The sequence below is a fragment of the Tritonibacter scottomollicae genome, from assembly GCF_003003215.1.
Taxonomy (GTDB): Bacteria; Pseudomonadota; Alphaproteobacteria; order Rhodobacterales; family Rhodobacteraceae; genus Epibacterium; species Epibacterium scottomollicae.
Window position 1 is genome coordinate 337,683 of record NZ_PVUF01000004.1, and the last position, 47,030, is coordinate 384,712.

Annotated in this window: 43 protein-coding genes and 1 pseudogene (1 of these 44 only partly in view); 19 read left to right on the forward strand and 25 right to left on the reverse strand. The window is 63.0% G+C overall.

What is annotated here, in order from left to right; translation table 11 throughout:
• The 9 genes from alr to CLV89_RS09605 all read right to left on the reverse strand — a co-directional run.
• Positions 1-110: the 5' portion of an alanine racemase gene (gene alr / locus CLV89_RS09565; protein WP_106163423.1), read on the reverse strand. The gene continues 928 nt to the left of window position 1, outside the view; only the first 110 of its 1,038 coding nucleotides appear in the window; the start codon lies at positions 108-110; its stop codon lies off the left edge, out of view.
• A gap of 183 nt (positions 111-293) precedes the next feature.
• The gene (locus CLV89_RS09570) at positions 294-1,811 is read right to left on the reverse strand and encodes a replicative DNA helicase (RefSeq protein ID WP_106163424.1); all 1,518 of its coding nucleotides are present in this window, start codon (positions 1,809-1,811) and stop codon (positions 294-296) included.
• A gap of 252 nt (positions 1,812-2,063) precedes the next feature.
• Complete coding sequence (locus CLV89_RS09575) at positions 2,064-2,744, reverse strand: orotate phosphoribosyltransferase (RefSeq protein WP_106163425.1); 681 nt, start codon at positions 2,742-2,744, stop codon at positions 2,064-2,066.
• 76 nt (positions 2,745-2,820) lie between these two features.
• A complete protein-coding gene (pyrC, locus tag CLV89_RS09580; protein WP_106163426.1) occupies positions 2,821-3,861 on the reverse strand; it encodes a dihydroorotase in 1,041 nt (346 codons plus the stop codon).
• A 42-nt stretch (positions 3,862-3,903) separates the two neighbouring features.
• Complete coding sequence (locus tag CLV89_RS09585; RefSeq protein ID WP_106163427.1) at positions 3,904-4,899, reverse strand: phosphoadenosine phosphosulfate reductase; 996 nt, start codon at positions 4,897-4,899, stop codon at positions 3,904-3,906.
• Between the two features lie 126 nt (positions 4,900-5,025).
• Complete coding sequence (locus CLV89_RS09590; RefSeq protein ID WP_106163485.1) at positions 5,026-6,123, reverse strand: glycosyltransferase family 2 protein; 1,098 nt, start codon at positions 6,121-6,123, stop codon at positions 5,026-5,028.
• 2 nt (positions 6,124-6,125) lie between these two features.
• Entirely contained in the window at positions 6,126-8,489 is a 2,364-nt protein-coding gene (locus CLV89_RS09595) for a glycosyltransferase family 2 protein (protein WP_106163428.1), read from the reverse strand.
• Positions 8,489-9,157: a sulfotransferase gene (locus tag CLV89_RS09600; protein ID WP_106163429.1), complete on the reverse strand. Its 669-nt coding sequence runs from the start codon at positions 9,155-9,157 to the stop codon at positions 8,489-8,491. Before CLV89_RS09600 ends, CLV89_RS09595 begins: the two co-directional genes overlap by 1 nt.
• Positions 9,157-10,185 (reverse strand): glycosyltransferase family 2 protein, encoded by a 1,029-nt coding sequence (locus CLV89_RS09605; RefSeq protein ID WP_106163430.1) that lies wholly within the window; start codon positions 10,183-10,185, stop codon positions 9,157-9,159. Before CLV89_RS09605 ends, CLV89_RS09600 begins: the two co-directional genes overlap by 1 nt.
• Positions 10,186-10,372: 187 nt before the next feature.
• On the opposite strand from CLV89_RS09605, the gene CLV89_RS09610 reads away from it, so the two are divergent.
• From CLV89_RS09610 to CLV89_RS09640, 7 genes are all read left to right on the forward strand, one after another.
• Positions 10,373-11,290, forward strand: a complete 918-nt coding sequence (locus CLV89_RS09610) for an AAA family ATPase (protein WP_106163431.1) — start codon at positions 10,373-10,375, stop codon at positions 11,288-11,290.
• Positions 11,291-11,353: 63 nt separating this feature from the next.
• Positions 11,354-12,622 carry a vWA domain-containing protein gene (locus tag CLV89_RS09615; protein ID WP_106163432.1) on the forward strand — a complete coding sequence of 423 codons (1,269 nt, stop codon included), beginning with the start codon at positions 11,354-11,356 and terminating at the stop codon, positions 12,620-12,622.
• A gap of 140 nt (positions 12,623-12,762) precedes the next feature.
• Entirely contained in the window at positions 12,763-13,764 is a 1,002-nt protein-coding gene (locus CLV89_RS09620) for an XdhC family protein (protein ID WP_106163433.1), read from the forward strand.
• Entirely contained in the window at positions 13,761-14,759 is a 999-nt protein-coding gene (locus CLV89_RS09625) for a molybdopterin-binding protein (protein WP_106163434.1), read from the forward strand. Before CLV89_RS09620 ends, CLV89_RS09625 begins: the two co-directional genes overlap by 4 nt.
• Before the next feature lie 205 nt (positions 14,760-14,964).
• Positions 14,965-15,450, forward strand: coding sequence for a (2Fe-2S)-binding protein (locus tag CLV89_RS09630; protein ID WP_106163435.1), 486 nt, complete (start codon positions 14,965-14,967; stop codon positions 15,448-15,450).
• A gap of 151 nt (positions 15,451-15,601) precedes the next feature.
• Complete coding sequence (locus CLV89_RS09635) at positions 15,602-17,980, forward strand: xanthine dehydrogenase family protein molybdopterin-binding subunit (RefSeq protein WP_106163436.1); 2,379 nt, start codon at positions 15,602-15,604, stop codon at positions 17,978-17,980.
• Positions 17,981-18,074: 94 nt separating this feature from the next.
• A complete protein-coding gene (locus CLV89_RS09640) occupies positions 18,075-18,860 on the forward strand; it encodes an FAD binding domain-containing protein (protein WP_106163437.1) in 786 nt (261 codons plus the stop codon).
• Positions 18,861-18,948: 88 nt separating this feature from the next.
• Here CLV89_RS09640 and CLV89_RS09645 read toward each other — a convergent pair whose 3' ends face one another.
• Both CLV89_RS09645 and infC read right to left on the reverse strand, forming a co-directional pair.
• Positions 18,949-19,587 carry a methyl-accepting chemotaxis protein gene (locus CLV89_RS09645; RefSeq protein ID WP_106163438.1) on the reverse strand — a complete coding sequence of 213 codons (639 nt, stop codon included), beginning with the start codon at positions 19,585-19,587 and terminating at the stop codon, positions 18,949-18,951.
• 218 nt (positions 19,588-19,805) lie between these two features.
• Positions 19,806-20,363 (reverse strand): translation initiation factor IF-3, encoded by a 558-nt coding sequence (infC, locus tag CLV89_RS09650; RefSeq protein WP_317386933.1) that lies wholly within the window; start codon positions 20,361-20,363, stop codon positions 19,806-19,808.
• Between the two features lie 239 nt (positions 20,364-20,602).
• Between infC and CLV89_RS09655 the strand changes: the two genes are divergently transcribed.
• The gene (locus tag CLV89_RS09655) at positions 20,603-21,433 is read left to right on the forward strand and encodes a hypothetical protein (RefSeq protein ID WP_106163440.1); all 831 of its coding nucleotides are present in this window, start codon (positions 20,603-20,605) and stop codon (positions 21,431-21,433) included.
• A gap of 102 nt (positions 21,434-21,535) precedes the next feature.
• Here CLV89_RS09655 and CLV89_RS09660 read toward each other — a convergent pair whose 3' ends face one another.
• From CLV89_RS09660 to cobA, 6 genes are all read right to left on the reverse strand, one after another.
• Positions 21,536-22,417 carry a ferredoxin--NADP reductase gene (locus tag CLV89_RS09660; RefSeq protein ID WP_106163486.1) on the reverse strand — a complete coding sequence of 294 codons (882 nt, stop codon included), beginning with the start codon at positions 22,415-22,417 and terminating at the stop codon, positions 21,536-21,538.
• Positions 22,418-22,574: 157 nt separating this feature from the next.
• Positions 22,575-22,979: a DUF934 domain-containing protein gene (locus tag CLV89_RS09665; protein ID WP_106163441.1), complete on the reverse strand. Its 405-nt coding sequence runs from the start codon at positions 22,977-22,979 to the stop codon at positions 22,575-22,577.
• A gap of 5 nt (positions 22,980-22,984) precedes the next feature.
• Entirely contained in the window at positions 22,985-23,746 is a 762-nt protein-coding gene (locus CLV89_RS09670; protein ID WP_106163442.1) for a phosphoadenylyl-sulfate reductase, read from the reverse strand.
• 3 nt (positions 23,747-23,749) lie between these two features.
• Complete coding sequence (locus CLV89_RS09675) at positions 23,750-25,417, reverse strand: nitrite/sulfite reductase (protein ID WP_106163443.1); 1,668 nt, start codon at positions 25,415-25,417, stop codon at positions 23,750-23,752.
• Entirely contained in the window at positions 25,410-25,730 is a 321-nt protein-coding gene (locus tag CLV89_RS09680; RefSeq protein WP_106163444.1) for a DUF2849 domain-containing protein, read from the reverse strand. The genes CLV89_RS09675 and CLV89_RS09680 overlap by 8 nt, the downstream gene beginning before the upstream one ends.
• On the reverse strand, positions 25,730-26,551 hold the full coding sequence (cobA, locus tag CLV89_RS09685; RefSeq protein ID WP_106163445.1) for a uroporphyrinogen-III C-methyltransferase: 822 nt from the start codon (positions 26,549-26,551) through the stop codon (positions 25,730-25,732). The genes CLV89_RS09680 and cobA overlap by 1 nt, the downstream gene beginning before the upstream one ends.
• A 145-nt stretch (positions 26,552-26,696) precedes the next feature.
• Here cobA and CLV89_RS09690 point away from each other — a divergent pair, with 145 nt between their 5' ends.
• Positions 26,697-27,176 carry an Lrp/AsnC family transcriptional regulator gene (locus CLV89_RS09690; RefSeq protein WP_106163446.1) on the forward strand — a complete coding sequence of 160 codons (480 nt, stop codon included), beginning with the start codon at positions 26,697-26,699 and terminating at the stop codon, positions 27,174-27,176.
• 105 nt (positions 27,177-27,281) lie between these two features.
• Here the strand turns inward: CLV89_RS09690 and CLV89_RS09695 are convergent, their stop codons facing one another.
• Positions 27,282-27,563 carry a hypothetical protein gene (locus CLV89_RS09695; RefSeq protein WP_106163447.1) on the reverse strand — a complete coding sequence of 94 codons (282 nt, stop codon included), beginning with the start codon at positions 27,561-27,563 and terminating at the stop codon, positions 27,282-27,284.
• A 105-nt stretch (positions 27,564-27,668) separates the two neighbouring features.
• Here CLV89_RS09695 and CLV89_RS09700 point away from each other — a divergent pair, with 105 nt between their 5' ends.
• Positions 27,669-28,577, forward strand: coding sequence for a LysR substrate-binding domain-containing protein (locus CLV89_RS09700; RefSeq protein ID WP_106163448.1), 909 nt, complete (start codon positions 27,669-27,671; stop codon positions 28,575-28,577).
• 176 nt (positions 28,578-28,753) lie between these two features.
• Here CLV89_RS09700 and CLV89_RS09705 read toward each other — a convergent pair whose 3' ends face one another.
• On the reverse strand, positions 28,754-29,941 hold the full coding sequence (locus tag CLV89_RS09705; RefSeq protein ID WP_106163449.1) for a cytochrome P450: 1,188 nt from the start codon (positions 29,939-29,941) through the stop codon (positions 28,754-28,756).
• Positions 29,942-30,002: 61 nt separating this feature from the next.
• On the opposite strand from CLV89_RS09705, the gene CLV89_RS09710 reads away from it, so the two are divergent.
• The 5 genes from CLV89_RS09710 to CLV89_RS09730 all read left to right on the forward strand — a co-directional run bounded on the left by CLV89_RS09710 (position 30,003) and on the right by CLV89_RS09730 (position 36,429).
• Complete coding sequence (locus CLV89_RS09710) at positions 30,003-31,754, forward strand: ATP-binding protein (RefSeq protein WP_106163450.1); 1,752 nt, start codon at positions 30,003-30,005, stop codon at positions 31,752-31,754.
• Positions 31,755-31,774: 20 nt separating this feature from the next.
• A complete protein-coding gene (locus CLV89_RS09715; RefSeq protein WP_106163487.1) occupies positions 31,775-33,004 on the forward strand; it encodes a sigma-54-dependent transcriptional regulator in 1,230 nt (409 codons plus the stop codon).
• Positions 33,005-33,253: 249 nt separating this feature from the next.
• Positions 33,254-34,258, forward strand: a complete 1,005-nt coding sequence (locus tag CLV89_RS09720; RefSeq protein ID WP_106163451.1) for a DctP family TRAP transporter solute-binding subunit — start codon at positions 33,254-33,256, stop codon at positions 34,256-34,258.
• A 117-nt stretch (positions 34,259-34,375) separates the two neighbouring features.
• A complete protein-coding gene (locus tag CLV89_RS09725; protein ID WP_106163488.1) occupies positions 34,376-35,053 on the forward strand; it encodes a TRAP transporter small permease in 678 nt (225 codons plus the stop codon).
• Positions 35,053-36,429 (forward strand): TRAP transporter large permease, encoded by a 1,377-nt coding sequence (locus CLV89_RS09730; RefSeq protein ID WP_106163452.1) that lies wholly within the window; start codon positions 35,053-35,055, stop codon positions 36,427-36,429. The genes CLV89_RS09725 and CLV89_RS09730 overlap by 1 nt, the downstream gene beginning before the upstream one ends.
• Positions 36,430-36,641: 212 nt before the next feature.
• Here CLV89_RS09730 and tpiA read toward each other — a convergent pair whose 3' ends face one another.
• From tpiA to rimK, 6 genes are all read right to left on the reverse strand, one after another.
• Positions 36,642-37,382, reverse strand: a complete 741-nt coding sequence (gene tpiA, locus CLV89_RS09735; RefSeq protein ID WP_106163453.1) for a triose-phosphate isomerase — start codon at positions 37,380-37,382, stop codon at positions 36,642-36,644.
• 171 nt (positions 37,383-37,553) lie between these two features.
• The gene (locus tag CLV89_RS09740; RefSeq protein WP_106163454.1) at positions 37,554-37,910 is read right to left on the reverse strand and encodes a HesB/IscA family protein; all 357 of its coding nucleotides are present in this window, start codon (positions 37,908-37,910) and stop codon (positions 37,554-37,556) included.
• Between the two features lie 122 nt (positions 37,911-38,032).
• Positions 38,033-38,395 carry an SUF system Fe-S cluster assembly protein gene (locus CLV89_RS09745; protein WP_106163455.1) on the reverse strand — a complete coding sequence of 121 codons (363 nt, stop codon included), beginning with the start codon at positions 38,393-38,395 and terminating at the stop codon, positions 38,033-38,035.
• Positions 38,396-38,511: 116 nt separating this feature from the next.
• Positions 38,512-38,784, reverse strand: a complete 273-nt coding sequence (locus tag CLV89_RS09750) for an NfeD family protein (protein WP_106163456.1) — start codon at positions 38,782-38,784, stop codon at positions 38,512-38,514.
• Positions 38,784-39,671, reverse strand: a complete 888-nt coding sequence (locus CLV89_RS09755) for an SPFH domain-containing protein (protein ID WP_106163457.1) — start codon at positions 39,669-39,671, stop codon at positions 38,784-38,786. The genes CLV89_RS09750 and CLV89_RS09755 overlap by 1 nt, the downstream gene beginning before the upstream one ends.
• Before the next feature lie 93 nt (positions 39,672-39,764).
• On the reverse strand, positions 39,765-41,180 hold the full coding sequence (rimK, locus tag CLV89_RS09760; RefSeq protein ID WP_106163458.1) for a 30S ribosomal protein S6--L-glutamate ligase: 1,416 nt from the start codon (positions 41,178-41,180) through the stop codon (positions 39,765-39,767).
• A 70-nt stretch (positions 41,181-41,250) separates the two neighbouring features.
• On the opposite strand from rimK, the gene tgt reads away from it, so the two are divergent.
• The 4 genes and pseudogenes from tgt to CLV89_RS22915 form a co-directional block, all read left to right on the forward strand.
• Positions 41,251-42,381 carry a tRNA guanosine(34) transglycosylase Tgt gene (tgt, locus tag CLV89_RS09765; protein WP_106163459.1) on the forward strand — a complete coding sequence of 377 codons (1,131 nt, stop codon included), beginning with the start codon at positions 41,251-41,253 and terminating at the stop codon, positions 42,379-42,381.
• A gap of 273 nt (positions 42,382-42,654) precedes the next feature.
• Positions 42,655-43,740: an alkene reductase gene (locus CLV89_RS09770; RefSeq protein WP_207796907.1), complete on the forward strand. Its 1,086-nt coding sequence runs from the start codon at positions 42,655-42,657 to the stop codon at positions 43,738-43,740.
• Positions 43,741-44,074: 334 nt separating this feature from the next.
• The gene (lon, locus tag CLV89_RS09775) at positions 44,075-46,483 is read left to right on the forward strand and encodes an endopeptidase La (RefSeq protein ID WP_106163461.1); all 2,409 of its coding nucleotides are present in this window, start codon (positions 44,075-44,077) and stop codon (positions 46,481-46,483) included.
• Positions 46,484-46,898: 415 nt separating this feature from the next.
• Positions 46,899-47,030, forward strand: a pseudogene (locus CLV89_RS22915) (IS3 family transposase); the annotation flags it as partial.

The window sequence follows — 47,030 nt, forward strand, 5'->3', positions numbered from 1 at the left end:
TAGCCATTCGCCTTGACCACCGCTGCGGTCTCGCAGCCGGTCTTGGCATCCAGATTGCGCCAGTTGATCGCAAGCGCATCCAGGTTGATTTTCAAACGTGCCGTACTCATGCGTCGTTCATGACATGGAGGCCACCGGGGTCAAGGGGGAAACCGCAGCGGTGTGGCTTTGGGCGGGCTGTTGCGCTGTGTTTGCGGGCGCGGAGGGGGCGCTGCCCCCGGCCCGATGGGCCTCCCCCGAGATATTTTTGAAAAGATGAAGGGGAGGGCAGAGGCCCCGGAGCGGCCTTGCGCTCAGTAGCCGTCGGGCTGCTGTTGCCAGGATTTGGCAAGGTTGCCGAAGCGGGTGAACTGCGCCTCGAACGACAACTCCACCGTGCCGATGGGGCCGTGACGCTGTTTGCCGACGATGACTTCGGCCTTGGCGTGCAGGCGCTCCATCGCTTGTTTCCACTCTTCCATCTTGTCGAGTTCGTGATCGCCGGGCTTTTCGCGTTCCTTGTAGTATTCCTCGCGGAACACGAACATCACCACGTCCGCATCCTGTTCGATCGAGCCCGATTCCCGCAGGTCCGAAAGCTGCGGGCGTTTATCGTCGCGGCTTTCCACCTGACGCGACAGCTGCGAGAGGGCGACCACGGGGATGTTCAGCTCCTTGGCGATGGCTTTCATGCCCATGGAGATCTCGGCAATCTCGTTTACCCGGTTTTCGGCCATGCCGCGGCAGAGCTGCAGATAGTCGATCACCAGAAGGTCAAGCCCATGGGTCCGCTTCAGGCGCCGGGCGCGGGCGGCCAACTGCGAGATCGGGATCGCTGGCGTGTCGTCGATGAAGAGCGGGCAGCTTTCGAGGTCCTTGGCGGCCTGCACGAAGCGGCGGAACTCCTCTTCGGTCATGTCACCCTGACGGATCTTGTGGCTGGAGATTTCCGAGGCTTCGGCGAGGATCCGGCCTGCCAGCTGTTCGGCTGACATCTCCAGGCTGAAGAAGCCGACGACGCCGCCATCGAGTGCGCCTTCGCTGCCATCCGGTTTCAGCCCGCGTTTATAAGCCTTGGCGACATTGAAGGCGATGTTGGTGGCGAGCGAGGTTTTCCCCATCGAGGGACGTCCGGCAAGGATCAGCAGGTCCGAGGGGTGCAGGCCACCAAGCTGCTTGTCGAGATCATCCAGCCCGGTGGAGATCCCGGCCATGCCGCCGCCGCGCTGATAGGCCTCGTTGGTGACATTCACCGCCTCGGTCACCGCGCGCAAGAAGGATTTGAAGCCCTGTTCGGTCTGGCCCTGTTCGGCCAGCGAATAGAGCTGCTGTTCCGCCTCAACGATCTGTTCCTTGGGTTCCGAGGCGACATCGACCCGGCGTGCCTTGTCGGCGATGGTCTGGCCGAGGGCAATCAGCTCGCGCCGGATCGCCAGATCATAGATCATCTGCGCATAGTCGCGCACCGCAAAGGCCGAGATCGAGGCCGAGGCCAGTTTGGCCAGATAGGCCGGCCCACCCAGTTCGCGCAGCCCTTGGTCGTCCTCCATGAAGGCCTTGAGCGTCACCGGCGAGGCCAGCGCGTTCTTGGAAATCCGCGCCGCCGCCACCTCGTAGATCCGGGCGTGCACGGGATCGTAGAAATGCGAGGAATTGATGATCGAGGCGACCTTGTCGTAGACGTCATTGTTGGTGAGAATTGCCCCCAGCAACTGCTGTTCCGCCTCGACGGAGTGGGGCAATTCCGATGCCTGTGCTTCACCTGCCGTGCCGCTGGAGTCTGGTGACGCGGGCGGCTGTGGATCGCCGTTAAAGGAGGTGATCTCGTTCATGTCTGCTCTCTTGTGATAGGCTCGTGTTCTACGCTGGAACCGGACCTGATTTCCATCTGGAAATCCCTGTGGATGAATTGAGGATAACCGCAGAGACGGATGTGGGCAATTTTTCGAAACGTCGGATTATGCCTCAACAGCTTCTTCATATGGTGTGCGGTTGGGGTGGCAGCCACATGATATGGAAAAGGCCGCTCCGATTCGGGGCGGCCTTTTCCACAGAAATCCGTAGCCTTGGGGGTGAAGTTTTCCTCAGGCTTTCTTGTTTGCGTCCTGCCAGCCGCGCGGATCGCGCAGGAATTTCTCTACTTCATCAAGGGTTTGTGTGCTGAAGCTCGCTTGCGCGCGGGCCTCTGCCAACACATCCCACCAGGTGCACAGGTGGTGCAGTTCGACGCCGTGATCGCCCAGCGTCTTGGTGGTTTCGGGGAAGATGTCATAGTAGAAGATCACCGCCGTGTGGCCGCAGGTGGCGCCGGTCTCGCGGATTGCATCCACGAAGGACAGTTTGGAGCCGCCGTCCGTGGTCAGGTCCTCTACCAGCAGCACCCGTTCGCCCTCGCTCATTGCGCCTTCGATGCGGGCATTCTTGCCGTAGCCCTTTGGCTTCTTGCGCACATAGGTCATCGGCAGGGCGAGACGTTCTGCTACCAAGGCGGCAAAGGGAATGCCTGCGGTTTCGCCGCCAGCGATATTGTCAAACGCCTCGAAACCGGCGTTGCGCATCACTGTGACGGCCATGAAATCCATCAATGTGGAGCGGATGCGCGGGAAGGAGATCAGCTTGCGACAGTCGATGTAGCTCGGCGAGGGCAGGCCGGAGGCCAGCGTGTAGGGCTCATCGGTGTTGAAGTTCACCGCGCCGATTTCCAGCAGCATCCGGGCGGAGAGGCGGGCGATTTCTTCGGGTGACGGGTAGGAGGAGGGGATCATGGCGTATCCTTCGAGAGCAGAGTGCCAGAGGCGCGGGCGGGAGCCTCCGGCGGGGATATTTATCAAGAAGATGAAATCAGGCGACGGTCCAATGCACCGCAAAGCCGGGATCAAAGACGGTGACCGGGCCGTCCGGCGTGTCGACCTGTTCCGGGAAAGCGACGGGGGCGCCCTGTTTCGTCAGGGTGATCTGGCTGTCGTTTTCCGGCAGGCGATAGAAGGCGGGGCCGTTCTTTGAGGCAAACCCTTCGAGCTGCTCCAGCGCGCCGTCTTCTTCGAACACATGGGCCAGCAGCGCCATGGTGTTGGTGGCGGTGAAACAGCCCGCGCAGCCGCAGGTCTGCAGCTTATTGGCATCCGTGTGCGGCGCCGAGTCGGTGCCCAGGAAGAACCGTGCATCGCCGGAGGTGGCGGCCTGGCGCAGGGCGACGCGGTGCTCTTCGCGCTTGGCGACGGGCAGGCAGTAGTAATGCGGCTTGATCCCGCCCACCAGGATATGATTGCGGTTGATGATCAGGTGATGCGTGGTGATCGTCGCGCCGAGGTCCGTCTCCTGCGAGTGGACGTAATCAACGGCATTCTTGGTGGTGATATGCTCCATCACCACGCGCAGGCCCGGGGTGGCGCGGCGGACCGGGTCCAGAACCCGGTCGATGAACACCGCTTCACGGTCAAAGATGTCGATGTCGTGGTCGGTGACCTCACCATGGGTGCAAAGCGGCAGACCGATCTCTGCCATCTTCTCCAGCACCGGGCGCACCTTATCGAAATTGGTGACTCCGGAGGCGGAGTTGGTGGTGGCCCCGGCCGGGTAGAGCTTCACGGCCTTGACCAGACCGGAAGCATGGGCGGCGGCCACATCCTGCGGGTCGGTATCCTCGGTAAGGTAGAGCGTCATCAGGGGTTCAAACATCATGCCTTCGGGCAATGCCGCGAGGATACGGTCGCGGTAGGCGGCGGCCTGCGCGCCGGTGACAACCGGCGGCACGAGGTTGGGCATGATGATGGCGCGGCCAAAATGGCGGGCTGTTTCCGGCAGCACCGCGCGCAGCATGTCGCCATCGCGCAGGTGCAGGTGCCAGTCGTCGGGGCGGGTGATCGTCAGGCTCTGGGTCATGGCGCAGGCGTTAGCACAGCGCCATGAGCTTGGGAAGGCGGGTTAATGCCCGCTGTCGGTCTGGGACTTTTCCTGAGGCAGTACCGTGCCGGGGGGCAGGCGGAACTCGCCCTCCGCGCCGCGGCGTTCCAGATCGCGCAGGCGGCGGCGAAAGCGCGGCATTCGGCGGCGATCATTGACGTTCCGACACAGAAGCACGTTCAGATAGGGACGTTCGAGGTAGTCGAGCCGGTTCAGCACATTGCGCAGATAGACATTATTGTCGCGCCGCGCGCGTGCCAGCCGGTGGAAGGACTGGGCCGTCAGACGTCCGCTGCCCGCCAGGGACATGATCCGATAGAGGATCTCCATCTCAATCAGCCGGGTCTGGATCGCATCGCCCATGCAGGGCATGCGCAGGCGGGTCACGTTGGGACGCGCAAACAATGCGGCATGCATCGCGTCCAGTGACTGATAGGGGTCAAAGATCACAAAGGCCTGATCGGCGGCATCCAGCATATCCGGGGCATAGCCGTAGCGGTCCGTGAAGGAGGTGCGGCGCATCTCGACAAAGCGGTCGTCCCATTCGGTCATACGCGGGTCCAGCGTGGCCTGCGGCTGAATGGCCACCACCGTGGCACCGGGGGCGGCAACGGAAAACGCCGCCGCCGCGTAGCCACAGGGGCCCGCGCCGTAGAAGACCACATTGTCGAATTCTTCAAAGAAGCCATCGTCGATCAATTGATCGAAGAAGCCATAGATGCGGGCTTCGCGGAACCAGGTGTCACCATCGGATATTAGGCACAGATGGGACCAGCCCAGATTCTTGACCAGATCAAAACCAAGCGGCTGCGCAGTCTCGGAGAAACTCTCGATGCCCTGACGGCTCTCGAACGTCACCAGCAGGGTGTTGCCCTGATCAATGAACGTGGCAAAATGCCGATCCCCGAGCGGCTGATACATGCCGTTTTCCTCGGCCATCTCCGCCAGACGCGCCTGCCATTCGGCGGGCTTCAACCCGGAGAGGTCTTGCTCGAGGATATCTGTGTCGTCTTGCATACGCGCCACCTGCCACCCGTTTGTCGGCTTTGTTCACCGACAGAAGTAGGCGCAGATTGAGGCTAAATTTAGAAAAAGCTTGGCCCAATTGTCGACGATTGTTGCCAAGCCGGGGGTAAATGATGCTCAGCTGTCGTCCTTGGGGGGAGATTTTCCGCTGTCATTGCTGCCGCCCGCCTGTGCTGCGCGTCGTCCCAACATGGCAAACCCTGCCAGCGTGCGTCCCGTGACCTGGTTGATGGGGCGCGACTGCGGCGTCATCATCAAGCGGCCAAACAGGGCGCGATAGGGTTCCGCGCGCATCAGCTCCATAAAGCGGTCCTTGCGCCATTGCACCGCGCGGTCATGCAGCTTTGTCAGAGTCGCGTCCTCCAGGAACATCTCCAGGATGGCGTCGCGGGCCGGGCGGTATCGGCTGATCGAGGTGTCTTCTTCGGTGTTGAAGTTGCGTTCCACCCAGTAGTCGATATCCAGCAGATCATCCGAGTGGACCGCGCGACCGCGATCCGCCTTGAGCACATAGCTCTCCATCGCGCCAAGCGGATAGTGGTTGAGCTGCGCCAGCCGGTAATTGTCCTGCCCGTAGTTGGAAAACACCCGTTTGGTTTTGAAATCCCCCATCAGCTCCCGTCCGACGCAGTCGAACCAGCGATAGTGGTCCAGCGCGTCGTCGTCCTTTACGCTGCGGGGGCGATGGATGCCGATCTTGCGGTAGACGCCGGAGTTGCGAAACAGGGTCTTGAACATCGACGCGCGCCACGGCCAGTGCATCACCGCAGGGGCGGCGCGGGTAAAGCGGTCGGTGACGCGCTCACCCTGATAGCGGACCTGATCCGCATTGCCGAACAGCCGCCAGGTGAGCGTGATCGCGTCGGCCTGCGGCAGCGCCTCCAGCAGATCGCTGATCTGGCCCTTGCCCGCGTGGATGTTGACGAACTCGTCGATATCCAGCGCCATGATCCAGTCGGCACGTTTGGTCAGCCGGTGCTTGTCGGCACGTTTCATGGCGGTGAATTGGATACCGCCCTTGTCAAAGGGGCCGGTGTTTTCCACATGCGCGAGGTGGCCCAGCTCGTCCAGCCGATCCAGCATCGCCACGGTCTGATCGTCGCAATCGTTGGATAAGACGAGGAAATCCGTAAACCCCACCGCCTTGTGATGCGCCAGCCATTCCAGCAGATAGGCGGCCTCGTTGCGGACGGTCAAAACAGCCAACGTGCGCATCATCAGCTCTCCAGGTCCAGCGAGAGCGCCCAGGCCACGCGTTCGGTTGCGGTGATGTCGATCTCCAGCGCCTGACGATAAAGCTCTTCGAACTCCGGCACCTGATGCAGGTCTGCGGCTTTTGCGCGGTGCCAAGCCAATCCGGCCTCATGCAGATCACGCAGGGTCTTGTCCTCCAGCAGCCGCGCCAGTTCCGCCTGCATCCTCGGCAGGTTGCGCTGAATGGTGACATCACGATGGTCGTTCCAGTCCATGCGGATCCAGTAGTTGAGCCCGATCGAGCGATCCACATGCAGCGCCCGGCCGCGCTGGCGTTTGACCAGGAAACTCTCGGCCGAGCGCAGCGCATAGTGGTTCAGTTGCAGCAGGTCATAGCCGATGGATTTTTTCGAGCTGCGCCAGCCGTTGTCCGCCACCTCCTGCGTCATGTCCTGACCGGAGCCATTGACCCATTTCACCTGCGCGCGCTTGTCCTCTTCCAGCTTGTTGGGCCGGTGACAGGAGATTTTCTTATAGGCGCCAATGGGTTTGAACATGGTCTTGAAGCCCCAGACCGTATGCGGCTTGGGGCAGAACTTCGGCGCGCAATGATCGAACTGCGCGATCACCGGACGGTCATTGAGGGTGGTGACGCCATTGTGGCCGAACAACCGCCATGTCATCGCGACATTGGTGGCGTCCGGCACATGGTCAAAGAAATCCGCCAATGTGCCATTGCCGCAGCGCACGTTCATGAACTCATCCACATCGATATGGATCACCCAGTCCGCCTGTTTGATGACCGGCTCTTTCAGCGACTGATTGAGCGCATATTGCTGGGGGGAGTTGCCCTTCCAGTTGTCGTTGTTGCGGTGCTGCAGGATGCCGAGCGCCTGCAGGCGGTCCAGCAGCTCCGAGGTGCCGTCGCTGCAGCCGTTGGTGTAGATCAGGAAATGATCCACCCCAATCATGCGGTGATAGGCCACCCATTCGAGGATATAGGGCGCCTCATCCTTCATGCAGCCAACGATGACATTGCCGCTCTGCCCTTTTGGGAGTTTGCGCGGGGCCACCTCCGTATAGGGGGGCATTTGCGCCGTCTCGTCCACCTGACCAAGGCGATCATGCGGTTTGAACGAAGAGCCCTGCAACATCGCGAAGTTCTTCAGTGCCAGTGGGGGCAACAACCGGCGCCCCTTGGCCGAGGGGGCGGCACCCGCTGCGCTGTCCTGCGCCGCGCGAGCGCTCTGGTGCGCCAGAAGATCACCCTCGCGTGCGGCGCGTTCCTCCGCTGTTGCCTTCTCGATCCGGTGCAGGAAGGCCAGCAGGTATTGCGAGGCGCGAAACCCCATTTGCGGGTCGGCCTCCACCCAATCCTCGGTCGAGGCGGCGACCTCGAACACGTCTGGCGACAGGTCCGGATGGACGGCGCAGAGCCGCGCATTGTCCGCCGCAAAAAACCGCGTCACTGCGCCCAGTCGCGCAGGATCGATGGGCGGGCCGTCCACATGCAGGTCCTGGATCATCTGCCGCCACAGCTTGCGCGGCAGGATGTGATTGCCCTGCGCCAGCAGTTTCAGCAGCAGCGCGTTGAACTGTCGTCCGCGCGTCAGCCAGGCGGCAGAGGCCGGCGGCGATGGTTTCGCCGGGGCGGCGCGGCCAATCTGCCCTTCGATGTCAAAGGCGGCGCAGATCTCGTCCGTCACCTCGGCACTGTCGAACAGCGCCGCGTCATAGCTGCGAAAGGCCACGGAGCCGGGGCCAAAGACCTCTTCCCAGACCGTCTGCAACGCCTGATAATCGAGCCAGTAGGGGGCGCCCTGGGTTTCCTCGAACTGGCCGGCCTGCGGGTCCACTGGCGGCAGCGTGTCCAGTGCCGCCGCCCACCAGCTGTCTTCCCGCGTCAGTTCCACTTCGCGCGCCAGACCGTTTGCGCGGCCCTCCTGAACCTGCTCGGCAAAGACCTCGGGCAACAGGCGCGCCTGTGCCTCCAGATGCGCAACAATGCGAATGTCGTCCGACAGCGGCACGAGCAACGCCTTCAACCGCGCCAGTTCGCTCGGGCGCGACAGCTGCGTGCCAAGCTGATAGGCGCTCAGGATCAGCGTATGCGGGGCGTGCTTTGCCACATCCGTGCGCAGGGCCTCCATCAGCCCCTCGCGCAGCTCGGCCTGTTTGGCCGCCCCGATAAAGCCCCGGTTGTAGCGCAGGGGATCCACGTGATCCGGATCGGTGACGGCCATGAAAAGGCGGGTGTGGTTCTTTGGGCCTGCAGCACGTGGCACCATCACGCCCCGGCTCATCAAGAGGTCGCGCTTGTCGGCCAGAACGGCCTGCAACCGTTCACTGGCCGCTCTGTGAACACCAATATGCAAGTAGATCCGCATCAGTCCGTGTCTTTCTGTTCTGCCGGTTCCGCACCCGTTTCCGGCGTGTCACGGTCTTCGGGATTGATGTTGGACTGCCCCCACCACGGCAGGTCGCAGCCCAGAAATCGCTCCAGCTTAGATCGCGCATCAGGCGCCGCCACATCAAGCTCCAGATACAGCGGGTCCGTGCGGAACCAATGGGTCAGCGCCTCGTAATGGCCATCGATCCAGATCATTTGCTCATCGACCTCATGGCCATAGCCCACGGGCAGGCCCGGAACCGTCGACAACGGAATGCGCAGTTTGCCAAGGTTGTTCCAGCGCATGATGGACCGCGCCAACTCCTCGGTGGCGCGTCGGGTGGCGATGAAACACAGCTTGGGGTGCAGTTTGCGCAGCGCCAGCAACATGGCATGGTCACATTGCGGCCAGACCGAGGTGCCACCGTAGATAAAACTCACTTCGGTCAGCGCATCATAGTCTTTCAGCAGGGCCAGCGGGTCGCCGTATTTATACAGCCCCTCATACATCAGCGCCCCGACAAAGACCCGGTCCGCGGGGTCATCCGGGGTCTCGCGCGCCTTGATGCGGTGATCGGCCACGGTATATCCGGCCCGGTCCAGCGCGTGTTTCAACGTGGTGGTGCCGGATTTGGGCAGGCCGAGGTTGATGATGCTCACGGCCACTACAGCAGCCCCAACCGTGTCAGCATGTCCTCTTCCTGCGGCGGCAGGACAGAGGCGCGTTGCAGCTGCTTCCGCATGGCCTGATAGGAGGGCTGGGTCAGCAACTCATCGCGTCGCGCCACGTGCCGTGCGACGCAGTCCGCATGCAGCCGTGCGATCTCCGGGTCGGCTTTCATCTCATCCAGCGCGGTGTGTAGCGCGGGCAGCATGCGCAGGATCGAGCGGTCCTCCCAGACGGGATCATTGCGCTCACGCCAATAGGTGTCGTCAAAGGCGCGGTTCTCGCGGTTCACATCGCCTCTGTCGTTCTTGACCAGGTAGCTGTCGAGCGAGCGCAGCGCGTAATGGTTGAGTGTTGCCAGTGCGCGCGCGCCCTTGGCCGGGAACTTGCGGATGCGCCGCGGGTTGGCGGCGACCAGAAATCGGTGCTGCACCTGCCGCCCACCGCCATCACACCAGCGCGGGCGGGCATCCGCAGCGGTGTTCTTCTTCAGAAATGGGCGATGCGCGCCGTAGTACCCGAGCGGAAAGTCCTTGCGGGTCAGGGTTTTGACCTCGATCGCCGTCTCGCCACACCAGATGTCTGGATTGTGGCAGCGGGTGAACTGTTCGATCACCGGACGGTCCTCAAAGGCCTCGATGCCGCCGCTGGCAAAGAACTGGAAGCTGAGCGATATGGCCTGCGGATCGTCACAGGCGTCGATCAGCGCCGGGATGCTGTGATCGCCCACGTGAATGTTCAGGAACTCGTCCACATCCGCGATCCAAAGCCAGTCGGCGTTCTGAACGACGGGGCGATGGGCGCAGTCCTTCAGCGCCTCCATCTGATAGGCGCGCCCCTGTGCCGGGTTGGGCAGATGGCTGACACCGCCGCGCGCGGCCAGCGCGTCCAGCAGCGCATCAGTGCCGTCGGTGCAATCGTTGGAGTAGAACAGGAAATCTGTCACGCCGATCAGGCGGTTGTAGGCGATCCATTCCAACAGGAACGGGCCTTCATTCTTGACGCAGGTCACCGCAGTGATGCGCATGTCGCTGTTCCTTCCCCTCGTCCACGCCGCCCGCGTGCCCGGATCTTCCGACGCGTCTGACTTGTTGCACCCGCCGGCGCGTGTCGTCAATCTCCGGCGACGGGGAACTGACGATCTGTTGCAGCCCCTCCGCTTGACGCGCCGCTGCGGGCGTGGCCTCTTGGTCGCAAGCAACGGGAGGGGCGACATGACGGAGCAGGGCGGATTTCACTCCATCGACGCGGTGCAGGCACAGCTCGCCGAGGCGGGCTATGTCTGTGGTCGGGCGCTGGCGACGGTGGTGTTCCTGTCTGCGCGGTTGGGCCGGCCACTGTTTCTGGAAGGCGAAGCCGGGGTTGGCAAGACCGAGATCGCCAAGGCTCTGGCCACCGTTACCGGCCGCCCCCTGATCCGGCTGCAATGCTACGAAGGGCTGGATGCCGCCAGCGCCGTCTATGAATGGAACTTCGCGGCACAAATGGTGGCGATCCGCACTGCGGAGGCCACCGGCAGCGCCGATCGTCAGGCGCTGCAGGCGGAGCTGTTCTCCGAGGAGTATCTGATCGCCCGCCCGCTGCTGCAGGCGATGCAGCTCGATACGCGCGGCGCGCCGATTTTGCTGATCGACGAGTTGGACCGCACGGATGAACCCTTCGAGGCCTTCCTGCTGGAGGCGCTCTCGGATTTTCAGGTCACCATCCCGGAGCTGGGCACCATCAAGGCACCAGAGCCGCCAACGGTGATCCTGACCTCCAACCGCACCCGCGAGGTGCATGACGCGCTGAAACGGCGCTGCCTCTATCATTGGGTGGACTATCCGGACTTCGACCGCGAATTGGAAATCCTGCACGCCCGCGTCCCGCAGGCCGCCGAGACCCTCAGCCGCGAAGTGGTGGCCTTTGTGCAGGCCCTGCGCACCGAGGATCTGTTCAAGAAACCGGGGGTGGCAGAGACCATCGACTGGGCCAACTGCCTGCTGGCGCTCGACGTGGTGACGCTCAGCCCCGAGGTCATCTCCGACACGCTGGGCGCGATCCTGAAGTATCAGGACGACATTGCAAAACTTCAGGGCTCCGAGGCCAAGCGCCTGCTCGACCAGGCCCGTGCCGCGCTGCCGGAGGGCTGACATGAGCCTTCATCTTTTTGAAAATACCTTGGGGGTGCGGGGGCAAGGCCCCCGTCGGGGCTGATGGCAGACTATGCCCCGCTTGTCCTGCCGGAGCACCCGAAGCTGGTGGCCAATCTCACACATTTCGCCCGCGCCCTGCGCAAGGCGGGGCTGAAGGTCGGCACCGGTCGGGTGATGGGCGCGGTAGAAGCGGTGGCGGCGGCGGGCTTTACCTCGCGACGGGATTTCTACTGGTGCCTGCATGCCTGTTTCGTGTCGCGCCCCGAAGAGCGCGTGGTATTTGCGCAGGTCTTCCGGCTCTATTGGCGCGACCCGCGCTATCTGGAACATATGATGGCGGCGATGCTGCCAGCGATCCGCGGTGTGCAGCAGGAGCGCGCTGCGAAACCGGCCGAAAAACGCGCCGCCCAGGCGCTGCTGCAGGGGCAGCTGCCCGAGGATCTGCCGGAGGAGTCGCAGGAGCAGGGCACCGAGATCGAAATCGACGCCTCCCTGACGCTGTCGGCTGAGGAACGGCTGAAGACGCTGGATTTCGAGCAGATGAGCACCGCTGAACTGGAACAGGCCAAGCGCATGCTGGCCCGCCTTACCCTGCCGGTCAAGCCGATGAAAACGCGCCGCCATCTGCCGGCACCGCTGGGCGCGCGGGCGGATTGGCGGCGCACGATGCGTGCCGCCTGCCGCACCGGCGGCGAGCTGCACCGGATCGCTCTGACGCGCCCCGCGACACGATATCCGAACCTGGTCGTGCTCTGCGACATATCCGGGTCGATGAGCCAATACAGCCGTATGGTGCTGCAGTTCCTGCATGCTGTCGCCAATGCGCGCGGCGGCCGCAAGACACAGGGCTGGGCCAATGTGCATGGCTTTACCTTCGGCACCCGCCTCACCAATATCACCCGCCATCTGCGGCAACGCGACGTGGATGCGGCCCTCGCCGCCGCCGGGGCGGAAGCGCAGGACTGGGAGGGCGGCACCCGCATCGGTGATTGCCTGCATGGATTCAACCGCGACTGGTCGCGCCGGGTGATGGGGCAGGGCGCGGTGGTTCTGCTGGTCACCGACGGGCTCGACCGTGCCGCGCCGGAGGATCTGAGCCGCGAGATGCAGCGCCTGCAGCGCTCTGCCCGCCACCTGATCTGGCTCAACCCGCTGATGCGCTGGGAGGGGTTTGCGCCCCGTGCGCAGGGCATCCGTGCTATGCTGCCGCATGTGGACAGCTTTCGCGCCGGTCACAACATCGCCTCGCTGGAGGCGCTGGCCGAGGCGCTCTCCCGCCCCGAAGACAGCGGCGAGAAGGCGCGGCTGATGGCGATGCTGCAGGGCTGAGGTCTTGCGCGAGGCCGCTTTGCCGGGGGCAGCCCGCCCGATGCGGGGTGACAAAACACCAGCAATTTGGCACGAATTGTTCTTGAACTTCACCCCGTCAGGCCCAAGCTTGAGGGGCAACAGGCACCGGGATTTTCACCATGACAACTGGCACCGCACAGGCCGACCTCACCATCTTTGACAATGCGCCGGAGCTGGCGCTGCAGTGGCATCGCGAGGGCGTCGGTGCGGTCCTGTGCACGGTGGTGCAGACCTGGGGCTCGGCGCCGCGGCGGACCGGCTCTCAGCTGGTGGTTGCCGGCGATGGCCGGATGGAGGGCTCAGTCTCCGGCGGCTGTGTCGAGGGCGCGGTGATCCTGGAGGCGCAGGCGGCGCTAGAGTCTGGCACTCACAAGCTGCTGGAATTTGGCGTCAGCGACGATGATGCCTTCGCCGTCGGGCTGGCCTGCGGTGGGACCATCAAGGTGCTGCTGGAACCGGTCGGCCATATGCTGAAGACAGAGGTGCTGGAGGCGCTGGTGCTCGCCCGCGCCGAACGCCGCCCGCTGGCTTATGAGGTGGATTTGACGAGCGGTCAGGGCCATCTGGTCAATCTCGCCTCCTACCCCGACCGCATGCGCTTGGACCGCTCCGGTGTCGAGGAGGACGGCACTACCTTTGTGGCGGTGCACAACCCGCCGCTGCGGCTGATTGTGGTGGGCGCCGTCCATATCGCCAAGGCGCTGCTGCCGATGGCCCAGATCGCGGGCTATGACCCGGTGCTGATCGAGCCGCGCGCTGCCTTTGGCTCTGCCGAACGCTTCCCGGGTGAGCGCATTCTCGACGATTGGCCGGACGAGGCGGTGGAGAAACTCGGGCTGGATGCTCGCACTGCGCTGGTGCTCTTGACCCATGACCCGAAACTGGATGACCCGGCGCTGATGGCGGCGCTGCGGGGGGAGTGCTTCTATATCGGTGCGCTGGGCTCCAAACGCACTCATGGCCAGCGCCATCAGCGGATGATCGCCGCAGGGTTCATGCAGGACGACATCGCCCGCATTCACGGCCCCGTCGGTCTCGACATCGGTGCGGCTAGCCCGGCGGAAATTGCGGTGTCGATCCTCGCTGAGATGACGGCTGTGCTGCGGGGCAAGGCGGAATGAAGTTCGGCCCGGTGCCGGTTGGGCAGGCCGAGGGCTGCCTGCTTGCCCATTCGCTGCAGGGGGCAGGGCGGCGCATCGCCAAGGGCACCACCCTGACGCCGGAGGACCTGCAGGAACTGCAGCAGGCCGGGCTGACCGAGGTCATCGTGGCCCGGCTCGACCCCGGCGACCTGCATGAGGATGACGCCGCGTTGCGATTGGCCCAGGCAATGGCGCCGGATGCCGCGGCGCTGGGCCTGCGCATTTCGGGCGCCGGGGCGGGACGGGTCAACCTCTATGCGCTTGCGCCCGGCGTTACCCGGGTGGCGGCGGCGCAGGTGGGGGCGATCAACAGTGTCGATCCGATGATCTCTGTCGCAACAGTGCCGGATTATCACCGGGTTGATGCGGGGGGCATGATCGCGACGATCAAGATTATTTCCTACGCCGTGCCGAAGGCAAAGCTGTTGGTGGCGCTGGCGCAGGCGGCCGGGGCGATACGGGTGGTTCTGCCGCACTATGGCTCGGCCACTTTGGTCGAGACCCGCGTCACCGAAGACATGCCGTCCGACAAGGGCCGCGCCGCCATGGCCGGGCGGCTGGACCGGATGGGGCTCTCCCTCAGTCCTCGCGTGGTGGTGCCGCATTGTGCGCCCGAGATCGCCACCGCCCTGCGTGCGGCCCCGGGGGAGGTGCTGTTTGTGCTCACCGGCTCTGCCACCTCGGATCCGGCGGATGTGGCGCCGGAGGCGGTGCGGCTGGCGGGGGGCACGGTCACGCGGTTCGGCATGCCGGTGGATCCGGGCAATCTGCTGTTCCTTGGCCAGTTGGGCAAAAAGCCGGTGATCGGCCTGCCGGGCTGTGCCCGATCACCAGCGCTCAATGGCGCGGATTGGGTGCTGGAACGAGTGGTCTGCGGCATTGACGTGACGTCGGCGGATATTGCCGCCATGGGGGTCGGCGGGCTGTTAAAGGAAATCCCGACCCGGCCGCGGCCGCGGCGGGATGGGGAGTAAACACCGAGGGCCGTGCCTGTCCTTGGGGAGGCGTGAAGCGCCTTCCCGGGGGAGCCAGGCGCTGTCCGGCCTTCCGGCCTGACGAAGTCTGCAAACTCCCCGATTTCTTCCGCCATGCCTTGCCGCATAAAATCCTCGCGCCACGTCCTGACCCGTGGTTAACTGACCTCAGCCAGACAAATGATTTCAAGCTAGGGAGGATTTTATGACGAAGGTCTCCATGACCGTGAACGGCACGCCCATGTCCGGGGATGTCGAAGGTCGCACATTGCTGGTGTCGTTCCTGCGCGACCAGCAGGGGCTCACCGGCACCCATGTCGGTTGCGATACCAGCCAATGCGGCGCCTGCGTCGTGCATGTGGACGGCAAGGCGGTGAAAGCCTGCACCATGCTGGCGCTCGAGGCCGAGGGGGCAGAGGTCGCCACCATCGAAGGCCAGGCCGCCGCCGACGGCACGCTGAATGCAATCCAGGCGGCGTTTCAGGAACATCACGGGCTTCAATGCGGCTTCTGCACGCCGGGCATGGTGATGTCGGCCGCTGCGCTGCTGAAAGACAACCCAAAGCCCTCCGAGGGTGAGATCCGCCACTACCTGGAGGGCAACCTCTGCCGCTGCACTGGCTACCACAATATCGTCAAGGCGATCATGGCGGCCTCCGGTCAGGATGTCTCTGCCATCGCGGCTGAGTAGCACCGGCGAAAACGCGTAACAGCCCGTCCCGGGATGGGCTGCAAGTACCCTGTGACATTCCGACGGACCGTTCGGTCAGGCGTTGATGGGAAGAGGAGCCCGGCTGCGCCGCCACATGACCCGGCCCGTATTTCTGGGAGGAGATTGGATTATGCCCAAGGATATCGACGCCAAGGAAAGCGGCATCGGCGCCGCCAGCAAACGGCGAGAGGACATCAGGTTCCTGTCCGGGACCGGCAATTACACCGACGACATAAACGTAAACGGCCAGGCCTACGTGCATTTCCTGCGCTCGGATGTGGCGCATGGGCGGATCACGTCCCTCGACACTGCGGCGGCGGCGGGGATGCCCGGCGTGCTGCGCGTCTTTACCGGTGCGGATTTCGAAGCCGTCGGCGGGCTGCCCTGCGGCTGGCAGGTGACCGACCGCTTTGGCGAGGTGATGCAGGAACCGGCACACCCCGTTCTGGCACAGGGCAAGGTCCGCCACGTGGGCGACCCTATCGCTGCCGTGGTGGCCGCCACGGCCGAACAGGCGCGAGACGCTGCCGAGGCGATCGAGTTGGACATCGAAGACCTGCCCGCCGTGGTCGACATGAAGGCGGCGCTGGCCGAGGATGCGCCCAAGGTGCATGACGATCTGACCTCCAACCTTTGTTACGACTGGGGTTTTGTGGAGGAAAACAAGGAGGCGGTCGCCAAGGCCTTTGACGAGGCCGCCCATGTCACCACGCTGGAGCTGGTCAACAACCGGCTGGTCGCCAACCCGATGGAGCCACGCGTGGCGGTGGGCGATTTCAACCGCGCCACCGGTGAGAGCACGCTTTATACCACCAGCCAGAACCCGCATGTGATCCGACTTTTGATGGGGGCCTTTGTGCTTGGCATCCCGGAACACAAGCTGCGCGTGGTGGCACCCGATGTGGGCGGCGGATTTGGCTCCAAGATCTTTCACTACGCCGAAGAAGCGTTCTGCACCTTTGCCGCCAAGGCCCTGAACCGGGCGGTAAAATGGACCTCCTCGCGCAGCGAGGCCTTCATGTCCGACGCCCATGGCCGCGATCATGTCACCAAGATCGAACTGGCGCTGGACGCGGACAACAATTTCACCGCGCTGCGCACCGACACTCACGCCAATATGGGCGCTTATCTGTCGACCTTTGCGCCCTCGGTGCCCACCTGGCTGCACGGCACGCTGATGGCGGGCAACTACAAGACGCCGCTGATCTACGTGAACGTCAAGGCGGTGTTCACCAATACGGTGCCGGTCGATGCCTATCGCGGTGCGGGGCGGCCCGAAGCGACCTATCAGCTGGAACGCGTCATCGACAAGGCGGCCCGAGAGCTGAACGTCGATCCCATCGCGCTCAGGCGACAGAACTTCATCACCGAGTTTCCCTATGCCACCCCGGTCGCGGTGGAATATGACACCGGCGATTACGTGGCGACGATGGACAAGCTCGAAGAGATCGCCGACATCAAGGGCTTTGATGGGCGCCGAACCGAGAGCGAGAAGGCCGGCAAGCTGCGCGGTCTGGGAGTGAACTGCTATATCGAGGCCTGCGGCATCGCGCCGTCGAACCTTGTGGGGCAGCTGGGCGCCCGTGCAGGCCTCTATGAGAGCGCCACGGTGCGGGTCAACGCCACCGGTGGCATCGTGGTGATGACCGGCAGTCACAGCCACGGCCAGGGACACGAGACGTCCTTTCCGCAGGTGATCTCTGAGATGATCGGCATCCCCGAGGATATGGTGGAGATCGAACACGGCGACACCGCCAATACGCCGATGGGCATGGGCACCTATGGCTCGCGCTCCCTCGCGGTGGGCGGCTCGGCGATGGTGAAGGCAACCGAGAAGATCATCAACAAGGCCAAGAAGATCGCCGCCCATCTGATGGAGGCCTCGGATGCGGATGTCGAGCTGAAGGACGGACAGTTCTCGATCGCCGGCACCGACAAATCCGTGGCCTGGGGCGATGTGACCCTGGCGGCCTATGTGCCGCATAACTATCCGCTGGAGGAGATCGAACCGGGGCTGGAGGAGACGGCGTTCTACGATCCGGCGAACTTTACCTATCCGGCGGGGGCCTATGCCTGCGAGGTGGAGGTCGATCCCGATACGGGGAAGGTGACCATCGAACGCTTTGCCGCCGCCGATGACTTTGGCAATGTGGTCAACCCGATGATCGTCGACGGTCAGGTGCATGGCGGTCTTGGACAGGGCATCGGTCAGGCGCTCTTGGAGGGCTGTGTGTATGATGAGGACGGACAGCTGCTGTCGGCGTCGTTCATGGATTACGCCATGCCGCGGGCCGATGATGTGCCGTTCTATCAGGTCGATCATTCCTGCCAGACGCCCTGCACCCACAACCCGCTGGGGGTGAAGGGCTGCGGCGAGGCCGGGGCGATCGGTTCGCCGCCGGCAGTGGTCAATGCGGTGGTGGATGCGCTGCGCTCTGCCGGCAAGGATGTGACCCATATCGACATGCCGCTGACCCCCGCGCGGGTCTGGGCGGCCATGCAGAGCTGAAAGATGGGGCGAGGGGCGCTGCCCCTCGCGCTCCCCGAGGTATTTGGAAAAAGATGAAAGCCCCGCGCAGGGGAACTTTCGGAAAGGATGAGCGATGTATGAGTTTGAGTTCGCGCGACCAGCGAGCGTCGCCGAAGCCGTCAAGGCGCTGAGCGAAGAGGATGCGCAGGCGCTGGGCGGCGGGCAGACCCTGATTCCGACGCTGAAACAACGGCTTGCGATGCCCTCCACCTTGGTGAGCCTGAGCGGCATTGACGAAATGAAAGGCATCCACAGCGAAGGCGGGCAGCTGGTCATTGGCGGCGCCATGACCCATGCCGACGTGGCAGAGGGCGCGGAGGCCTATCCGGCGTTGGCAGCGCTGGCGGGTCAGATCGGCGATCCGGCGGTTCGGAACCGCGGCACACTGGGCGGCTCGATCGCCAATAATGACCCGGCGGCCTGCTATCCGGCGGCCGTGCTGGGCTCTGGTGCCACCATCGTCACAAGTGCCCGCGAGATTGCGGCAGATGACTATTTCCAGGGCATGTTCACCACCGCGCTGGAGGAGGGCGAGATCGTTACCGCTGTGAAGTTCCCGCAGCCTGAGGTGGCAAATTACCAGAAGTTCCTGCAACCGGCCTCGCGCTTTGCCCTGGTGGGCGTGTTTGTGGCTCGGTTTGCGGACGGCGTGCGGGTGGCCGTGACCGGCGCGTCGGAAGAGGGGGTGTTCCGCTGGGGAGCGGCCGAGGCGGCGCTGGCGACGGATTTTTCCGCCGATGCGATCAGCGGGCTGACGGTGGAGGCCGATGGCATGATAGGCGACATTCACGGCACCAAGGCCTATCGTGCCCATCTGGTGGGTGTCATGACCAAACGGGCCGTCGCGGCGGCCAGCTGATCCAGCAACAGAATGTAGACCATCAACAGCAAAAGGCGCCCAGGACCACCTGTGGCGCCTTTGTCATGCGGTCTTTGAAATCGGACTGTCAGGCGCGCATGAAACCGGCGATTTCGGTCAGCAGGGACTGGGTGCGGTCGGCCAGGCCACGGATTTCCGTGGCGATGACCGCAAAGCCCTTACCTTGATCCCCGATCCGCGCCGCCTCGATCGAAGCGTTGAAGGCGATCAGGCGGATATTGCGACCCACCGCTTCGGCGTTGCGGACTGCTTCGAGCATGTCGCCGGAGCGTTTGGCCTCGCGGCTGCGTTCGGCGTCGCCGAGATGCTGGACCAAATCCTCGAGGAACCGGGACACCGTTGGCTCCAGCTGCTCTAGGCAGAGCTCTGCAACCTTTGGGATTGCGCCGATCCGGGACAATACCGTTCCGGAGCCGGAGGTCACCGCAGCGTGAAGCGGTTCCAGAACGCGGATGCAGGCCTGACGCTGGTCGTCCAATTCGGGAGGGAGCTGATGATTCGCCGCCTCCAGCTGGGCATCGAGCCCTTCCGAAAGCATGCAAAAGGCGGTTTCGATGCGTGCGGTCGAGAGTTTCTGCGCCCGGCTGCTGCCCGAAGGTTCGTCGGCATCGGCGGGCTGATGCGATAGCGCCACCAGCGAGAGGGATGCGATGCGGCAGGGGCCGATGGCCATCAACGCGTTGCTCTGAATGTCAGTGAGGCTCATGCGGGTCCGTTCCTATGATGCACGGAGAGAACCTATGCCATTCCTCTTAAGGCACTGCTAACGATGATCGGTAAGTTTGCGATGGCTCGACGATTTTCGCCGTCATGGGGCATCGCGACAGGCGCCAACGGCAGGCCAAGCGAGAAGACGCAAAAAAGCCTCCCCGCAGCAATCTGGGGGAGGCTTTATACAGTCACCGGTGTGAAAAGGCCGGAGATTTATTTCGCGGGCAGCGGGCCGATCATCATGATCATCTGACGACCTTCCATCTTCGGCATGTTCTCGACCTTGCCGATTTCCTTGATGTCGCCGGCGACGCGGTGCAGCAGCTCACGACCAAGGTTCTGGTGGGCCATTTCACGACCACGGAACCGCAGGGTGATTTTGACCTTATCGCCATTTTCGAGGAATTTGAAGACGTTGCGCATCTTCACCTCATAGTCGTGGGTGTCCGTGTTGGGACGGAACTTGACCTCTTTGACCTCGATGATCTTCTGCTTCTTGCGCGCTTCGCTTTCGCGTTTCTGCTGTTCATACTTGAACTTGCCGTAGTCCATGATCTTGCAGACGGGCGGGGCGGCGTTGGGTGAAATCTCTACCAGATCCAGACCAGCCTCTTCAGCCATCTGCATCGCCTTGGCAGGATGCACAACACCGACGTTATCGCCATCTGCACCGATCAGGCGGATTTCGGAGGCGCGGATTTTGTCGTTGACGCGCGGGCCGGTATCACGGGTCGGCGGCGCGTTATGAGGTCTGCGAGCTATGGGTTCTATCCTTTGATAATTGCAGAAATTTGAGCCGGGAAACTAAAGGGTGTCTGGCGGTCTTGCAAGCCGGAAACACAGGGCTTTTCACGATTGGCGAGAGTTTTCACGCCAGTCCCGGTCACATTGGCAAAGCATGGCCGAGGGGAGCGTCTGTTGCGACTTCCCCCTTGTTGTAGGCGGCATTCCATCAGAAGTACATGTGCAATCCGTCCCACATCGGGACGATAGCATCGAAGGACTTTGCCATGAAAATCGCAGGAGTGGGCGCCGCTGTTGGCCTCGTGGTTGTTGCCGGGGCCGTTTGGTATCTGAACCAGCCCGAGGAACCGGTTGTAACAGAAACACCGACAGAGATTGCAAACGAAGCTGAGCCTGCCACCCCGGTGGAGACCGACAGCGCTGATGAGACCGATGCCACCGCCGAGGTCGAAGAGGCGGCAGCCGAAGCGGAAGAAGCTGCCAATGCGGTGGCCGAACAAGCCTCTGACGCGGTTGAGAATGCCGCCGAGGCAGCATCTGAGGCAGCAGCCAACATCAGCGAGGGTGTCGCCGCCACAGCTGAGAGCGCACAGGAGCAGGCTGCCGACGCGGTAGAGGCCGTGCAGGACGGCACCGCAAGCGCCGTTGAGGCTGCACAGGACACCGCGTCTGACGCGGTAGAGGCCGTGCAGGATGGTGCCGCGAGTGCCGTTGAAACCGCACAGGACACCGCATCCGACGCGATCGAGGCCGTGAGCGAAGGGGCTGCTGATCTGGCGTCTGGCGCGCAGGATACCGCAGAGGACTCCGCCGCCGCAGTGCAGGAGACCCTTTCCCCGGACGCGGGCGATGCGCTTGTGGATGAGGGCACCGTGGAGGGTGATGTCGCTGCCGATGCGACTGTGGACTCCGAAACTCCGGCCGCTCTGCTGACCCCGGAAGGGTTCAACTACGACAAGGTTGTCGAGATGATCGACAGCTCCGAGCTGGACCCGCTGAAAAAGACTGCCGTAAAATCGGCGATCACCCAAGCGCGCGACAACCCGGATCTGCTGAAAGCGGCGCTGCAACAGGCGCGCTCTGCTCTGGGCTACTGATCCGCACGTCGGACGACCGCAAAATGAAAACGCCCTCGCGATACTCTCGCGAGGGCGTTTTTGTTTGTCCTGACTGCGCGTGCCCCAGGCGGGGCTGGCAGATCAGTCGAGGAAGGCTTTTTCCACCACGAAATGCGCAGGTTTGGAGTTCGCGCCTTCTTCCAGACCATAGGTATTTTCAAACAGGTCCTTCAGTTCCAGGTTGAACGCAAGGTTGCCGCAGATCATCGCGCGGTCGCTTTCCGGGTTCAGCGGCGGCACGCCCAGATCCTCAAACGCCTCGCCAGAGCGCATCAGGTCGGTGATGCGGCCCATCTTGGCGCTCTCTTCACGGGTGGTGGTGGGGTAGTATTTGATCTTCTTCCAGAAGCCTTCGCCGATCACCTCATTCAGCAGCTCATCCGTCTTCAGGCTTTCGATCAGCTCACGGCCATAGGTCAGCTCACCGGCCTCGCGGCAGGTGTGGGTGATGATGATCTCGTCGTAGTCCTCATAGGTCTGCGGCTCGCGCAGCAGCGAGGCAAAGGGCGCAAAGCCGGTGCCGGTGGCAAAGAACCAGATCCGCTTGCCGGGGATCAGCGCGTCATGCACCAAGGTGCCGACGGGTTTCGGGCGCAGGATGATCTCGTCACCGACCTGGATGTGCTGCAGCTTGGAAGTCAGCGGGCCGTCCTGCACTTTGATCGAGTAGAACTCCATTTCCTCGTCCCAGCTCGGCGAGGCGATGGAATAGGCGCGCAGCAAGGGCTTCACCTTGCCGGTCTTGGGGTCGGGATCGTTCATCAGACCGATCATCACGAATTCGCCCGAGCGAAAGCGCAAGGACGCAGGCCGCGTGCAGCGGAAGGAAAACAGCCGGTCCGTCCAGTGTTTGACTTGCGTCACGATCTGGGCGTCGGGCAGGGCGGGTTTTGCCTTTTCAGGCGCAACGGCTTCGGTCACAGGCTCACTCACAGTCTCGGTCACGGCGGCAATCTCGTTCATCATGTCTCTGCCAGCGGGGATAGGCCGGCACCTCTGATTAAGCATTGATCCAGGTCAGGGGAACCCCTCCTGCGGCGATCTTGCGCAGATCCGGCCCGGCATGGGGCATGCGGGGCCGGAAAAAGAGAGGCCTGACGGCGGTGTCGTTGGGGCTGGCTTAGCGCGCGGCGTTGGACTGCGCGCGCAGGCGGGCCTGGTAGTTATGGCTTTGCCAATTGGCACGGAACAGCCATTCGCCTTCCGGCTGGCGGGTGGCGAGGTCGTCGGAAATTTCCACCTCGTCAAAACCCACCCGGCGCACCATGGCATATTGATCCGAGATCACATGGCCCTTGGCACGCAGGCGCCCGTCATATCCCATCAGACGCAGCATGCGCGCAATGGTAAATCCACGCCCATCGGAGAAGGCCGGGAAGTCAACGCGGATCATATCCACGCCGTCCAGCTGGTCCTTCAGCGAGGCCGGGTCGGTGTCAGACGTCAGGTCGAGCACATGTGCGCCCTCAAAGCCGCCGGTCCAGTCGTCATGGGCAAAGCCCGCGTCGGTTACGATAACGCTCATCTCACTCAAGCTCCTGTACGGACGAACTGGCCATCCACCACGTGGATGCCGCATTCTTCCTTGTTCTGGTTGCGCCAGCGACCGGCGCGGGGATCTTCGCCTTCCTTCACCGGGCTGGTGCAGGGGGCACAGCCGATGGAGGGATAGCCCTTGGCCACCAGCGGGTGACGGGGCAGGCGGTTCTCATCCATATAGGCGCGCACGTCCTCGGGCGCCCAATGGGCCAGCGGGTTGATCTTCATCCGTCCCGTTCCGTCCTCGACCTCAAAGAAGTCGAGCGCGGCGCGGGTGCCGGATTGGAACCGCTTGCGACCGGTGATCCAGCCGTCATAGCCCGCCAGCGCATGTTGCAGCGGCAGTGTCTTGCGCAGGGCGCAGCAAGCATCCGTGTCGGAGAACCGCAGCGCGCCGTAAGGGTCCTTTTCGGCGATGTCATCGGCCTTGATGACACGCACGTTCTTCAGGCCCAGACGTTCGCTCACCTCCTGCTGGTAGACCAGCGTTTCGGTGAACAGCAGTTCGGTGTCGACAAACAGCACCGGCACCATCGGGTCGATCACCGCGGCCATATGCAACAGCACCACCGATTCCGCGCCGAAGGAGGAGACCAGGGCGATGTTTCCGGCATCGCGAAGGGCACCCTCCATCACGGAGGTGGCCGAATGGTGCTTGAACCGCGCGTTCAGCGCCGCCACCTGTTCGGCCAGGGCCAACGCGCTGCGCGACGGCGCGGGCTGGCCCTGTATTTCCTGGTCAATGCGGGTCATGGCTCAGGCCACCTTTTTCTCGGAGGCCGGGTAGAGCGCCGCCTTGAAGGGCTCCATACCGACCCGGCGATAGGTCTGGAGGAATTCCTCCTCCGCACTCTCGCGCTGCTCCAGGTAGGTCGCCACGATGCGTTCCACCGCGGGGACGATCTCGTCATAGGCAAAGCCGGGCCCGGTGCGGGTGCCGATCGCTGCCGTTTCGGTCGCGTCACCGCCAAGGGTGATCTGGTAGTTCTCGACACCGGCGCGATCCAGACCAAGGATGCCGATATGGCCCACATGGTGGTGGCCGCAGGCGTTGATGCAGCCGGAGATCTTGATCTGCAGATGGCCCACGTCGTGCTCCATCTTCAGGTCCTCGAACCGGGTGGCGATCTCCTGCGCGACCGGGATCGAGCGGGCGGTGGCCAGGGCGCAGTAATCCATGCCGGGGCAGGCGATGATGTCCGAGATCAGACCGATATTGGCGGTGGCCAGATCGGCGGCCTTCAGACGCGCGTGGATCGCCGGCAGGTCGTTCTTGTGAACATGCGGCAGGATCACGTTCTGCTCATGGCTGATGCGCAGCTCGCCGTAGGCGAACTCTTCGGCGATATCCGCCATCTCGCGCATCTGCTCCGCGGTCGCGTCGCCCGGCGTCGCGCCGTGCTTCTTGGTCGAGATGGTCACGATCGCATGGCCCGGCGCCTTGTGGGCGGCGAGGTTGGTATCGGCCCAGGCGCGGAACACCGGGTCGGAGTCGTACGCGGCGTCAAAGCCCTCGGTGCCGCCGTCACGGAATTCAGGCGCGGCAAAGTGGCGCTGGATGTCCTGAAACAGCGCCTGATCCGCACCGCCAAAGGTCGGGCGCACCTGGGCAAAGCGTTCCTCGGTCAGTTCGCGGATCTTCTCCAGACCCAGCTCGTGCACGGTGATCTTGATGCGCGCCTTGTACTTGTTGTCGCGACGGCCCAGTTGGTTCCAGACCGAGATCACGCTCTCGATGTAAGGAAGCAGGTCATCGGCGGCGACAAATTCGTTCAGCACTTTGCCGATCATCGGCGTGCGGCCAAGGCCACCGCCGACCAGCACCTGATAGCCAACTTCGCCCTCGTCGTTCTTGACGATCTGCACAGCAAGATCATGCGCTTTCAGCACCGCGCGGTCGTTGGAGGCGCCGGAGACTGCAATCTTGAACTTGCGGCCCATGAACTGGAATTCCGGGTGGTCGGTGGACCATTGCCGGATCAGCTCGGCGATCGGGCGGGGATCCTCGATCTCATCGGCGGCGGCGCCGGCGAAATGGTCGGCAGTCACGTTGCGGATGGTGTTGCCGGAGGTCTGAATGGCGTGCAGGCTCACCTCGGCCAGCGCATCAAGCATGTCCGGCACGTCCTTCAGCTTCGGCCAGTTGTACTGGATGTTCTGGCGGGTGGTGAAATGGCCATAGCCCTTGTCCCACTTCGCCGCCAGCAGCGCCAGCGCACGCATCTGGTTCGGGTTCAGCGTACCATAGGGGATCGCAACCCGCAGCATATAGGCGTGCAGCTGCAGATAGAGACCGTTCATCAGGCGCAGCGGCTTGAACTCATCCTCGGTGAGGGCGCCGTCGATGCGGCGCTCCACCTGAGTGCGGAACTGGCGGTTGCGTTCGGCGAGGAAGGCGGAGTCGAAGTCGTTGTACTTATACATCTGCAGTGGCCTCCAGTTTGGCTTCTTGCTTACCGTGGGCGTAGTTCGAGGGGCCGGTGCGCCGGAACTCCTCGCGGAAATGGGTGGGCTCGGGGCCCTGCTCGCCGGGTTTGGCATCGGCGAGATAGGCGCCAACGGCGATCTGCGGCTGGCTCTGGGCTTCCAGCAGACGCAGCTGCGCTTCGGCCTCGTCGGTGATCAATTCGGCTGCATGCAGCTCGCGGGTCCAGGTGTTGGCAGCGGTCAGGTAGATCACGTCGCCTTCGAGAAGATCATTGGCGGTGACGACTTTGGGGGTGAATGCACGGGCCATCAGGCAAGCTCCATCTGAATTTTGTCGTGGGCGGCAGCGACGGCAACGCGCGGCGCCAGCCCGAGAAAGGTGAGTGCCGGGCCAGCAAAGGCGGCGGCGGCCAGATCGGCGGGCAATGTGTCAAGGGTGGTGGCCAGCACGCGCTGATCGGCGCGGGAGGCGTTTTCGACCACGGTTACGGCCATGTTGCGGTCGGCCCCATGCATCAGCAGGCGGCCCTGCACGAAACGCGCGGACTTCTTGCCCATGTAGACGGCAGCCACCTCGCCGGAGCGCGCCAGCTGCGCCCAGTCGTGATCGGCAAAGCCCTTCATGTCGTGCCCGGTCAGAAACCGCACGGAGGAATTGCGCCCCCGCTGGGTCAGGCTCTGACCGATGGCGGCCACGGCGGCAGAGGCGGCAGTGATGCCCGGCAGGATCTGCGCGTCGATACCGGCGGCCTCACAGGCGGTGAGTTCCTCGTCGAGGCGGCCAAAGATGGTCGGGTCGCCGGATTTCAGCCGCAGCACCTTGCGGCCGCGTTGGGCGTGATGCACCAGCCGCGCGCAGATGTCTTCCTGCGCCATCGACGGGCCAAAGCCCTCCTTGCCGACGTCCTCGAGAATGGCGCCGTCATGGGCGAGCGCCATGATCTCGGCGCTGACCAGACGATCAAACAGGATCACATCCGCCTCGCGCAGCGCCTTCAGCACCTTGAGGGTCAGTAGATCCGGATCGCCCGGCCCGGAGCCCGCAAAGGCCACCACGCCCGGACACATCACGCCCATGGCTCCCGCGAGGGGCGGCAGGGGGGCGGGGATATGATGGGTGTCGCGCGGCATTGAAGCCTCCGTTCCTGTGTTTGACTTGTGACTAGATATAGGAAATATTCCCACCTGACCGCTACATGCGCGGGAGAATAAGGACACATGTCCCGCTGCCCGGAGGGCCAAGGTCCGGACGTCCTCAACTTGGGAGAAATTTGGAATGACTGTGCGGATCGACGCCACGGACCGGAAAATTCTGGCGGAACTGCAGCGCGATGCAGGCCAATCTCTGGACGAAATTGCCAAGCAAGTGGGCAGTTCCAAGACCCCGGTGTGGAATCGCATCCGTAAATTGCGCGAGGCTGGCGTGGTGGGAAACCAGACCATGATCCTAGATGCCGAGGCGCTGGGGTTCGAGGCCTGTTTCTTCGTGTTGATCCGCACCTCGGAGCATGAGGCCGCGTGGCAGGCGAGTTTTCTCAAGGCCCTGCAGGAACGCCCCGAAGTGCAGGAGGCCCACCGGCTGGCAGGCGATATCGACTATATCCTGAAGGTGCGGGTGAAGAACGCACGCGCCTATGACAAGTTCTATCAGGCGCTGATCTCCGAGGTGCGTGTGCATAATGTCACCGCGCTGTTGTCGATGGAGGAGATCAAATCCACCACTCACCTGCCGCTGGAGCAGATCCGGGTGGACTGACCCCGGAGTGTATTGGCCGTGCGGCGGACTGACCTTGGCCTGGTCTGACCTTGCGGTAGGGCGACGGCGGCCATGGATCTGGCGGCTGTGACCCCCGTTTGCCGATCACAGCGGCGGGCGCAGCATCAGGTGCCGGCCGTCGTCCAGCTGCCAGGGTGATGTGGCGTCCACTTGGTCCGTGGACCGAATGCCAATGTCGGCCAGCAGATGTGGTGAGGTCTCGGCCAGTCGCTGCAGCACGTCATGCGGCACCTGCACCCCTGCGTGGCCAGCTGCGGGGACAGGCATAGTTTTCCTGATGCGGATAGTGCGTAAAATCCAATCCAGAACCGGCTGCGCGCGTACGGACAGCGGCTGCGCTGCGTCTTTTTTCAGTAAATCCATCATGCCATGACCTCCGTTTCCTGCCTCAGCGATAGGGGGCGAGGGGGCTTGCGCGCAAACCACTTAAATTCCACAATTGGATCAGGAAAACTGACCCATGGTGATGTGATGCGTCTGCCGCCCCTCAATGCCCTGCGCGCCTTCGAGGCCGCCGCCCGCCACGAGGGCTTCATCGCCGCGGCGGAGGAGCTGTTTGTGACCCGCGGCGCGATCAGCCGTCAGGTGAAGATCCTGGAGGATCATCTGGGCGTTCAGCTTTTTCATCGTCACACGCGTGGGGTGGCGCTGACCACAGCGGGGCGGCGGCTTTATCCGGTGCTGACACAGGCCTTTGCGATGATGATGCAGGAGGTGGAGCAGATCGCGGCGGATGCGGCAGAGCTGCGGGTGATCTGCCCGCCGACCCTGTCGATCCGCTGGCTGCTGCCGCGGTTGGAGCAGTTCCGCGCGGCCCATCCGGAGATCAAGTTGCGGCTGACCACCGATTTCTACAGCAACAAGGGGTTCGAGGCTTCGGAGTATGATCTTGGCATCTCCCTTCAGAACCGCCCCGGACGGCCCGAGGACATCGAGGTGCTGCCCTTGTTCGAGATGATCCTTGCGCCAGCCTGCGCGCCGTCGCTGCTGCCGGGGCTGGCCGGGGGGCCCGAGGCGCTGGCGCAGCACCGCCTGCTGCATGAAAGCCCGCGCCGCCGCGACTGGCCCACATGGGTGCAGCATTTCGGTGTGGAGCAGGTGGATGCGGTCAGTGGCGAGGTGTTTCCCAACCTCGACATGGCCACGCGTGCGGCGGTGATGGGGGCTGGTGTGGTGATGGCGGATCTGGTGCTGTGCCAGGATGAACTGGCGCGCGGCGATCTGGTCCTGCCCTTCCCCGAGATGACCTGCGGCACGCCGGAGGGGGCTTATGCGCTGATCGGCGAGCGGCAGAAATGGCATGACCCCAAGGTGGCCGCCTTTCGCGACTGGCTCATGGAGGGGCCGTGCCGGGCGGCGCTTTCGGCTCTGCCGGACTGACGGAACACGGGTTGCGGAGAGCGGGGGCGCTGCCCCCTCGGCGCGATCGCGCCTCACCCCCGAGGTATTTGACAAATGGTGAAACAGAAGCGTCGCGCCGCGTCAGCGGCGCCGGGCCCAACTGCGCAAGGGGATCTGTGATCCCTGCCGCGTGGGCGGGAGCCCCCCACTCACTGTCAGCTGCGGGTCACTAGAAGTTGGGTCAGCCCGTGAAAATGGTAGCTGTTGGAAAACACCGGCTCTGCCGCCAGTTTCAGATCCGGGCAGCGGGCAAAGAGGATCGGCAGGGCAATCTCCATCTCCATCCGTGCCAGCGGCGCGCCGACGCAGAAATGCAGACCACCACCAAAGCTCTTGTTTACCTTGGCCGGGCGGGTCGGGTCGAACTGATCGGCTCGCTCCAGCGCCTCCGGGTCACGGTTGGCGGCGGCCAGCATCAAGGCCACCTGATCGCCGCGCTGGAAGGCATGGCCGAAGATCTCGACCTCCTCATAGGCGTAGCGGGTGAACATATGCAGCGGCGGGTCGTAGCGCAGGATCTCCTCCACCAGCCCGCTGATGCCATCGGGCGCCAGCCAGTCGGGCTGCCAGCCCTGTTGCAGCATAGTCTTCACCCCGTTGCCCAGCGAATGCACCGTGGCCTCATGCCCGGCGTTCAGCAGCAGGATGCAGGTGCCGATCAGCTCATCCGTCGTCAGGCTCTCGCCGTCCTCTTCCGCCTGGATCAGGCGGGTGATCAGATCCTCGCCCGGGGTGCTGCGGCGCTGCTCGACGTATACGCGCAGGAAGTCCATGAACTCCTGGCTGGCGCGGGCGGCGGCATGTTCGGTCTCGGGCGTTTTGGAGGCCTGATACATCGCCACCATCTTGTGCGACCAGTCCAGAAGCTGCGGCGCCATCTCTTCCGGCACCCCCAGCAGGCGGCAGATCGCGATCACCGGCACCTGGGTGCAATAGTCTGTCAGCAGATCGAAGGGCGCGTCCTGCGGAAAGGCGTCGATCAGATCATGACACAGCGTTTCCAGCCCCGGCGCCAGCGCCTTGATTTCGCGGCTGGTGAAGGCGCGCATCACCAGTTTGCGCAGGCGGGTGTGACGTGGGGGCTCGGCATCCAGCATTGAATGCGCCTCCACGGCCAGGAAGGGTGCGAGATGCGCCGGCCCCTCGCTTGCCATCTCTGCCGGGATCTCGCGGCCGAAGCGGCGGTCGCGTAGCAGCATATGCACCGCGTCATGGCTGAAGGCCGCGGCCATCTTGTAGTCCTGCCAATAGCCGATTTTGCCGCTGGCGCGCGCGGCGTCATAGAACGGGTAGGGGTTCTGGACAAAGTCCGGCTCGGTCGGGGATTGGGTCAGTGTCTTCATGGATATAGCTTTTTGCCGAGGTCTCTGGTCTTGGCAAGGGGGGCTTTGCTATTGTGGCGCAATGTTGGACACCCGCCACCCCCGCCTTGCTCTCATTTTCGGCGTCGCCTGTGCCATCGCGGTGCTGTCTGCGGCGGTCTGGTCCTCGGGATATCGTCAGGCGCTGACCGCCCTGGCGGAGCGCAGCGCCTCGGATCTGGCGCTGGCCTCTGATCGGGTCAGCACCCAGTTGCAGATCTTTCGCGAACAGGCGGTGCTGGTGGTGACCCACCCGGCGCTGCGGCGCCTGGATGAACCGGTTGGTCGCCGTGCGGCAGAAGTGTTGTTGCGCGGCGTCGCCGACAAGACCGGGGCGCTGGATGTGTTCTACGCCGATGCCCAGGGCCAGGTGCTGGCGGCGGCCGAAGGGGTGGCGGGGCGCAACGTTTCGGACAAGCGCTACTTCCGCCGCGCCATGCAAGGCGCCATGGGGGCGGAGCCGATGGTGCTGCCCGCTGGCAATCGCAGGGCCTATTTCTTTGCGGCACCTGATTTCGGACCCAGAGGGCAGGTCCGGGGGACCTTGGTGGTTGTGGCCGATATCGAAGTGGTCGAGCAGACGTGGCGCGGCTCATTGCCGGCGGTTTACTTCACCATCGAGGATGGCCGGGTCTTTATGTCGAACCGGTTTGAGCTGCTGTTCTGGCAGCGGGATGATGATAATCCCGGTCTGCGAATGGCCGATGGCGGGGATTTGCCGCTGACCCAGCGGTATGTGGGCACGTATGAGATCTGGCAGCAGGACTGGAGCCCGTATTTGCCAAGCGAGGCGCTGCACTTGGGGATTGACCTCCCGGCGATCGGGATGCGGGGTGAGATCCTTGTCGATGTGACGCCGGCGCAGCGCATTGCCCTGCTGCAGACACTGGCGATGGCGGCGGTCTGTCTGGCCTTTGGTACGATCCTGTTCTGGGTGGCGGAGCGTCGCCGCACCCTCGCCGAGACCAATGCGGCGCTGGAGCTGCGGGTCGATACCCGCACTCGCGCCCTCTCCGAGGCGAACCAGTTGCTGCGTCGCGAGGTGCGCGAACGCAGAGAGGCCGAAGCGGCGCTGAAACAGGCGCAGGCGGAGCTGGTGCAGGCGGACAAACTCTCGGCTCTCGGGCAGATGTCGGCGGGCATCAGTCACGAGTTGAACCAGCCGCTGATGGCGATCCAGCAATTTGCCGAAAACGGTCAGGCCTTTGTGGCGCGCGGCAAGGCAGAGCGCGCGGGCGAGAACCTGAACCGCATCGCGCAGATGTCTGCCCGCATGGCGCGGATCATCAAGAACCTGCGCGCCTTTGCCCGCAATGAGAGCGAGCCGGTGGGAAAGGTCGATCTGCTACAGGTGATCAACGCGGCGGTGGAACTGACCGAAACCCGTCTGCGCGACCATGCCGTCACCCTTGACTGGCACCCGGAGGCGACGGGGCCGATCTTTGCCCGTGGTGGCGAGGTGCGGCTGACGCAGGTCTTTGTGAACCTCATCAACAACGCCACCGATGCGATGTTGGAGCAGCCAGATCGCCACATCACGATTGCCATCGACCCCGGGCCCCGTCTTGCAGTCACGGTGCAGGACATCGGCCCCGGCCTCCATCAGCCCGAAAAGGTGTTTGAGCCGTTCTACACCACCAAGGCGGTTGGCAGCTCCGAAGGCATGGGGTTGGGCTTGTCGATCTCCTATGGGTTGGTGCAAAGCTTCGGTGGCAATATCCGCGGCACCAATACCGCCCGCGGTGCGCTGTTCACTGTTGAACTTGAACATTGGAAAGAGGAAGACGCCGCATGATGCGCCCCCATGCCCGACCCGTGACACGCAAGGTCTTGCTGGTCGATGATGACGCTGCGGTGCGCGAGGCACTGGCGCAGACACTGGAACTGAGCGATCTGGATGCGGTGACGGCGGGGTCTTTTGTGGCGGCAAAGGACCACATCACGCCCGGGTTCGAGGGGGTCATCCTGTCGGACATGCGGATGCCGGGGCGCGACGGGTTTCACCTGCTGGACTATGCCCAGACGATGGACGCAGAGCTGCCGGTGGTGCTGCTGACCGGCGAGGGCGATATTCCCATGGCGGTCAAGGCGATGTCCGAAGGGGCCTTTGATTTCCTTGAAAAACCCTGCGACGCGGCAACGCTGCTGGCGGTGCTGGAACGCGCATTGAAGACCCGCGCGCTGGTGCTCGAGAACCGGCGCCTTCAAACCCAGCTTGAAAGCGGCGATCCGGCCGCGCGCATGTTGATCGGCTCCTCGCCACAGGCACAGGAGTTGCGCGCGCGCATCCGGTCGGTGGCCCCGACAGAGGCGGAGGTGCTGGTGTCGGGCCCACCGGGCAGCGGCATTCCCAAGGTCGCCGAAGTGGTGCATCTGATGTCACGCCGGGGGCAGGGGGCCTTTGTCAAACGCCCCGCCGCCGGGCTGACGCCAGAGCTGTTCGAGGAGCTTTGCCGCAGCGCCGAGGGCGGGTCACTGTTTCTTGACGAGCTCTCCGCCATGCCGGATGCGACGCAGTTCGCGGTGCTGGAGCGGCTGGAACAGGGCGCCGAGACGCGCATTATCGGCGGGTCCTCCTCGGATCTGGCCGAACGTGTGGCTGCGGGCGCATTCAACGCGGATCTGTACTACCGGCTCGATGTGATGCGGGTGCGGATCCCGGCTCTGGTGGAGCGGCGCGACGATATTCCGGTGCTGTTTCGCCATTACGTCGCGCAGGCCGCAGAACAGGCCGGCATTGATACGCCTGAGATCAACCCGGACACGCTGGCCAGCCTCATGGCAATGGACTGGCCGGGCAACGCGCGCTCGCTGATGTCTGCGGCCATGCGCTTTGTCCTTGGCATGCCGGAGGAGGTCTCCAAGGCCGCTGACCTCGGGCTGGCGGAACAGATGGCACAGGTCGAACGCTCGCTGCTGATTGCCGCACTGGGGCGGCAGAACGGCAAGGCCTCTGCCGCCGCCGAGGCGCTGAAGCTGCCGCGCAAGACCTTCTACGACAAACTGGCCCGCTACGGGATTCGGCCCGAAGACTACCGGCGCTAACGGGTGTGCGGTTTTTCGCACAAGGCGCGACTCTCGTTGTGCGAAATCTCGCACAACGACGGTGCCGTAGTCGTGAGTTGCCTTCTGAAAAGATTCTCAAGCATCAGAAAATAAAGGAAAAAGACTGAATTGCGGAGGTTTTTTCAATGCTTGCTTGAGCGGATCCCCGCCTTTGCCAATTCTAGCGATCAAGCTCTGGACGCTTGTTCGGAGTCAGAGGAAGAAAATTGATTCTTAGGGAGGATCACCATGAAGTTTCTGACTGCTGCCGCCACCGCAATGGCGCTGACCGTAACCGCTGGCGTTGCTCAGGCGGATGCCTGCGACGATGGCGAAATCGTCGTCAAGTTCAGCCATGTGACCAACACCGACAAACACCCCAAGGGCATCGCGGCGTCATTGCTGGAGAAGCGGGTGAACGAAGAGATGGACGGCACCATGTGCATCGTCGTCTATCCGAACTCCACGCTTTATGACGACAATAAGGTGCTTGAGGCGATGCTGCAGGGCGACGTGCAACTGGCCGCGCCCTCCCTGTCGAAATTCGAGAAGTTCACCAAACAGTTCCGCCTCTTCGACCTGCCTTTCATGTTCAAGAACATCGACGCGGTGGATGCGTTCCAGGCCTCTGACAACGGTCAGGCGATGCTCGACAGCATGCAGCGCCGTGGCCTGCAGGGTCTTGGCTACTGGCACAATGGCATGAAGCAGATGTCGGCCAACAAGCCGCTGCTGGAGCCCTCCGATGCCGATGGTCTGAAGTTCCGCGTGCAGTCCTCCGACGTGCTGGTCGCCCAGATGGAAGCGATCGGCGGCAGCCCGCAGAAAATGGCCTTCTCCGAGGTTTACGGCGCGCTGCAGCAGGGTGTTGTGGACGGTCAGGAAAACACCTGGTCCAACATCTACGGCAAGAAGTTCTTCGAGGTGCAGGACGGCATCACCGAAACCAACCACGGTGTGCTCGACTATCTGGTCGTGGCTTCGGTTGACTGGCTCGACAGCCTCGATCCGGAAGTGCGTGATCAGTTCATGACCATCATGAATGAAGTCACCGCAACCCGGAACGCAGAGTCCACCCGCGTCAACAACGAAGCCAAAGAGGCCATCGTTGCCGCAGGGGGCGAGGTGCGCCAGCTGTCAGGCGAGCAGCGTCAGGCCTGGGTTGATGTGATGAAGCCGGTCTGGGAACAGTTCTCCGGTGACGTTGGTCAGGACATGATCGACGCCGCACAGGCCATCAACGCCGGCCTCTGATCCCGACTGGGACCTCGCACAAAATCTGTTCGGAGCGCGTGATACATGCGCTCCGTCACCTCCGCGGCGGAGATCATCCAGCCGCAGCTTCTTTTCCGGAAAATTGGGGAGACAACAATGTCGGGGGCACGTTCCGGCCCGTCCGGGTTCATTCATTCACTTGAAGAAACGCTGATCGCCGCCCTGCTCGGCGGCATGACGATCATCACATTTTCCAATGTGGTCGCGCGCTACGTCTTCAATTCAAACATCCTCTGGGCGCTGGAAGTCACGGTGTTCCTCTTTGCCTGGCTGGTGCTTTTGGGCGCCTCCTACGCGGTCAAGGTGCATGCGCATCTGGGGGTCGATGCCATCGTCAACATGCTGCCCGCGGGCGCACGTCGCATCGTGGGCCTGATCGCTGCGGCTGTCTGTATCGCCTTCTCGCTGCTGATGCTGAAGGGCGCCTATGACTACTGGGCCGTTTTTGCGGATCTGCCGCCCACCTCGGGCCGTTGGTTCCCCACCGGGTTTGATACCTCCGCGCGCAGTCAGAGCTTTTACGAGGTGCAGGATGTGCCGATGCTCGGGTTCCTGCGCTTTCTGGAGGATATGATCAACTACGGCGACTCCTACGAGAAACTGCCCAAGGTGGTTCCCTATCTGGTGTTGCCGCTGTCGATGCTCCTGCTGGTGCTGCGCTTTGTACAGGCGGCGCTGCAGATCCTGCGCGGGCAGGCGGATCGTCTGGTCGCAAGTCACGAAGTCGAAGACGAACTCGAAGCAGTTCGCGCTCAACAGGGAGAGCATGACTGATGGAAGTTGTCCTTCTTTTTACGCTGGTTATCAGCCTGTTGCTGATCGGCGTGCCGATCGCGGTATCGCTCGGCCTGTCCTCCACGCTGTTCCTGCTGATCTATTCCGACAGCTCGCTGGCCTCGGTGGCGGGAACTTTGTTCCAGGCCTTTGAGGGTCATTTCACCCTGTTGGCGATCCCCTTCTTCATTCTGGCCTCCAGCTTCATGACCACGGGCGGCGTGGCGCGGCGGATCATCCGCTTCTCCATCGCCTGCGTCGGCCACTTGCCGGGTGGTCTGGCCATTGCGGGCGTGTTTGCCTGCATGCTGTTCGCGGCGCTGTCTGGCTCCTCTCCGGCCACGGTTGTGGCGATCGGCTCGATCGTGATCGCAGGCATGCGCCAGGTGGGCTATTCCAAGGAATTCGCCGCCGGTGTGATCTGTAACGCCGGGACGCTCGGCATTCTGATCCCGCCCTCCATCGTGATGGTGGTCTATGCGGCAGCGGTCGAGGTCTCGGTGGGGCGGATGTTCCTGGCCGGTGTGATCCCGGGCCTGATGGCGGGCATCATGCTGATGGTGACCATCTACGTGATGGCCAAGGTCAAGAACCTGCCCAAGGGCGACTGGAATGGCTGGGGCGAGGTGTTCCAATCCGCGCGGGATGCGGGCTGGGGCCTGTTCCTGATCGTCATCATCCTGGGCGGTATCTACGGCGGTATCTTCACCCCGACCGAAGCGGCAGCGGTTGCAGCGGTCTACGCGTTCCTGATTGCCTGCTTTGTCTACAAGGACATGGGGCCGCTCTCCAATGGCGAAGGCCAGCCCAAAACATCGCTCCTGAAGATGCCGCAGGCGCTGATCACGGCCTTTGTCCACCCGGACACCAAGCACACGCTGTTTGAGGCGGGCAAGCTGACCGTGACACTGCTGTTCGTGATCGCCAACGCGCTGATCCTGAAACATGTGCTGACCGACGAGCAGGTGCCGCAGCATATCGCCAATGCGATGCTGTCCGCGGGCTTTGGTCCGGTGATGTTCCTGATCGTGGTGAACGTGATCCTGCTGATCGGTGGTCAGTTCATGGAGCCCTCGGGTCTTCTGGTGATCGTCGCGCCGCTGGTGTTCCCGATCGCCATCGAACTGGGCATCGACCCGATCCATCTGGGCATCATCATGGTGGTGAACATGGAAATCGGGATGATCACGCCGCCTGTGGGTCTCAACCTCTTTGTAACCTCCGGCGTGGCGGGCATGCCGATGATGGCCGTAGTGCGCGCAGCCCTGCCGTTCCTTGCCGTGCTCTTCGTGTTCCTGATCATGGTGACCTATATTCCGGCGATATCCACCTTCCTGCCGAATATGATCATGGGACCAGAGATCATAACAAAATAGCCCGACATCGCGTCACTATGATCTGGCTAGCAAAAAAGGCGCCCGGGGAGATCTCTCCTCGGGCGCCTTCTTGTTCTGATAGCGTGGTCTTGAGTGCGCTGCGGCAAGCATTCACCCCGGCAAGATATCCAAGGTCAAAAAAAGGGGGCGCGCGCCCCCTTCATCTTCTTCTCAAATATCCCCGCCGGAGGCCGCGCCGCGAGGCGCGTTCCTCAGCTGGCGGCCAGTGCGGCGATGATGGGGCCAAAATCAGCCGACTTCAGGCTCGCGCCGCCCACCAATGCGCCGTCCACATTGGCGGTGGCAAAGATATCGGCTGCATTGCCGGGCTTGACCGACCCACCATAGAGCAGCGGAATATTGTCGCCCGCGTCGCCGTAGCGCTGGGTCAGCGCATCGCGCAGGGCGGCGTGCACCTCGGCGATCTGCTCCAGCGTCGGCACCTTGCCGGTGCCGATCGCCCAGACCGGCTCATAGGCCACCACGGTGTTGTCGGCGGTGACGCTGTCGGGCAGGGAGCCCGCAAGCTGCATGCAGACCACCTGCAGGGTGGAGCCCGCCTCGCGGTCCTCCAGCGTTTCGCCGACGCAGACCACGGCGGTCAGATCGGCAGCATAGGCGGCCTCGGTCTTGGCGCGTACCACCTCGTCGCTCTCGCCATGATCACTGCGGCGTTCGGAGTGGCCGAGGATCACGTAGCTGGCGCCCGCATCCTTCAGCATCACCGCGCTGGTGTCGCCGGTATGCGCGCCGGAGGCCTCGGCGTGGCAGTCCTGCCCGCCGATACGGATGCCGCCAGCAATCTCGACCGCGCGCGAAATCAGCGGCGCGGGTGGGCAGATCAGCACTTCGACGCCCTGTGGCAGATCGCCCGTGGCCAAGGCCTCCAGCTCCGTCAGGCTGTCGCCGGTGCCGTTCATCTTCCAATTGCCTGCTGCAAGTTTGCGCGCCATGTCGCCCCCCCTTCATTGGTGTTCTGTGTCTGAATTGCTGTTGGTGGTAGCACCGGGGGCCGGAGTGGGCAATCGCGACGCGCGCGGGGCCACAAAAAAGGGCGGCGCGCGGCCACCCTGTTTATGCGGCAGCACGCGGCGGCCCTGTCTTATCCGAACACCGGGTGGAGGTTACTCCCCGCCCACCTTGAAGCTGATCGACTCGCCGCAGCCACAGGCATCGGCGACATTGGGGTTGTTGAACTTGAAGCTCGATTCCAGCAGCGAGGTTTCATAGTCGATCTCTGTGCCGAAGAGGAACATCTGCGCCATCGGCGCGATCAGTACCTTGGCGCCATCCTGCTCTACCACCTCGTCGTTGGGGTCGGGCTGGTCGACATATTCCATGGTGTATTCCATGCCCGCGCAGCCGCCCTTCTTGACGCCGATACGCAGACCCGCGTGGCCTGCGCTCGCCATCAGCTTGGAGATCTGCGCGGAGGCGCGGGGGGTGATGGTGACAGCTTGTTTGCCGGGGATACCGAACATGAAAAGGCTCCGTTTGTGTTACCCTGTAACCTAGGTGGCGCAGCGCCTCTCATCAAGGGGCGTCTCATCCATGAAGGAGAACGGGGGCCTGTGGTCACGATATTGCGACCACAGGGTTTCGATCACATGAAGCCCAGCTCCAGCCGGGCCTCATCGGACATCATGTCCATGCCCCAGGGCGGCTCCCAGGTCATTTCCACATCAACGCTCTTGACGCCGGCCACGGGCGAGATCGCATCGACGATCCAGCCGGGCATCTCACCGGCCACGGGGCAGCCAGGCGCGGTCAGGGTCATGATGATCTTCACGTCGTTTTCTTCCGAAATTTCAACGGTGTAGATCAGGCCAAGCTCGTAGATATTGACCGGGATTTCCGGGTCATACACGGTGCGGCAGGCTTCGACCACCGGCTCGTAGAGCGGATGGGACACGGAGGAGGGCGCAATAAGTGGCGTGCCCTCAAGCGGTTCGGATGCGTCGGTCATTCAGGACTCTCGATCAGGTTTCTGACTGTTTATATAGGAAATGAAGGCACGGAGGTCCAGTGCCCGAACGCACTCGACCTCCGTGTTCTGGCCCGAAACAGACTGAGGGGCCGCGCTCAGTCGTTGATATCCGTGTCAAAGGTCTTCACCTGGCCTTTGGGCAGGGCGAACAGGCGCCTCAGCATCAGCCACGCCACCAGAGACAGGGCAGCGAAGACCAGTAGCAGCAGCGGCAGCGACACGTTCAGTGACATCAGCAAAAGCACGGCCACGCAGACCGCGCCGATGGCGAAGCCGAGGAAGATGAACCCCGGCAGCAGGATCTCGGCAATGCCCAGCACCAGCGCCAGCGCGCCCCAGATCCACCACAGTGACCAGAGCGCGCCCATTACTTGCCCTTGAGCATGTTGAAGGCGTTGCCAAAGGCCTCGATCGCCTGGGCGGGCACGATGATGGTCTGCTTGCCGTCACCATTGCCAAGCGCGTTCAACGCCTCGACCTGTTTCAGCGCCACCTGATACTGCGCGGCGGCCAGACCGTTTTCGGCGATCGCCTTGGCCACGACTTCGGTGGCAAAGGCCTCGGCTTCGGCCTGAATGCGACGCGCCTTGGCGGTCTGTTCGGCGGCATAAAGCTCTGCATCAGCAGAGAGTTCCACCGCCCGTTTCTTGCCCTCGGCCTCGGTCACATGGGCGCGGCGGGCGCGTTCGGCGTTGAGCTGCTGCAGCATCGCATCGCGGGTGGCCTGATCGAGGTTCACATCGAGGATTTCGGCGCGGGTTACTTCGATGCCCCAGTCATCCACGGCGCTTTCGACGCTGCGCTTGATCTCGCCGATCAGCTGCGAGCGGTTGGATTGCACCTCGTCCAGATCCATCTTGCCGATCTCGGCGCGCACGATGCCCGCCACGGTGGTGGAAATCGCCCCATCCACATCGCGGATGCGGTAGACGGTCTTTTCCGGCTCCAGGATGCGGTAGAACACCGAGGTGTCGATCTCCACCAGCACGTTGTCGCGGGTGATTGCGTCCTGGCTGGCGTTGGGCAGCTGACGTTCGAGGATGGAGACCTTGTGGCGCACCACGTCGAGGAAGGGCACGATGAAGTTGATGCCCGGCCCCAGCACCGCCTTGAGCCGACCAAAGCGCTCGACCACGAATTTCTCCGACTGGGGCACAATGCGCACCCCTTTGAAGATCACGATAATCAGGAAAACGGCCCCGAGGATATACAGCAGACCGCCAGAGAGGGCGTCGATGATCTCTTGTTCGTTCATGGGAAAAATCCGGATGTAAAACAGCGTTGGGCGGCAACGTCCCCCTTGCCCGGTGCCGGGTCAAGGGGAAAGCGCGACCCTCTGTGCCCCCGATTACTCGGCCGCGTTCTCGAGCGCCTTGCGGCTGCGCAGCGGGGTGGGGCGGACGTTGGCCTCGATCTCGTCATGGATCAATGCGGCCATGTCTTTCTTGGAGGTCTTCTCGATCCCCTCCAGCCCGGGCGAGGAATTGACCTCCAGCACCTTGGGCCCGGTTTCCGAGCGCAGCAGGTCGACGCCCGCCACACCGAGGCCGAAACACTTGGCAGCGCGGATCGCGGTGGAGCGTTCCTCCTTGGTAATGCGGACCGACACGGCGCTGCCGCCCAGATGCAGGTTGGAGCGGAAATCGCCCTCGGCACCGGAGCGTTTCATCGCCGCCACCACCTTGGAGCCGACCACGAAACAGCGGATGTCGACGCCGGCGGCCTCCTTCACAAATTGCTGCACCAGAAAGTTGGCCTTGAGACCGCGAAAGGCGGTGATGACGGATTCAGCGGCCTTCTTGGTCTCCGCCAGCACCACGCCCTTGCCTTGGGTGCTTTCCAAGAGCTTCACGATCAGGGGCGCGCCGCCGACGATGTCGATAAGCGCGTTGGTGTCCTTGGGCGAGGCGGCGAAGGCGGTGGGCGGCATGCCGATCTTGTGGCGTGCCAGGAGCTGATGCGCGTGCAGCTTGTCGCGGCTGGCGGTGATGCCGGCGCTGCCGTTGACGCAATAGGTGCCAATGGTCTCGAACTGCCGCAAGAGCGCGGTGCCATATTGGGTGACCGACGCGCCGATGCGCGGGATCACCGCGTCATAGCGTGGCAGGCGCTTGCCGTCATAGTGGATCTCGGGCGCCAGCGCGTTGATCGACATGTAGCAGCGGGTGGTGTCGATGACCTCGACTGAGTGGCCCCGATTTTCGCCCTCTTCGACCAGACGGCGGGTGGAGTAATTGTCCTCGCGGCTCAGCACCGCGATGCGCAGGGCGCGGTTGGGCGCCTTCTTGCGGATCGCCGGGGTGGCATAGACGGAGTAGTCCAGCTCCGGCTGGCAATAGCGTTCCGACGGTACGATGGAGATGTTCTCGGTCAGCGCCTGACGACCCAGCAGCATGTGTAGTGCCATGCCGCGCCGGTCTGTCAGCGTCACCTCCACCGGCCAGGTCACGCCGCCGATCTCCAGGTCGGTCTCGATCACATAGCGCAGCTCGCGATCCCCGTTGGAGGAAGTCACCTCGCGCCGGTCCTTGATCCTGGCCGAGCAGGGAATGAGCAAGTCATCGCGCCCCGGAATGGGATGCACGGTAAAGCGCACCTTGGGTGCATTCTGTGGACCGAAGGTCTCGATATCGGTGGCATGAAGGGCAGAGGTCCGGGCACCGGTGTCGATCTTGGCGCGTAGGGCGGGCAGGCCGAGCGTCGGCAATCTGACCCATTCCTCCCACCCAAGACGCAGATTCTGGTTCGGGTCATCTGTGGACATGGAGACGTCTCCTTGGCATTAGGGGGGAATCACCGCCTGAGCGGTGTGCAGACTGACGCAGGAACATGAGATGGCAGAGCTTTTCAACTTTGAAATGACAGCAACGGACGGCAAGGCCCGCACAGGTGTAATCCACACACCGCGCGGCGACATCCGCACGCCTGCCTTCATGCCGGTCGGCACCGCTGCCACGGTCAAGGCGATGATGCCCGAAAGCGTACGTGCCACCGGGGCCGACATCCTCTTGGGCAATACCTACCATCTGATGCTGCGCCCCACTGCGGAGCGGATCGACCGCTTGGGTGGTTTGCACAAGTTCATGAACTGGGACCGGCCGATCCTGACGGACTCCGGTGGCTTTCAGGTGATGTCGCTGGCCGGGCTGCGCAAGCTGACCGAGAAGGGCGTCACCTTCAAGAGCCACATCGACGGCTCGCGGCATGAGCTGACGCCGGAACGCTCGATGGAGATCCAGCGGCTGTTGGGTTCTGACATCGTGATGTGTTTCGACGAATGCCCCGCACTGCCCGCCGACCGGGATCGCATCGCCGAGAGCATGCGCCTGTCGATGCGATGGGCGGAACGCTCGCGCGAGGCCTTCGGGGATCGTCCGGGCTATGCGCTGTTTGGCATTCAGCAGGGCGGGCTGGAGAGGGATTTCCGCGAGGAAAGTGCCGAGGCGCTCACCAAGGTCGGCTTTGACGGCTACGCGGTCGGTGGCCTTGCGGTGGGCGAGGGCCAGGAGGCCATGTTTGGCTGTCTGGACTACGCGCCCGACATGCTGCCCCAGGACAAGCCGCGCTATCTGATGGGGGTGGGCAAGCCCGACGACATCGTGGGCGCGGTGGCGCGTGGCATCGACATGATGGACTGCGTGCTGCCCTCGCGGTCGGGGCGCACCGGACAGGCCTTCACCCGGCACGGTGTGGTTAACATCAAGAACGCCCGCCATCAGGACGACCCGCGTCCGCTGGATGAAAACTGCAGCTGCCCGGCATGCAGCAATTATTCGCGCGCCTATCTGCACCACGTGTTCCGGTCGAACGAGATGATCTCCGGTATGCTTCTGACATGGCACAATCTGCATTACTTTCAGGACATCATGGCAGGCATGCGCGAGTCAATCGCAGCGGGCACATTTGAGGCCTGGCAGAAGAATTTTCACGACAATCGTGCACAAGGCGATATCGAACCCTTGTGACCCGCGCGGGTTTGAACCCGGCCCGCCGCAGGGGCGGGCAGTCGCGCACCTCTTTGTGAACTTCAAAAGGCCGCCCTTTGGGGTGGCCTTTTAAAATTTTGATATCATGAGATATTTTATTGCATGTTTGCTGGTCGAAGGGGGCGATCACGCGAGTTTTTCGGGGTCCCAAAACATTCTCATTGCTGGAGGGTTGAAAGGCAGAGGTGGGATGCTCAGCTCTTGTGAGGTAACATTCCTGTTGCTGGATACTTTGAGCGAAGGATACTCCCCGTGAGCCAGAAACTGTTTGCCGCAAACACCGCCGGTGCCCTTGAGTTGACCAACCGCGTGGTGATGGCGCCGCTGACGCGCAACCGTGCCGACGACAGCACCGGAGAGGTGCTCGACCGTCACGTCGAATACTATGCCCAACGTGCCAGCGCCGGTCTGATCATCACCGAAGGCAGTCAGATCAGCGCCGAGGCCAAGGGCTATATCCAGACCCCCGGCATTCACACCGCCGCGCAGGCTGCCGCATGGCGCAAGGTCACCGATGCGGTGCATGCCAAGGGCGGCAAGATCGTGATCCAGCTGTGGCATGTGGGGCGGATCACCCATGACTCGCTTCTGCCCGAGGGCGTAAAGGCTGTTGGGCCCACCGATCAGGCGGCCGATGCTCAGACCTTCACCCATGCGGGGTTTGAGCCGACCGCGACGCCCGAGGCGCTGACCGTTGCAGGCATCCAGCGCGTGATCGAAGACTACGTTCAGGCCGCGAAATACGCCAAGGATGCTGGATTTGACGGCGTTGAGCTGCATGCCGCCAATGGCTATTTGCTGGAACAATTCCTCAAGGATGGCGTCAACACCCGCACCGACGCTTATGGCGGATCGGCAGAAAATCGAGCGCGTTTCCTGTTTGAGGTCTTGGACGCATTGGCCACCGTCTGGGAGCCGGGCCGCATTGGCGTGCGTCTGTCGCCCTTTGCCAGCTTTAACGATGTCTCTGACAGCGACCCGGTGGCCCACTACACCCCGCTGATCGAACGGCTGAACACTTATGGGCTGGCCTATCTGCACCTGATCGAAGGGGACACCGGAGGCGCGCGCGAGGGGGATTTTGAGACTCTGCGCCAGCTCTACACCGGGACCTACATGGCCAATAACGGCTATGACCGTGAAACGGCTTTGGCTCGGACCGAAAGCGGCGCGGTGGATCTGGTGGCCTTCGGTCGCCCCTTCATCTCCAACCCGGATCTGGTGGCGCGCCTCAAGGCGGACGCTCCCTTGGCGGAAGGCGATCAAGCGAGTTTTTATGGCGGTGGAGACGAAGGGTTCACCGACTATCCCACGCTGGAGCTGCAGGCGGCGGAATAGGCCCAGACTCTGCCCCTCCGTCAGGGTATCAAGACGCAGCAGGCGGGGGGATCCGCCTGCTGCGCAACGCCCGCCAAAAGCCTGGAATATCCAAGCCAGGCCTGTCCCGAATGTGCCAAGCGGCATTGATGAGCGGCGTTAGGGCTTTGCTCACCGTTTCACCATTTGCGCCCTTGTGGTCAGGTCATGCTCAGGGCATTCTAAAGGGCAAAGCTTGAGACGCGGCGGTTGAATAACTCGATCAGCCTGACCAAATAAACAATCCGAGTGAGGAGACGACCGCGGTTGCCGATGAAACGGGGCCTGGACGTCTTGCCAAAAAAAAGGACCGAGTATGCAAGAGCCTCTCAATTCCTCCTACCCCGTTCTGCCGCTGCGCGATATCGTGGTCTTCCCCCACATGATCGTGCCGCTGTTCGTGGGTCGGGAGAAGTCGGTGCACGCCCTCGAAGAGGTGATGTCCGATGACAAGCAGATTCTCTTGTCCAGCCAGATCGACCCCTCCGAGGACGATCCGGATCAGGATGGTATCTATCGCACCGGCGTGCTGGCCAATGTGCTGCAGCTGCTGAAACTGCCCGATGGCACCGTGAAGGTGCTGGTCGAAGGGCAGCAGCGTGTGAAGATCACCGAGTTTCTGGACAATGACACCTTCTTCGAGGCACGTGCCGAGGCGCTGGCGGAGATGCCCGGCGATGTGACCACCACCGAGGCACTGCTGCGGACCGTGGGTGATGAGTTCGAGCGCTATGCCAAAGTGCGCAAGAACATCCCCGAAGAGGCGCTGACCGCCGTGGGCGAGACCACCGAACCGGCGAAACTGGCGGATCTGGTTGCCGGTCACCTCGGTATCGAGGTGGACCGCAAGCAGGAGCTGCTGGAAACCCTGCCGGTCAGCGAGCGGCTGGAGAAGGTCTATGCGCTGATGCAGTCCGAACTGTCGGTGCTGCAGGTCGAGAAAAAGATCAAGACCCGCGTCAAGACGCAGATGGAGAAGACCCAGCGCGAATATTACCTGAATGAGCAGATGAAGGCCATTCAGAAGGAACTGGGCGACGGTGAGGACGGCGCCGGCGAAATCGTTGAGCTGGAAGAAAAGATCGAGGCGACAAAACTGTCGAAAGAGGCCCGCGAAAAGGCCGATGCCGAGATGAAGAAGCTCAAGAACATGTCGCCGATGTCGGCCGAAGCGACCGTCGTGCGCAACTACCTCGACTGGATGCTGTCGATCCCGTGGGGCACAAAATCCCGCGTCAAAAAGGATCTGAACCGCGCGCAGGACATCCTCGACAAGGATCACTACGGCCTTGAAAAGGTTAAAGAGCGTATCGTCGAATATCTCGCGGTGCAGCAGCGCTCGGCCAAGCTCAAGGGCCCGATCCTCTGCCTCGTTGGTCCTCCGGGCGTGGGTAAGACCTCGCTGGGCAAGTCCGTGGCCAAGGCGACGGGCCGTGAGTTCATCCGGATTTCTCTGGGTGGCGTGCGCGACGAGTCCGAGATCCGCGGTCACCGCCGGACCTACATTGGCTCCATGCCGGGCAAGATCATCCAGGCGCTGAAGAAGGCCAAGACCACCAACCCGCTGATCCTCTTGGATGAGATCGACAAGATGGGTCAGGACTTCCGTGGTGATCCGGCCTCGGCGATGCTCGAAGTGCTTGATCCTGAACAGAACGGCACTTTCGTGGACCACTATCTGGAGGTCGAATATGACCTCTCGAACGTGATGTTCCTGACCACCTCGAACAGCTACAACATGCCGGGGCCGCTCTTGGACCGGATGGAGATCATCCCGCTGTCGGGCTACACCGAGGACGAAAAGCGCGAGATCGCCAAGCAGCACCTGATCTCCAAACAGGTGAAGAACCACGGCCTCAAGGCCAAGGAATTCGAACTGTCGGACGATGCGTTGACCGAGATCATTCGCACCTACACCCGCGAGGCCGGTGTGCGGAACCTCGAACGCGAGATTGCCAAGGTGGCCCGCAAGGCGTTGACCTCCATCGTCAAGAAGCAGGCGGAAACGGTGTCGGTGTCCAAGGATAACCTGGATGACTTCCTTGGCGTTGCGAAATATCGCTACGGTCTGGCGGAGCTGGAGGATCAGGTCGGTGTTGTGACCGGGTTGGCCTATACCTCCGTCGGTGGTGAGCTGCTGTCCATCGAGGCGCTGCGCCTGCCGGGCAAGGGCCGGATGAAGACCACCGGCAAGCTGGGTGATGTGATGAAGGAATCGATCGAGGCGGCCAGCTCCTACGTGCGCTCCGTCTCGCCGCGTCTGGGCATCAAGCCGCCGCGCTTTGACAAATGGGACATCCACGTCCACGTGCCTGAAGGGGCCACGCCCAAGGATGGCCCTTCGGCTGGTCTGGCGATGGTGACCTCCATCGTGTCTGTGCTGACGGGTATTCCTGTGCGCAAGGATATCGCGATGACAGGCGAGGTCACCCTGCGGGGCCATGCGCTGGCGATCGGTGGTCTGAAGGAAAAACTGCTGGCGGCGCTGCGCGGTGGGATCAAGACCGTTCTCATCCCCAAGGAGAACGAAAAAGACCTGCCGGAAATCCCGGACAACGTGAAAGAAGGGCTGGAGATCATCCCAGTCGAGAACGTGTCCGAAGTGCTGAAGATCGCTCTGGTGCGCGCACCGGACCCGATCGAGTGGGACGAGGAGGCCGAAGAGGCCGCCGCTGCTGCGGCTGCGTTGAAAGGCGACGACAAGAGCGGCGCCACCGCCCACTGACCGTCGCGTCTGCGGCTTTGAACATCGGGGCGTCCCATCCTGGGGCGCCTTTTTTGCGTTTGGCCTTTTTGCCTCCGGCCTGTCTACGTGTGGTCTGTGCCTGGTTGTGCGATGAGGGTCACTTGGCGACCCAATGCAGCAGATGGCGGCGCCGCCGGGAGGGCAGGCGAGGGGGGCACGGGGGCCTTTCCCGCGCCTGATCCGGTTAATGAAAGGAGTGAAATCTCCAAGCTAATGAAGCGTGCCTCTGCGCCTCATATTGTGAGCCGGTCATCCATTACATATGCGCCACTGCAGATCGAGCAGGTGTGATATGGGATCTGACTTGGGATCGCGTTGATTTTCAGTGGAGTGCCCCCACTGAAGTGGTCCACCTTTTGGGATAGGAATATCCCGTTTTCAGGAGGACGACGAGATGTCAGGCAAACGAGAGAAGCCCGAGGACATCGTGCTGAAGCTGCGACAGGTTGAGGTGCTGCAAGGGCAAGGGAGCTCGGTTCAGGAAGCCGTTCGGCAAATCGGTGTGACGGTTCAGACTTACTACCGG

Coding starts and splice junctions, on each gene's coding strand:
- CLV89_RS09570 (WP_106163424.1), bottom strand. CDS start 1,811: ATGAACGAGATCACCTCCTTTAACGGCGATCCACAGCCGCCCGCGTCA.
- CLV89_RS09575 (WP_106163425.1), bottom strand. CDS start 2,744: ATGATCCCCTCCTCCTACCCGTCACCCGAAGAAATCGCCCGCCTCTCC.
- pyrC (WP_106163426.1), bottom strand. CDS start 3,861: ATGACCCAGAGCCTGACGATCACCCGCCCCGACGACTGGCACCTGCAC.
- CLV89_RS09585 (WP_106163427.1), bottom strand. CDS start 4,899: ATGCAAGACGACACAGATATCCTCGAGCAAGACCTCTCCGGGTTGAAG.
- CLV89_RS09590 (WP_106163485.1), bottom strand. CDS start 6,123: ATGCGCACGTTGGCTGTTTTGACCGTCCGCAACGAGGCCGCCTATCTG.
- CLV89_RS09595 (WP_106163428.1), bottom strand. CDS start 8,489: ATGCGGATCTACTTGCATATTGGTGTTCACAGAGCGGCCAGTGAACGG.
- CLV89_RS09605 (WP_106163430.1), bottom strand. CDS start 10,185: ATGCGCATCACTGCGGTGACCTGCGTCAAGAATGAAGGCCCGTTCCTG.
- CLV89_RS09610 (WP_106163431.1), top strand. CDS start 10,373: ATGACGGAGCAGGGCGGATTTCACTCCATCGACGCGGTGCAGGCACAG.
- CLV89_RS09615 (WP_106163432.1), top strand. CDS start 11,354: ATGGCAGACTATGCCCCGCTTGTCCTGCCGGAGCACCCGAAGCTGGTG.
- CLV89_RS09620 (WP_106163433.1), top strand. CDS start 12,763: ATGACAACTGGCACCGCACAGGCCGACCTCACCATCTTTGACAATGCG.
- CLV89_RS09625 (WP_106163434.1), top strand. CDS start 13,761: ATGAAGTTCGGCCCGGTGCCGGTTGGGCAGGCCGAGGGCTGCCTGCTT.
- CLV89_RS09630 (WP_106163435.1), top strand. CDS start 14,965: ATGACGAAGGTCTCCATGACCGTGAACGGCACGCCCATGTCCGGGGAT.
- CLV89_RS09635 (WP_106163436.1), top strand. CDS start 15,602: ATGCCCAAGGATATCGACGCCAAGGAAAGCGGCATCGGCGCCGCCAGC.
- CLV89_RS09640 (WP_106163437.1), top strand. CDS start 18,075: ATGTATGAGTTTGAGTTCGCGCGACCAGCGAGCGTCGCCGAAGCCGTC.
- CLV89_RS09645 (WP_106163438.1), bottom strand. CDS start 19,587: ATGAGCCTCACTGACATTCAGAGCAACGCGTTGATGGCCATCGGCCCC.
- CLV89_RS09655 (WP_106163440.1), top strand. CDS start 20,603: ATGAAAATCGCAGGAGTGGGCGCCGCTGTTGGCCTCGTGGTTGTTGCC.
- CLV89_RS09660 (WP_106163486.1), bottom strand. CDS start 22,417: ATGAACGAGATTGCCGCCGTGACCGAGACTGTGAGTGAGCCTGTGACC.
- CLV89_RS09665 (WP_106163441.1), bottom strand. CDS start 22,979: ATGAGCGTTATCGTAACCGACGCGGGCTTTGCCCATGACGACTGGACC.
- CLV89_RS09670 (WP_106163442.1), bottom strand. CDS start 23,746: ATGACCCGCATTGACCAGGAAATACAGGGCCAGCCCGCGCCGTCGCGC.
- CLV89_RS09675 (WP_106163443.1), bottom strand. CDS start 25,417: ATGTATAAGTACAACGACTTCGACTCCGCCTTCCTCGCCGAACGCAAC.
- CLV89_RS09680 (WP_106163444.1), bottom strand. CDS start 25,730: ATGGCCCGTGCATTCACCCCCAAAGTCGTCACCGCCAATGATCTTCTC.
- cobA (WP_106163445.1), bottom strand. CDS start 26,551: ATGCCGCGCGACACCCATCATATCCCCGCCCCCCTGCCGCCCCTCGCG.
- CLV89_RS09690 (WP_106163446.1), top strand. CDS start 26,697: ATGACTGTGCGGATCGACGCCACGGACCGGAAAATTCTGGCGGAACTG.
- CLV89_RS09695 (WP_106163447.1), bottom strand. CDS start 27,563: ATGATGGATTTACTGAAAAAAGACGCAGCGCAGCCGCTGTCCGTACGC.
- CLV89_RS09700 (WP_106163448.1), top strand. CDS start 27,669: ATGCGTCTGCCGCCCCTCAATGCCCTGCGCGCCTTCGAGGCCGCCGCC.
- CLV89_RS09705 (WP_106163449.1), bottom strand. CDS start 29,941: ATGAAGACACTGACCCAATCCCCGACCGAGCCGGACTTTGTCCAGAAC.
- CLV89_RS09710 (WP_106163450.1), top strand. CDS start 30,003: ATGTTGGACACCCGCCACCCCCGCCTTGCTCTCATTTTCGGCGTCGCC.
- CLV89_RS09720 (WP_106163451.1), top strand. CDS start 33,254: ATGAAGTTTCTGACTGCTGCCGCCACCGCAATGGCGCTGACCGTAACC.
- CLV89_RS09725 (WP_106163488.1), top strand. CDS start 34,376: ATGTCGGGGGCACGTTCCGGCCCGTCCGGGTTCATTCATTCACTTGAA.
- CLV89_RS09730 (WP_106163452.1), top strand. CDS start 35,053: ATGGAAGTTGTCCTTCTTTTTACGCTGGTTATCAGCCTGTTGCTGATC.
- tpiA (WP_106163453.1), bottom strand. CDS start 37,382: ATGGCGCGCAAACTTGCAGCAGGCAATTGGAAGATGAACGGCACCGGC.
- CLV89_RS09740 (WP_106163454.1), bottom strand. CDS start 37,910: ATGTTCGGTATCCCCGGCAAACAAGCTGTCACCATCACCCCCCGCGCC.
- CLV89_RS09745 (WP_106163455.1), bottom strand. CDS start 38,395: ATGACCGACGCATCCGAACCGCTTGAGGGCACGCCACTTATTGCGCCC.
- CLV89_RS09750 (WP_106163456.1), bottom strand. CDS start 38,784: ATGGGCGCGCTCTGGTCACTGTGGTGGATCTGGGGCGCGCTGGCGCTG.
- CLV89_RS09755 (WP_106163457.1), bottom strand. CDS start 39,671: ATGAACGAACAAGAGATCATCGACGCCCTCTCTGGCGGTCTGCTGTAT.
- rimK (WP_106163458.1), bottom strand. CDS start 41,180: ATGTCCACAGATGACCCGAACCAGAATCTGCGTCTTGGGTGGGAGGAA.
- tgt (WP_106163459.1), top strand. CDS start 41,251: ATGGCAGAGCTTTTCAACTTTGAAATGACAGCAACGGACGGCAAGGCC.
- lon (WP_106163461.1), top strand. CDS start 44,075: ATGCAAGAGCCTCTCAATTCCTCCTACCCCGTTCTGCCGCTGCGCGAT.